Annotated in this window: 52 protein-coding genes and 4 pseudogenes (2 of these 56 only partly in view); 30 read left to right on the top strand and 26 right to left on the bottom strand. The window is 68.9% G+C overall.

The features are described 5' to 3' along the window. On the bottom strand, window positions 1–1138 hold the 5' portion of the coding sequence (locus BTZ20_RS24180) for an aspartate kinase (protein WP_077043103.1). The gene continues 131 nt to the left of window position 1, outside the view; only the first 1138 of its 1269 coding nucleotides appear in the window; its start codon is at window positions 1136–1138; its stop codon lies off the left edge, out of view. Between the two features lie 208 nt (window positions 1139–1346). On the opposite strand from BTZ20_RS24180, the gene BTZ20_RS24185 reads away from it, so the two are divergent. Together BTZ20_RS24185 and BTZ20_RS24190 are read left to right on the top strand one after the other, a co-directional pair. After that, entirely contained in the window at window positions 1347–2528 is a 1182-nt protein-coding gene (locus tag BTZ20_RS24185; RefSeq protein ID WP_083742821.1) for a low temperature requirement protein A, read from the top strand. A 43-nt stretch (window positions 2529–2571) separates the two neighbouring features. Beyond that, complete coding sequence (locus tag BTZ20_RS24190) at window positions 2572–4107, top strand: bifunctional 3'-5' exonuclease/DNA polymerase (RefSeq protein WP_077043955.1); 1536 nt, start codon at window positions 2572–2574, stop codon at window positions 4105–4107. Here the strand turns inward: BTZ20_RS24190 and BTZ20_RS24195 are convergent. Then, window positions 4083–5081 carry a helix-turn-helix domain-containing protein gene (locus BTZ20_RS24195; RefSeq protein ID WP_077043105.1) on the bottom strand — a complete coding sequence of 333 codons (999 nt, stop codon included), beginning with the start codon at window positions 5079–5081 and terminating at the stop codon, window positions 4083–4085. The two genes, BTZ20_RS24190 and BTZ20_RS24195, sit on opposite strands and share 25 nt — an antisense overlap. A gap of 89 nt (window positions 5082–5170) precedes the next feature. Continuing rightward, window positions 5171–5959 carry a hypothetical protein gene (locus BTZ20_RS24200; RefSeq protein ID WP_077043106.1) on the bottom strand — a complete coding sequence of 263 codons (789 nt, stop codon included), beginning with the start codon at window positions 5957–5959 and terminating at the stop codon, window positions 5171–5173. Between the two features lie 353 nt (window positions 5960–6312). Here BTZ20_RS24200 and BTZ20_RS24205 point away from each other — a divergent pair, with 353 nt between their 5' ends. Next, window positions 6313–8025, top strand: coding sequence for an FUSC family protein (locus BTZ20_RS24205; RefSeq protein WP_223263498.1), 1713 nt, complete (start codon window positions 6313–6315; stop codon window positions 8023–8025). Here BTZ20_RS24205 and BTZ20_RS24210 read toward each other — a convergent pair. Continuing rightward, window positions 7994–8650 carry a GAP family protein gene (locus BTZ20_RS24210; RefSeq protein WP_077043957.1) on the bottom strand — a complete coding sequence of 219 codons (657 nt, stop codon included), beginning with the start codon at window positions 8648–8650 and terminating at the stop codon, window positions 7994–7996. The two genes, BTZ20_RS24205 and BTZ20_RS24210, sit on opposite strands and share 32 nt — an antisense overlap. A gap of 149 nt (window positions 8651–8799) precedes the next feature. On the opposite strand from BTZ20_RS24210, the gene BTZ20_RS24215 reads away from it, so the two are divergent. Further along, entirely contained in the window at window positions 8800–10026 is a 1227-nt protein-coding gene (locus tag BTZ20_RS24215) for an amidohydrolase (RefSeq protein ID WP_077043107.1), read from the top strand. 6 nt (window positions 10027–10032) lie between these two features. On the opposite strand, the gene BTZ20_RS24220 is transcribed toward BTZ20_RS24215, so the two are convergent. Continuing rightward, the gene (locus tag BTZ20_RS24220; RefSeq protein ID WP_077043108.1) at window positions 10033–11370 is read right to left on the bottom strand and encodes a DUF1254 domain-containing protein; all 1338 of its coding nucleotides are present in this window, start codon (window positions 11368–11370) and stop codon (window positions 10033–10035) included. A gap of 137 nt (window positions 11371–11507) precedes the next feature. On the opposite strand from BTZ20_RS24220, the pseudogene BTZ20_RS24225 reads away from it, so the two are divergent. Further along, window positions 11508–13858, top strand: a pseudogene (locus BTZ20_RS24225) (arylsulfatase). A gap of 51 nt (window positions 13859–13909) precedes the next feature. On the opposite strand, the gene BTZ20_RS24230 reads toward BTZ20_RS24225, so the two are convergent. From BTZ20_RS24230 to BTZ20_RS24245, 4 genes are all read right to left on the bottom strand, one after another. After that, window positions 13910–15583, bottom strand: coding sequence for a SulP family inorganic anion transporter (locus BTZ20_RS24230; protein ID WP_077043109.1), 1674 nt, complete (start codon window positions 15581–15583; stop codon window positions 13910–13912). 2 nt (window positions 15584–15585) lie between these two features. After that, window positions 15586–17949: an arylsulfatase gene (locus BTZ20_RS24235; RefSeq protein ID WP_077043110.1), complete on the bottom strand. Its 2364-nt coding sequence runs from the start codon at window positions 17947–17949 to the stop codon at window positions 15586–15588. 60 nt (window positions 17950–18009) lie between these two features. After that, complete coding sequence (locus BTZ20_RS24240) at window positions 18010–19713, bottom strand: SulP family inorganic anion transporter (RefSeq protein ID WP_411269097.1); 1704 nt, start codon at window positions 19711–19713, stop codon at window positions 18010–18012. A 151-nt stretch (window positions 19714–19864) separates the two neighbouring features. Beyond that, window positions 19865–20701: an SDR family oxidoreductase gene (locus BTZ20_RS24245; protein ID WP_077043111.1), complete on the bottom strand. Its 837-nt coding sequence runs from the start codon at window positions 20699–20701 to the stop codon at window positions 19865–19867. A gap of 140 nt (window positions 20702–20841) precedes the next feature. On the opposite strand from BTZ20_RS24245, the gene BTZ20_RS24250 reads away from it, so the two are divergent. Continuing rightward, window positions 20842–21321 carry a MarR family winged helix-turn-helix transcriptional regulator gene (locus BTZ20_RS24250; RefSeq protein WP_077043112.1) on the top strand — a complete coding sequence of 160 codons (480 nt, stop codon included), beginning with the start codon at window positions 20842–20844 and terminating at the stop codon, window positions 21319–21321. A 42-nt stretch (window positions 21322–21363) separates the two neighbouring features. Here the strand turns inward: BTZ20_RS24250 and BTZ20_RS24255 are convergent, their stop codons facing one another. The 5 genes from BTZ20_RS24255 to BTZ20_RS24275 all read right to left on the bottom strand — a co-directional run bounded on the left by BTZ20_RS24255 (window position 21364) and on the right by BTZ20_RS24275 (window position 24767). Beyond that, on the bottom strand, window positions 21364–21732 hold the full coding sequence (locus BTZ20_RS24255; RefSeq protein ID WP_145982402.1) for a hypothetical protein: 369 nt from the start codon (window positions 21730–21732) through the stop codon (window positions 21364–21366). A 28-nt stretch (window positions 21733–21760) separates the two neighbouring features. Further along, entirely contained in the window at window positions 21761–22261 is a 501-nt protein-coding gene (locus BTZ20_RS24260) for a GtrA family protein (protein WP_083742826.1), read from the bottom strand. Window positions 22262–22301: 40 nt separating this feature from the next. Then, window positions 22302–22916, bottom strand: a complete 615-nt coding sequence (locus BTZ20_RS24265; RefSeq protein ID WP_189636540.1) for a TetR/AcrR family transcriptional regulator — start codon at window positions 22914–22916, stop codon at window positions 22302–22304. A gap of 83 nt (window positions 22917–22999) precedes the next feature. Continuing rightward, window positions 23000–23770, bottom strand: coding sequence for a crotonase/enoyl-CoA hydratase family protein (locus BTZ20_RS24270; protein ID WP_077043115.1), 771 nt, complete (start codon window positions 23768–23770; stop codon window positions 23000–23002). Window positions 23771–23783: 13 nt separating this feature from the next. Then, complete coding sequence (locus tag BTZ20_RS24275) at window positions 23784–24767, bottom strand: pirin family protein (RefSeq protein WP_077043116.1); 984 nt, start codon at window positions 24765–24767, stop codon at window positions 23784–23786. 94 nt (window positions 24768–24861) lie between these two features. On the opposite strand from BTZ20_RS24275, the gene BTZ20_RS24280 reads away from it, so the two are divergent. The 6 genes and pseudogenes from BTZ20_RS24280 (at window position 24862) to BTZ20_RS24295 (ending at window position 29433) form a co-directional block, all read left to right on the top strand. Next, the gene (locus BTZ20_RS24280) at window positions 24862–25212 is read left to right on the top strand and encodes a GNAT family N-acetyltransferase (RefSeq protein ID WP_077043117.1); all 351 of its coding nucleotides are present in this window, start codon (window positions 24862–24864) and stop codon (window positions 25210–25212) included. Between the two features lie 71 nt (window positions 25213–25283). Beyond that, window positions 25284–26285, top strand: coding sequence for an LLM class flavin-dependent oxidoreductase (locus tag BTZ20_RS24285; protein ID WP_077043960.1), 1002 nt, complete (start codon window positions 25284–25286; stop codon window positions 26283–26285). A 161-nt stretch (window positions 26286–26446) separates the two neighbouring features. Next, on the top strand, window positions 26447–28384 hold the full coding sequence (locus BTZ20_RS24290) for an AAA family ATPase (protein WP_083742827.1): 1938 nt from the start codon (window positions 26447–26449) through the stop codon (window positions 28382–28384). Continuing rightward, window positions 28306–28809 (top strand): annotated as a pseudogene (locus BTZ20_RS30005) (LuxR family transcriptional regulator); the annotation flags it as partial. The gene BTZ20_RS24290 and the pseudogene BTZ20_RS30005, both read left to right, overlap by 79 nt. Window positions 28810–28919: 110 nt before the next feature. Next, window positions 28920–29090: a helix-turn-helix domain-containing protein gene (locus BTZ20_RS30010; RefSeq protein ID WP_083742828.1), complete on the top strand. Its 171-nt coding sequence runs from the start codon at window positions 28920–28922 to the stop codon at window positions 29088–29090. Between the two features lie 118 nt (window positions 29091–29208). Next, window positions 29209–29433 carry a hypothetical protein gene (locus tag BTZ20_RS24295; RefSeq protein WP_077043118.1) on the top strand — a complete coding sequence of 75 codons (225 nt, stop codon included), beginning with the start codon at window positions 29209–29211 and terminating at the stop codon, window positions 29431–29433. Between the two features lie 84 nt (window positions 29434–29517). On the opposite strand, the gene BTZ20_RS24300 is transcribed toward BTZ20_RS24295, so the two are convergent. Next, window positions 29518–30129, bottom strand: coding sequence for a pentapeptide repeat-containing protein (locus BTZ20_RS24300; RefSeq protein ID WP_077043119.1), 612 nt, complete (start codon window positions 30127–30129; stop codon window positions 29518–29520). Window positions 30130–30298: 169 nt separating this feature from the next. Further along, window positions 30299–32014 (bottom strand): SulP family inorganic anion transporter, encoded by a 1716-nt coding sequence (locus tag BTZ20_RS24305; RefSeq protein ID WP_077043120.1) that lies wholly within the window; start codon window positions 32012–32014, stop codon window positions 30299–30301. A 216-nt stretch (window positions 32015–32230) separates the two neighbouring features. Between BTZ20_RS24305 and leuA the strand changes: the two are divergent. The 4 genes and pseudogenes from leuA to BTZ20_RS24320 all read left to right on the top strand — a co-directional run bounded on the left by leuA (window position 32231) and on the right by BTZ20_RS24320 (window position 35481). Then, window positions 32231–34038, top strand: a pseudogene (leuA, locus tag BTZ20_RS24310) (2-isopropylmalate synthase). Between the two features lie 207 nt (window positions 34039–34245). Continuing rightward, window positions 34246–34401 (top strand): DUF6131 family protein, encoded by a 156-nt coding sequence (locus BTZ20_RS27445; protein WP_189636542.1) that lies wholly within the window; start codon window positions 34246–34248, stop codon window positions 34399–34401. An 81-nt stretch (window positions 34402–34482) separates the two neighbouring features. Continuing rightward, window positions 34483–34995: a methyltransferase gene (locus tag BTZ20_RS24315; RefSeq protein ID WP_223263499.1), complete on the top strand. Its 513-nt coding sequence runs from the start codon at window positions 34483–34485 to the stop codon at window positions 34993–34995. 324 nt (window positions 34996–35319) lie between these two features. Beyond that, a complete protein-coding gene (locus tag BTZ20_RS24320) occupies window positions 35320–35481 on the top strand; it encodes a CDGSH iron-sulfur domain-containing protein (RefSeq protein ID WP_392980780.1) in 162 nt (53 codons plus the stop codon). Between the two features lie 21 nt (window positions 35482–35502). Here BTZ20_RS24320 and BTZ20_RS24325 read toward each other — a convergent pair whose 3' ends face one another. From BTZ20_RS24325 to BTZ20_RS24340, 4 genes are all read right to left on the bottom strand, one after another. Next, window positions 35503–36522: an iron-containing redox enzyme family protein gene (locus BTZ20_RS24325; RefSeq protein ID WP_077043962.1), complete on the bottom strand. Its 1020-nt coding sequence runs from the start codon at window positions 36520–36522 to the stop codon at window positions 35503–35505. 87 nt (window positions 36523–36609) lie between these two features. After that, window positions 36610–38508 carry an alkyl/aryl-sulfatase gene (locus BTZ20_RS24330; RefSeq protein ID WP_077043121.1) on the bottom strand — a complete coding sequence of 633 codons (1899 nt, stop codon included), beginning with the start codon at window positions 38506–38508 and terminating at the stop codon, window positions 36610–36612. 99 nt (window positions 38509–38607) lie between these two features. Beyond that, window positions 38608–38943 (bottom strand): SHOCT domain-containing protein, encoded by a 336-nt coding sequence (locus BTZ20_RS24335; RefSeq protein WP_077043122.1) that lies wholly within the window; start codon window positions 38941–38943, stop codon window positions 38608–38610. Window positions 38944–38971: 28 nt separating this feature from the next. Beyond that, on the bottom strand, window positions 38972–39397 hold the full coding sequence (locus tag BTZ20_RS24340) for a DUF6325 family protein (protein ID WP_077043123.1): 426 nt from the start codon (window positions 39395–39397) through the stop codon (window positions 38972–38974). 158 nt (window positions 39398–39555) lie between these two features. Between BTZ20_RS24340 and BTZ20_RS24345 the strand changes: the two genes are divergently transcribed. Continuing rightward, the gene (locus tag BTZ20_RS24345; RefSeq protein WP_189636698.1) at window positions 39556–39936 is read left to right on the top strand and encodes an SHOCT domain-containing protein; all 381 of its coding nucleotides are present in this window, start codon (window positions 39556–39558) and stop codon (window positions 39934–39936) included. Between the two features lie 67 nt (window positions 39937–40003). On the opposite strand, the gene BTZ20_RS24350 is transcribed toward BTZ20_RS24345, so the two are convergent. After that, window positions 40004–40897: a LysR family transcriptional regulator gene (locus BTZ20_RS24350; RefSeq protein WP_077043124.1), complete on the bottom strand. Its 894-nt coding sequence runs from the start codon at window positions 40895–40897 to the stop codon at window positions 40004–40006. Between the two features lie 88 nt (window positions 40898–40985). Here BTZ20_RS24350 and BTZ20_RS24355 point away from each other — a divergent pair, with 88 nt between their 5' ends. The 8 genes from BTZ20_RS24355 (at window position 40986) to BTZ20_RS24385 (ending at window position 48338) form a co-directional block, all read left to right on the top strand. Continuing rightward, entirely contained in the window at window positions 40986–41453 is a 468-nt protein-coding gene (locus BTZ20_RS24355; protein WP_077043125.1) for a hypothetical protein, read from the top strand. A gap of 205 nt (window positions 41454–41658) precedes the next feature. Continuing rightward, the gene (locus BTZ20_RS29315) at window positions 41659–42003 is read left to right on the top strand and encodes a hypothetical protein (protein WP_262982513.1); all 345 of its coding nucleotides are present in this window, start codon (window positions 41659–41661) and stop codon (window positions 42001–42003) included. Next, window positions 42000–43328 (top strand): asparagine synthase B, encoded by a 1329-nt coding sequence (gene asnB, locus BTZ20_RS24360; protein WP_262982514.1) that lies wholly within the window; start codon window positions 42000–42002, stop codon window positions 43326–43328. The genes BTZ20_RS29315 and asnB overlap by 4 nt, the downstream gene beginning before the upstream one ends. A gap of 103 nt (window positions 43329–43431) precedes the next feature. Continuing rightward, window positions 43432–44385: an EamA family transporter gene (locus BTZ20_RS24365; protein WP_077043126.1), complete on the top strand. Its 954-nt coding sequence runs from the start codon at window positions 43432–43434 to the stop codon at window positions 44383–44385. A gap of 102 nt (window positions 44386–44487) precedes the next feature. After that, window positions 44488–45747, top strand: coding sequence for a MurT ligase domain-containing protein (locus BTZ20_RS24370; protein WP_077043127.1), 1260 nt, complete (start codon window positions 44488–44490; stop codon window positions 45745–45747). Beyond that, complete coding sequence (locus tag BTZ20_RS24375; protein WP_077043128.1) at window positions 45740–46456, top strand: type 1 glutamine amidotransferase; 717 nt, start codon at window positions 45740–45742, stop codon at window positions 46454–46456. The genes BTZ20_RS24370 and BTZ20_RS24375 overlap by 8 nt, the downstream gene beginning before the upstream one ends. Before the next feature lie 144 nt (window positions 46457–46600). Then, window positions 46601–47416: a tyrosine-protein phosphatase gene (locus BTZ20_RS24380; protein ID WP_083742832.1), complete on the top strand. Its 816-nt coding sequence runs from the start codon at window positions 46601–46603 to the stop codon at window positions 47414–47416. 295 nt (window positions 47417–47711) lie between these two features. Further along, window positions 47712–48338 (top strand): maleylpyruvate isomerase family mycothiol-dependent enzyme, encoded by a 627-nt coding sequence (locus BTZ20_RS24385; protein ID WP_077043129.1) that lies wholly within the window; start codon window positions 47712–47714, stop codon window positions 48336–48338. A 23-nt stretch (window positions 48339–48361) separates the two neighbouring features. Here the strand turns inward: BTZ20_RS24385 and BTZ20_RS24390 are convergent, their stop codons facing one another. The 4 genes from BTZ20_RS24390 to BTZ20_RS24405 all read right to left on the bottom strand — a co-directional run bounded on the left by BTZ20_RS24390 (window position 48362) and on the right by BTZ20_RS24405 (window position 51629). After that, window positions 48362–49138: a VOC family protein gene (locus tag BTZ20_RS24390; RefSeq protein WP_077043130.1), complete on the bottom strand. Its 777-nt coding sequence runs from the start codon at window positions 49136–49138 to the stop codon at window positions 48362–48364. Then, window positions 49090–50460 carry a lipase family protein gene (locus BTZ20_RS24395; RefSeq protein WP_317616060.1) on the bottom strand — a complete coding sequence of 457 codons (1371 nt, stop codon included), beginning with the start codon at window positions 50458–50460 and terminating at the stop codon, window positions 49090–49092. The genes BTZ20_RS24390 and BTZ20_RS24395 overlap by 49 nt, the downstream gene beginning before the upstream one ends. Window positions 50461–50712: 252 nt before the next feature. Beyond that, window positions 50713–51321 carry a recombination mediator RecR gene (gene recR / locus BTZ20_RS24400; RefSeq protein ID WP_027501651.1) on the bottom strand — a complete coding sequence of 203 codons (609 nt, stop codon included), beginning with the start codon at window positions 51319–51321 and terminating at the stop codon, window positions 50713–50715. 8 nt (window positions 51322–51329) lie between these two features. Further along, window positions 51330–51629, bottom strand: coding sequence for a YbaB/EbfC family nucleoid-associated protein (locus tag BTZ20_RS24405; protein WP_223263500.1), 300 nt, complete (start codon window positions 51627–51629; stop codon window positions 51330–51332). 147 nt (window positions 51630–51776) lie between these two features. Between BTZ20_RS24405 and BTZ20_RS24410 the strand changes: the two genes are divergently transcribed. Next, window positions 51777–52514, top strand: a complete 738-nt coding sequence (locus BTZ20_RS24410) for an Rv3717 family N-acetylmuramoyl-L-alanine amidase (RefSeq protein ID WP_411269169.1) — start codon at window positions 51777–51779, stop codon at window positions 52512–52514. Between the two features lie 36 nt (window positions 52515–52550). Here the strand turns inward: BTZ20_RS24410 and BTZ20_RS24415 are convergent, their stop codons facing one another. Then, window positions 52551–52985: an SRPBCC family protein gene (locus tag BTZ20_RS24415; RefSeq protein ID WP_077043132.1), complete on the bottom strand. Its 435-nt coding sequence runs from the start codon at window positions 52983–52985 to the stop codon at window positions 52551–52553. A 279-nt stretch (window positions 52986–53264) separates the two neighbouring features. Here BTZ20_RS24415 and BTZ20_RS24420 point away from each other — a divergent pair. The 4 genes and pseudogenes from BTZ20_RS24420 to BTZ20_RS24435 form a co-directional block, all read left to right on the top strand. Next, window positions 53265–54679: pseudogene (locus BTZ20_RS24420) on the top strand (FAD-binding oxidoreductase). Further along, a complete protein-coding gene (locus BTZ20_RS24425; RefSeq protein WP_077043133.1) occupies window positions 54676–55992 on the top strand; it encodes a class I SAM-dependent methyltransferase in 1317 nt (438 codons plus the stop codon). The pseudogene BTZ20_RS24420 and the gene BTZ20_RS24425 overlap by 4 nt, the downstream one beginning before the upstream one ends. A 175-nt stretch (window positions 55993–56167) precedes the next feature. Then, window positions 56168–57511, top strand: coding sequence for a family 1 glycosylhydrolase (locus tag BTZ20_RS24430; RefSeq protein WP_077043134.1), 1344 nt, complete (start codon window positions 56168–56170; stop codon window positions 57509–57511). Between the two features lie 37 nt (window positions 57512–57548). Beyond that, window positions 57549–57671, top strand: the 5' end (the start) of a protein-coding gene (locus tag BTZ20_RS24435; protein ID WP_083742833.1) for a GDSL-type esterase/lipase family protein. It continues 1206 nt past the right edge of the window; 123 of the gene's 1329 nt are visible here — the first part of the coding sequence; the start codon lies at window positions 57549–57551; its stop codon lies off the right edge, out of view.

The following is a 57671-nucleotide window of genomic DNA, read 5'->3' on the forward strand; positions in this document are numbered from 1 at the left end:
AGATCAGGTCGATGTTGATGCCTGCCTCGGCGAGCGCCTCGCAGAAGGTGGCCGTGACGCCCGGGTGGCTCTTCATGCCTGCGCCGACCAGCGACACCTTGCCGATGCGCTCGTCGGAGAGGATCTGGGTGAACCCGATCTCGCCCTGCAGCTCCGTCAGCTTCTCCACCGCGGCGGGCACATCCGTCTTCGGCAGCGTGAAGGTGATGTCGGTCTTGCCGGTCTCCACCTTCGAGATGTTCTGCAGCACCATGTCGATGTTGATCTCGGTCTCGGCGACGGCGCGGAACACCTTGGCCGCGTAGCCCGGCACGTCGGGCAGCCCGACGACGGTGACCTTGGCCTCGCTGCGATCGTGCGCGACGCCGGTGAGGATGGCTTCTTCCACGGGAATGTCCTCCATCGATCCGGACACCATGGTGCCGGGCTTTGTGGTGTACGAGGAACGAACGTGCACGGGCACGTTGTAGCGGCGCGCGTACTCGACGCAACGCAACATGAGCACCTTCGCGCCGCACGCGGCCATCTCCAGCATCTCCTCGAAGGAGACGGTGTCGAGCCGCTGCGCGTCGGGCACGATTCGCGGGTCCGCGGTGAAGATGCCGTCCACATCGGTGTAGATCTCGCAGACGTCGGCCTTCAGCGCGGCGGCGAGGGCGACGGCGGTGGTGTCGGAACCGCCGCGACCGAGGGTCGTGACGTCCTTGCTGTCCTGGCTGACGCCCTGGAACCCGGCGACCAGGACGATCGAGCCGCGGTCGAGCGCGTCCCGGACGCGGCCAGGGGTGACGTCGATGATCTTCGCGTTGCCGTGCGCGCCGGTGGTGATGACCCCGGCCTGCGACCCGGTGAAGGAGCGGGCCTCTTCGCCGAGGGAGTGGATCGCCATGGCCACCAGCGAGTTGGAGATGCGCTCGCCCGAGGTCAGCAGCATGTCCATCTCGCGGGCGGGCGGGCCGCCGGGGCACACCTGCTGAGCCAGGTCGAGCAGCTCGTCGGTGGTGTCGCCCATCGCCGAGACCACGACCACCACGTCGTTGCCCGCACGCTTGGTCTCCACGATCCGTTCGGCGACGCGTCGGATGCGCTCGGCAGATGCCACCGAGGATCCGCCGTACTTCTGCACGACGAGCGCCACGCTAATCAACCTCCGGATCTGGGAACTGGGTACGAAGTCCAGTTGGCAAGCTTACCGACGACACCGGGCTCGCTCGCAGTCAGCCGGGGCGACCGGGCGACGCCCGGTTACCCGACGGGACACTAGTGCTCCCCGACCCCCTGCGCAGGCCCTTTCGTGGTGGCACAGTAGCCGAGTGGAATTTCCCAGGCGAACCCATATGCAGGCAATGCAGGAACGGTCCTCCGTCTCCCCACTCGAGCTGTTCTTCGACCTCGTCTTCGTCTTCGCGTTGACAGGCGTCACGGCGCTGATGGCCGACGACACCTCGGCCAGGAACCTGGTGCGCGGCGTGCTGGTGATGGCGGTCCTGTGGTGGAGCTGGATCGGCTACGCGTGGCTGGCGAATGTGGTGCGCGCCGACGAGGGTTTCGCGCGGGTGGCGATGTTCTTCGCGATGGGCTCGATGTTCATCGTCGCGCTGACCATCCCCGAGGCCTTCGACGACCTGCCCGGCGGTCTCTCCGGCCCGGTGGTCTTCGCCGTCGGCTACTTCTTCGTCCGGCTGATGCACCTGGTCACCTTCTGGATCGCGAGCGCGGGCGACCCCCAGCTGCGCGGCCAGTTGCTCCGGTTCGTCCCGTCCATGGTCGCCGGCACCACCCTGCTGCTGATCGCGTCCCAGCTCACCGGCACCGCGCAGACCCTGATGTGGCTGGCCGCGCTCGTCGGCGACTACCTGGGCACCCTGCTCGGCGGCGAGGGCTGGCGGCTGAACTCCCCGAGCCACTTCGCCGAACGACACGGGCTGATCATCATCGTCGCGCTCGGCGAGTCCATCGTGTCCATCGGCATCGGGGTGACAGCGCTGCCCATCGCCTGGCCGATCGTGGTCGGCTCGCTGCTCGGGCTGGCAGTCAGCGGGCTGCTCTGGTGGGCGTACTTCGACACCACCACCCTGGCCGCCGAGCGCGCCCTCTCCGAAGCCACCGGCGCGACGCAGATCAAGCTGGCGCGCGGCGGGTACACCTTCCTGCACCTACCGATGGTGGTCGGCATCGTGCTGATCTCGCTGGGCCTGAAGAAGGTGCTGAACTACGTCGGCGACGGCAGCCATCACACCCTCACCGACCCCCTCTACGGCATCCCGCTGGTGGCGCTCTTCGGCGGCGCGGCGCTCTTCCTACTGGGGTTGGCCGCCTTCAAGGCGTACGTGACCAGGCTGATGGGGCCGGTCAACCTCGGACGGATCACCACCGCGGTCGTGCTGGTGGCGCTGATCCCGCTGGCCTGGCACCTGCCAGCGCTGGCCTCGCTCGGGCTGCTCGCCGCGGTCCTGCTGGGGCTCATCCTCTTCGAGACGGTGCGCTTCGCCGAGCACCGCGACGAGATCCGGCACGGCGCGCACTGACCGATCCCGGGTGTTGTCGTACCCGCACGGCACACTGGGCGCCGTGCGAATCGTGTTGGTGCCAGGACCCGAGCGGGCCCTGGCGATCCGCACGGACGACCGCGGGCGCGCGCTGGGCGACCCGCTCCCCTTTCCCGACCCGTCCGCCGCGGTGCGCGCCCTCGAACCGGGCGAGCACCCGCGGTGGGTGTGGGCGGACACCGCTGCCGTCTATCCCGCCGTGCTGCGCGACGGCCTTCGCGTGCAGCGCTGCCACGACCTGGCGCTCACCGGCGCCCTGCTGAGCGTGCGGGCGGGCGGGCCCGCCGTCTCCCCGCAGCCCCCGGCAGACGAACGCCCCGGCCTGTTCGACGCGGCGCCACCCCTCGACCCCGCGCGGGTGGTCGCGGACCACGACGCGCAGCTCGCGCTGATCGGTGACGATCCGCGCCTGCGCCTGCTGGTCGCCGCCGAGTCCGCAGGCGCTCTCGCCGCCGCCGAGATGAGTCACCACGGACTGCCGTTCTCCGCCCGCGAGCACCACCGGCTGCTCGAACGCACCCTCGGCCCGCGAACCACCGGAGACGCTGTGCCACAGCGGATCCGGGAGATCACCGAGGTGATCAGCACGGCATTCGGGCGGCGCGTCAACCCCGCGTCGCACATCGAGTTGGTCGAGGCCTTCGCCCGCGACGGCGTCGAGCTCACCTCCACCCGCGCCTACCTGCTGCGCGACGTCGACCACCCGGCGATCGAGCCCCTGCTGCACTACCGCGATCTGGCCAAACTGCACGCCGCCAACGGCTGGACCTGGCTCGACACCTGGGTGCGCGGCGACCGATTCCGGCCCGTCTACGTTCCGGGCGGGGTGGTGTCCGGACGCTGGGCCAGTCGCGGCGGAGGGGCACTGCAGATCCCGAAAGCCTTGCGCACCAGCGTCATCGCAGACCCCGGGCACACATTCGTCATCGCCGACGCCGGGCAACTCGAGCCCCGCATTCTGGCGGCCATGTCCGGCGACCCGCTTATGGTCGCCGCGGCGGGCGCGGACGACCTCTATGCGCCGGTCGCCACCGAGGTGTTCGACGACGATCGCGGCAAGGCCAAGGTGGCGATCCTCGGCGTCCTGTACGGGGCCACCGCAGGAGAGTCCCGCGCACTGCTGACCTTGCTGCGCAAGCGTTTTCCGGTCGCGGTTCACTACGTCGAGGATGCCGCGCGGGCGGGCGAACGCGGCGAGGTTGTGCACTCCTGGCTGGGCAGGGCCTGTCCGCCACCGGACGCCGACTGGTGGTCCGGCGGAGATGCACACGCACGCGGCCGGTTCACCCGCAACTTCGTGGTGCAGGCAACGGCGGCGGAGTGGGCGCTGTGCCTGCTGGCCGATCTCCGGCGACGAATCGCGGACGACGACACCGCCGAACTGGTGTTCTTCCAGCACGACGAGGTGGTCGTACACTGTCGCGATCCGGAGTCCGCCACCGCGCACGTGCTGGCCGCGACGGAGGCCGCCACCCGGCTGCTGTTCGGCGACACGAGGGTGCGCTTCCCGATGGACGTCGCGGTGCGGGACTGCTACGCCGATCCACTCGAGACCTGAAGTGGCGCAGCCAGTTCGGCTTGCCGGCGGATCCCCCGCGGCGAGTCTCCGGCGATGTCCCGGACCGCGCGACTGAACTGACTCAGACCGACGAAGCCACTGCGGAGCGCCACCTGACTGATGGTGAGGTGCGCGGCGCCCGGATCGGTCAGCAGGGCGACACCCCACCGGACCCGACGTCGACGGATCAACTCGTAGACCGAGTACTCCTCGTCCTCGAACAGCTTCTGCAGGTAGCGGGGGCTGACGTTGATGCTCGAGGCGACCTGAGCAATCGTCAGCCTGGGGTCGGTGAAGTTGCTCTCGACGAATTCCCTTGCCCGCGCTCGGTTTCGGAGACCGATCTCGTCACGAACCTGGGTATCGCCGGTCGCCTGGTGGATCACCGCCAGGCACAGGTCGAGGATCGCGCGCTCGATCAGCGCGGCCTCCGCGGAGCCAGGGCCGCACACGTCGGCTACCGCGAACTTCTCGATCGCCGCGGCGATCGTGTCTCCGAGCGGCGAGGCGGTGACCGCGGCCCCGACCAGGGTTCTGGTGTCCACCGACCGTGCGGTCAGCAGGTCGTGCGGCAGGTAGACGAAGACGTAGTCCCCGCGATGGGAGAGCTCGACCTCGAAGGGGGCGGCGAAGTCCACGAAGGCGATCTGGCCCGCCTCCGCACAGCTGGCGACGCGGTTCTGCCGGATCCGGATCTCCCCCGACCGAACGCACACCATCGACAGGTACACGCCGTGGTCGTCCGCCAGCCGGTCCGGCGCCCGGATCCCCGAAACCGCCGAGGTCCGAAGCCTGTTCACCCGGATCGAACCGAAATCCGCCGAGTGCATGACGGCACGGAAACGGTCAGGGTTGATCGCCACCATGTCGGCCGCCGCCGACAGGGTCTCGAGGCCTTCCGGCCCGCTGAGACGCAGACCGTCGGCGAACTGCTGGGTCAACGACGCGGCCTGCGGTAGAGACTTCCCCTTCATACGCACCCCTGCCCACCCCCGACAAAGGAACCTTCTGTGCGGTGAAGACTACAGCCCGAGCGGACCGTACGGTCTCGTACGAGACCGATTCACCAGGCCGGAGCGGCGGCGACCTCGTCGAGCAGGTGCGCCACCCACTTCGCGCTGACGTCGGCGCCCCCGCCGACGGTCCGGTGGATGATCTCCGCAACGGGCGAGGGCGCCCGCGGGTGCAGCGCCGCGGCACCCGCCCCGGAACGGTCCCCGGTCGCGAGGGTGGCGAGTGCCACGCCGAGACCACGCACGTCGCAGGAACGGTCGGCATCCGGGAGCGGTCCAGGAAAGGCCAGGAACACATGTCCTTCCATGCTCACGCGGAGCCGATCCGGATCGTCGAGGGCGAGGACGCCGTCCACCTCGTGCGCCCGGCACACCGCGTGCGCCAGGGGCCGGACCGCGGCCGCGGCGTCGACCGCCGACAGCCGGCCCTCCACGACCTCGGACAGCGAGCAGCTCGGTACCCACTCGGTGACGACCGCCCCCGCCGATTCCGCGTCGACCATGTCGACGATCCGCGGGACGGCCGAGGCGCGGATGCCGCACATCCAGACGGTGCGGGCGAAGATCTCGTCCGTGTCCACCTGCGGGCCAGGGTCGCCGCGGACGCCGTCGCCGGTGAAGAGGGTCAGCCCGACCTCACGGCCGGTGACCAGGTCGAGCCCGCGCCAGAACTCCGCAGACGGCACCGCGCCACAGCAGGAGAGCAGGCGGTACCGTCCGACTGCGAAGGTGCTGCCCGGGATGCGTCCCGACGGCGCGACGCACCCGGGGACATGTGGCCTGACGAGACCGGTCGAATTCGCTGCGACGATGGGCAGCCGTTCGGTGTCAGCGCGCATAGACCGGCATTCGGTCCGGCGAATGAGTGACATCCAATGTCATCGGTGCATCCTCACACAGGGCCGGAAAGTAAATGACCCCTAAAACCATTGGTTTTCGGGGTGCCGAAATGGACGGTCATTGTCGATATCGACCTGGTGACTCGAACTCGCAGGTAGGACCGGCCCGCGGGCGTCGGCGGCCGAAACCGGTGCGCGCACCCAGGCGCGAATTGTCGAAACCTCGTGCGCGAATCGCACGGTCCCGCGGATCGATTCCGCGGCCATTTCTCCCATCCCACGCGAGCGTGGCGCCGCCTACGCACGCGGACGCAGGTGGCGGCGTCCGAATCGAGGTGGAGTTGAATTGGACGGTGCCCGATGTGACCCCCGACCCCTCACGCAATGCCCGGCTGCCTCCGGCACCGCGGACGCGGTCGCTGGCGTTCGGTCTCCCGCCCGCGGGCAGGCGATGGCCGGGTGGGGTGCGGGCGGCACTGGCGTTCGGGGTGCCCGCGCTCCTCGCCGTCGCGTTCGGCCACCAGGAGCAGGCGCTGATCTTCAGCCTCGGCGCCTTTGCGGTCATCTACGGCGAGGGCAGGCCGTACCGGGCCCGCTGGCGAGTCGTTCTCCTGGCAGGCGCCGCACTGTTCACGGCCGCGGGCCTCGGCGCGCTGGTCGGCGGAACCGTCTACCGGACTTGGCCTTTCGACTCGGCGACACCGGCGCTGATCGAGGTCGCGATGCTCGCCGCGGTCGCGCTCGTCGGGACCTATGTGGTGTCCGCGGCGAGGCTCGGCCCGCCCGGATCGTTCTTCTTCGTGCTGACGTGTGCGGTCGCCACGATCATGTCCAGGTCCGGGATCTCGGCCGCGGTCATCGTGGGCTGCACGGCAATCGGCGTGGTCAGCGCGCTGGTCGTGGCGATGGCGGGGGCACTCCGCGACCGCCGGGCACCCGAGCGCGACGCCGTGGCCGCGGCCGTGCGGTCGGTGAACGCCTATGTCGACCTGCGCAGCAGCGATGCCCCCGCGGTCGCGGCGAGACACCAGGCCGCGACCGCGGTGCACGCAGCCTGGGCGGCGGTCTACGACGCGGGGCTGCCGGAGCGCCGACCCAACTCGGATCCCGTCCGGTCGCTGCTGTCCGCACACCTGCGACTGGTGGGGGTCGCCCGCTCCGACGCCGAGGACGGCCCGGACCTCGAACTCGACGCGCCCGCCCCGCAGATCCCGTTGGCGCGACCCGATTTCCGGTACCGCATGCGGCGCTCGCTCGCCCTCGACTCGCACGCCTGCACCACCTCGCTGCGGGTGCTGCTGGCGTGCCTCGTCGCGGGCTCGCTGAGCGTGGCCGTTGGCTTGGATCGGCCGGACTGGGCGGTGATCGCGGCGGTCCTGGTCCTGCACCAGGGACCCGACCGGATCCGCGGCACCGTGCGCGGAGTGCACCGCTTCGTCGGGACGGCGGCGGGTCTGGTGCTGTTCGCCGCGCTGTATGCGCTCACGCCGACCGGCGCAGGCCTGATCGTGTTGCTGATGGTGTTGCAGTTCCTGATCGAGCTGTACATAGCCCGCAACTACGGGCTCGCGGTCATCTTCATCACCCCGCTGGCGATGCTCATCGGTGGCGCCTCGCATCCCGACGCGGACATCGGGCCGATGATCCTCAACAGGTTCCTCGAGACCCTGCTCGGCGTCGTCGTGGCGCTGGCCGTCCTGTGGTCGGTGGCCCCGCGCGCGCACCGTCGCGACCTCCGCTGGACCGAGAACCGCACGCTCGACACCGCGCTCGCCCTGGTATCCGGGCTGCGTACCACCGCACCGACCGCGCCCGCCGTGATGGCGCTGCGACGGGACGTCCAATTCGAGCTGATCGGTGCGGGTTTGAGCGCGGCCGATGCCGCTCACAACGAGCGTGCGTGGACGCAGCGGCAGTGGCCGCGGCACCTCGAGATCTGCACGCTGGGGTACGACCTGCTCGCGCAGTGCTGGGCGACGGACCCCGAGGGGCGGCTCGCCGATCCGGACGGATGGGAGGATCGGGTGCGCGCCGTCAGATCAGCGCGAGCGCCCCGCGGAGGGTGAACAGCACGCCGAATCCGAGGAACACCCCGACACCGAGTTCCTTGTTGCGGCGGATCATCCACGTCTTCGCGCGGTCCAGCCCGCGACGCGCGCGGTCACCGAGGAGCAGGTAGACCCCGATCGGGACCAGGAAGTCGAGCACCGAGGCCAGCAGCAACAGGACGGTCCCGACCAGTGCCTCCGGCCACGTCGAGCCGTAGCTCGAGATGATGCTCATGCCCGAGAGCATGATGAACAGGTTCGGATTGAGATTGGCCAGGAGCAGACCGATCACGAATGAGGTGCGCGGGGTCGCCTCCTCCAGCTCGAGCATCCACTTGGGCGTCTCGGCGACGAGCTTGCGGCGCTGCAGCAGCTGGAACAGTCCCACCACCAGGAAGAGCACACCGACACAGAGCCCGATCCAGTGCGACACGGTCTGTGAGGTCGCCGACGGATCCCCTGCCCCGCCGAGCAGCGCCGCCACCCCGATCACGGTGTACACCATCAGGAATGCGCCACCGAAGCTCAGCGCATTGCGGATCGGGTTGTCCGACTGCAACAGCAGCACGCAGCCCGCGATCGCGGCCGGGGTGATGACCAGCCCGATCATCTCCGGGATCAGCAGCAAGATCAGCTCGCCCATGTCGTCCTCCACTCATACGGACGGCGGGCACTGCCGCCGATCCCGCCGAAGGTTAGCGTTCGTCACGGTCCGCCGATTCACCCGCGAAGCATGAGACGCCGACCGACAGTCCGGGTTTGACTGGGTGCCCGTCGAGCGGAAGGACCGCCATGGTCGACACCACGGCACTCACCGAGCTGTACAAGGACCTGCACGCCAACCCCGAGCTGTCGTTCCACGAGACCCGGACCGCGGGCATCGTCGCGGACCGGCTGCGCGCGCTGGGTTTCGAGACCAGCACGGGCGTGGGCGGGACCGGTGTCGTCGGAACGCTGCGCCGCGGCGACGGCCCCATCGTGCTGCTGCGCGCCGACATGGATGCACTGCCGGTCGCGGAGGAGACCGGGCTGCCCTACGCCAGCACCGCGCGCGGCACCGATCCCGACGGCGCGGATGTCCCGGTGGCGCACGCGTGCGGCCACGACATGCACGTGGTGTGCCTGCTCGGTGCGCTGGAGGAGTTGGCGGGAGACCGAACCGGCTGGCGTGGAACGATTCTCGCGGTATTCCAGCCGGCCGAGGAACTCGGTGGCGGCGCGCAGGCCATGGTCGACGACGGCCTGTTCGACAGGTTCGGCACCCCAGACGTGGTGCTCGGGCAGCACGTGGGCCCGTTTCCGGCCGGCATGCTCGCCGTCCGGCCGGGACCCGCCTTCGCCGCGACGGACGCACTGCGAATCAAGATGTTCGGCAAAGGCGGCCACGGTTCGCGGCCCGAGACCACGATCGATCCGGTGGTGATGGCCGCGTCGACGGTGCTGAGGCTGCAGACCGTGGTGTCGCGGACGGTGGCCGCGACCGACACGGTGGTGCTGACGGTCGGTTCACTCCGCGCGGGCACCAAGGACAACATCATCCCCGACGAGGCCGTGCTCGAGGTCAACATCCGCACCTACGATGCCGCGGTACGTACCAGGGTCCTCGACGCGGTCACCCGCATCGTCGATGCCGAGGCCGCCGCCGCGGGCGCGACCCGTGCGCCCGAGATCACCCCGATCGACAGCTTTCCGGTCCTGGTCAACGACCCGGCGGCCGTGGAGCGCACCGCCGCCGTATTCCGCGCCCGGTTCGGCAGCGATCACGTCTTCGACCCGGGGCCCGTCACGGGCAGCGAGGACGTCGGCGTCTTCGCGACCGCGTCCGGGGCGCCCTGCTGCTATTGGCTTTTCGGCGGCGCCGATCCGGAGGCATTCATGCGGGCCGCCGCGGCCGGGACCACCGACCACGACATCCCGTCGAACCACTCAGCGCGGTTCGCTCCTGTCATCGAGCCGACCCTGACCATCGGCATGGAGGCGCTGGTGGCGGCCGCCCGGGAGCGGCTGGGACAGGGCTGAATCTGTTCAGCCGACCCTGACGATCGGCGGGATCTCGTAGGTTCCGTCGAACACCTCGGGCCGCGGGCTGTACATCCGCAGCAGCGGGCGGAAACCCGCAGCAGGGGTCGGCAGCCAGTTCGCCAGCGCGGTCGGGTCGGTCGGTTCGGCGGCGCTGAGGGTGATCGTCAGCGAGCCGTCCTCCGCGTAGACCAGCCCGGGGGTGCGGTCGCCGATCGAGTAGCGGTCGATCGGGTTGTCGACCAGGTAGTACTCCGGCACGTCGTACATGGTGATCGACCAGAACGCGTCCACCGGCGGCGTCTGCGCGAAGGTCAGCGTGTAGCTGCGCTCTCCGCTCAACTCGGCGCCGTCGCCGTCGAGGTAGACCGGGGCGTAGGCCGCCTCGTATCCGTGGTTGCCCCACAGCCCGCCCATCGCCGCGGCCGCGCGCAGCCCGATCGCTTTGGTGCGGTCGTCGATTCGCCACTCCGGCGAGTTGATGGTGCCGATCTCGAAGTAGTCGTCGTTGTAGTCGAAGATGTGGAACGGCTGATGCCATCCGTTGACGATGGTGTCGCCCGCCCCGGACTTGAGGGCGGCCACGAGTCCGTCGTGGCCCGCCTTCGCCCCGGCGGTCAGCGCGTCGACCAACTCCGGGTCGGCCTCGGCGTACGGCGAGGCACCCCACTCCAGCAGGCCGAGCGGCTCGAAGGCCTGCTGGAGCGGCAGGTCCTGGGCCGCGGGCGGGTAGGCCTGCAGGTAGACCCGGAGCTTCTCCCAGAACGCCAGCGCCTCGGGCAGGTTCGGATCCGGGGTGGGCAAACCAAGGGGTCGGGTCTGCTCGCCCACCTCCGTCAGCGTGAGCTGCTGCTGCAGGGCACGAACGCGGGGCAGGTCGTCCTCACCGGCGCAGGCCCACCGCCCCACGATCGACGCGACCACGGTGGGGCAGGAGATCCTGCGGACGCCAGCCGGCGTCTGCCCCGACCAGCCCGGCGGGGTGAGCAGGTACCGCCCCGCGGCCGTGCCGGTGGCGCGCTTGCCCACGTACGCGAAATTGTCGGTCCAGGCGTCCACGAACTGGAGCACGTAGTAGGCGCCGTCGGTGTCCGGAACCTCCAGCAGCAGCGGACCATTGGTGAGGTCGAGCTGCCCCATGGAGTACACGGTGTCGTTGTTGATGGAGACGAAGGTGTCCTTCGGCCCGGCGAGCTCGGCGGCGTGACTGAACTCGTTGAACGGTGCTGCCGCGTTGGCCCCGACGCCCGTCGTCGTGTAGCGGCGGACCTGATCCAGGTTGAACACCAGAGGGAATCCGTACACGTAGGCCTTGGCGGCCAGATCCTTCAGTTCGCTACCCACCGAACACACCCCTTCTCCGACGTTCCCCATGGCACCACGGGGGAAGGTCCGGCGACCTCACCCGTCTCGTGTGAGTTGCGAACAATCGAGCCGACCTAGCGTCGGTGGCAATCGTGTCGTCGACAGGAAGGTCATCCATGCCCGAGCAGCTGCCCGGTTCCGTACTCCCCATTCCCGACCAGCAATATCAGGGGCCGTTGTTCTTCGACGCCAAGCACCCTGAAGCGAAGCTGCCCCCGATCGAGATGAACCGGCCGCCCGCCGGCGCCCCCAACGTGCTGCTGGTGCTGCTCGACGACGTCGGATTCGGCGCTTCCAGCGCGTTCGGCGGCCCGGTGCACACGCCGACTGCCGAGCGCCTGGCCGCTGGCGGGCTGAAGTACTCCCGGTTCCACACCACCTCGCTGTGCTCGCCGACCCGCGCCGCGATGCTCACCGGCCGCAACCACCACGCGGTGGGTATGGGGCACATCACCGAGACCGCGACGCCCGCGCCGGGCTACCGGTCCACCCGACCGAACTCCTGCACCCCGCTCGCGGAGATCCTGCGCCAGAACGGCTACAACACCGCGCAGTTCGGCAAGTGCCACGAGGTGCCGACCTGGGAGTCGGGTCCCACCGGACCGTTCGACCACTGGCCCGCGTTCAGCGGCTTCGAGCGGTTCTACGGATTCATCGGCGGCGAGACCAACCAGTGGCAGCCCGCCCTGGTCGACGGTGTCTCCGCGATCCTGCCGCCGGACGACCCGGACTACCACCTGATGCCGGACCTCGCGGACAAGGCCATCGACTACATCAAGCAGCAGCAGGCGCTGACCCCGGACAAGCCGTTCTTCACCTACTTCGCACCGGGCGCCACCCACACCCCGCACCACGTGCCGAAGGACTGGATCGCCAAGTACAAGGGCAAGTTCGACCAGGGCTGGGACGCGGTCCGCGACGAGACCTTCAAGAAGCAGCTGCAGCTCGGCGTGATCGGCGCCGACTCGGACCTCACCGCCCGCCCCGACGGCATCATGGCGTGGGACGACATCCCCGATGAACGCAAGCCGATCCTGGCGCATCAGATGGAGGTGTACGCGGCATTCCTGGAGTACGCGGATTTCCACGTGGGCCGGGTCGTCGACGCCATCGAGGAGATCGGCGAGCTGGACAACACCCTGATCCTCTACATCATCGGCGACAACGGCGCCTCCGCCGAGGGCGGCCTCGAGGGAGCTACATGATCACCACCGCCTCCAACGGTGGCGGCGAGTACGAGACCGTCGAGTTCTGGAACGAGCACCTCGACAAGATCGGCGGACCGGAGGCCTACAACCACTACGCGGTCGGCTGGGCACACGCGATGTGCACGCCGTACCAGTGGACCAAGCAGGTGGCCTCGCACTACGGCGGTACCCGCAACGGCACGATCATGCACTGGCCGGGCGGCATCGACGCCAAGGGCGAGATCCGCACCCAGTGGCATCACGTGATCGACGTGGCCCCGACCATCCTCGAGCTGGCGGGCCTGGCGCAGCCGCACACGGTCAACGGCGTCACCCAGGTGCCGATGCACGGCACCTCGTTCGCCTACTCGTTCAACGACTCCGAGGCCGACGAGCGGCACAAGACCCAGTACTTCGAGCTGATGGGCAACCGCGGCATCTACCACGACGGCTGGACCGCGGTCACCAAGCACCGCACGCCGTGGGACGTGGTGGCCCAGGCGCCGGACTTCTCGCTGGACGTGTGGGAGCTCTACGACACCACCACGGACTGGACGCAGGCACACGACCTCTCGGCGCAGCACCCGGAGAAGCTGGCCCAGCTGCAGCAGCTGTTCATCATCGAGGCCGCCCGCTACAACGTGCTCCCGCTCGATGACCGGGCCGCGGAGCGGATGAACCCGGTCCTCGCCGGTCGCCCGACCCTGGTGCAGGGCGACAAGCTACGGCTGTTCGAGGGCATGACCCGGTTGGGCGAGAACGTCGCGATCAACATCAAGAACCGCAGCTACTCGGTGACCGCGCAGATCCAGGTCCCCGACGGCGGCGCCGAGGGAGTGGTCGTCACGCAGGGTGGCCGGACCGGCGGCTGGGCGCTGTTCACCGAGGGCGGCAAGCTCGGCTATCACTACAACTACTGCGGACTGCGCCGGACCACGGTGCTCTCGGAGGATGCCCTGTCGCCCGGCGAGCACCAGGTGCGCGTCGAATTCGCCTACGACGGTGGTGGAATCGGCCGCGGTGGCACCGCGACGATCTACGTCGACGGCGACGAGTCGGGCAGTGCCCATGTCGAGCGCACCCATCCGCTGTACTTCTCCTTCGACGAGGGCCTGGACGTCGGCATCGACACCGGCATGCCGGTGTACGAGGGTTACAAGACCGAGCGTGGCAAGTTCAACGGCAAGATCGACTGGGCCGACATCGAGCTGGGCGACGATGACCACAGCCACCTGATCGACCCCGAGGACGCCCTCGCCGCGGTGCTCAAGCACCAGTAGGCGGCTCCGCCGCCCGTGAGTCCTTTTGGTCCGCAGTGGGGCCAGAAGGACTCACGGGCGCGAAGCGCCTATCGCGTCGTCGACGGTCGCGAAGATCCGTCCCGACTCCTCGAACTGCCGACCCAGCTCCGTCTTGCGGGCCGTCTCCAGGTCGCGCTGCGGCACGGCCACGAAACAGATCGTGACGCCCCGAGCTGACAGATCCTCCGCGAGGTCCCGGATGTGATGCATCACCGTGGTGGTGATCTTCCACGCCCGTGAACAGTCCAGCACGACGGTCTTCGCGCCCGCGGCCTCGATGCGTTCCGCGATCGCCGTGACGTTGGCCAGCACGTTCGCGGTGTACAGGGCCGAATTGATCCGAAGCACAAGCGGATCGGTCGGATCGGTCGGCGCATCCTCGTCACCGCCGATCCACCGACCGTCCGCGCCCTGGTGCAGCTGGACCACGTGCGGTCGGTTGAGCTCCCGCAGGACCAGGTACAGGGTGAACAGCACGCCGACGGCAACCGCGGGCAGCAGGCCTGCCGTCAGCCCGATCAAGGCCGTCGCCAGCGCAATCCAGAACTCGAGCTTGTTGATCCGCCAGAACCTGGCGAACGCGCCGATGTCCACCAGGCCGAGCGTCGCGACCACCACCATCGCCCCGAGCGTCGCCTGCGGCAGGTCGCTGAGCACGGGGGCGAGGAACAGGGCCACCAGTACCGCCAGCGCCGCGGTCACCAGCCCGCTGGCCTGGGTCCGCGCTCCGGCCCGCAACGCCACCGCCGTCTGCGAGAACCCGCCCGCAGGCGGCAGGGTGTGGAAGAACGCCCCGGCCACCGAGGCCACACCGTTTGCCAGCATCTCCTGGTCGCTGTCGATCTGCGGCTCGCCCTGCCTGCGCACCCCACGCGCCACCGACACGGTCTCGAGGAAGGCCATCGCCGCGATCGCCAGCGCGCCGGGAATCAGCGCGCCGATGTCATCGAGGCTCGGGATGCCCGGTAGCGGAATGCCCTGCGGGACTTCTGCGATCAGCTCCACACCGCGGCCGTCCAGTCCCGCGAACGCGACCAGCCCGATCCCGGCCGCGACCACCACCAGCGGTCCGGGGATCCGGGGCACCAGCTTCGACATCGCGTACAGCGCGCCGATCGACCCGGCGGCGAGGAGCACCGTCGCACCGTTCGCGTCACCGATCTGCCGCAGCGCCGACCACACCACCCGGAAGAATCCCGTCGCGTCCGGGTCGGACGGCACGCCGAGCAACTTCGGCAGCTGACTCGCGGCCACCGTCAACCCGACGCCCACCTTGATGCCGGTCAGCGTCGCCTCGTTGATGTTCTCGATGATCGAACCGAGTTTGAGCACCCGCGCCAACAGCAGGATCACGCCGACCAGCAGGGTCAGCGTCATGAGCGAGGTCTGCGCGTCCTCCGAGCCGGCCGCGATGCCGGCCCCGATCATCGTCGACGCCGTCAGCACGGCGATCGTCGACGTGGTGCTGACGCTGACGGCCCTGGCCCCGCCGAGCATCGCGTACACGACCATCGGGACCATGCAGGTGTACAGACCGATCTGCACCGGCATGTCCGCGATCGTCGCGTAGGCCATCGCCTGCGGGATCACCACGGCACCGGCGCTGAGACCCGCGACCACATCGGAACGCAGCCAGGACTTTCGGTAGCCGACCAGCGTCGGAGCCAGCACCGCGGCATCACGCCGCGTTTTGAGCCCAGTCACGACTACTGCTTCATCATCGCGACGTTCATCAGGTGCTCGGGCTCGACGAGGTGACTGTGATCGTCCTCCCCGAGGTCGATGACCACCCGGTCGATGGTTCCGGTGAACGCATTCCCGGTTGCCTCGTAGTCCGGCGACACCGGCGATGCGAGATCCTGTCCGACGTCGAGGGTCTCGTCAAAGGTGAACTGGAAAGGGATGGTGCGTTCGACGCGGCCCTCCCCGACCTTCCGATCGGCACCGAAGAGCGAGACAGTGCCGCCCTTACCGAGTCCTCCGCCGTCGTACGCGAAATGCACGCGCAGTTCCTGTTTTCCGGGTGCCACCGAGGTATCCGAACGGACGATGGCCGTGTCGATGCCGAGCAGGTTGTAGGCGAAGGCGAGCTTGCCGTCGAGCGCGTAGAACGACCACCCGCCGTAGGCACCTCCCTGCGCGACAATCACCCCGTTCACACCGTCGGCAGGCACCTCGACCTTGGCAGTCACCGTGAACGACTTGTTCTTGATGTTGATGGCCGAGTTCTCACTCAGGCGCCGCATGCCGCGGTAGAGCGTCTGACTCTGCGCCGTGATCAGCGCCGGACGGCCCGCGAGATCCGGGTTGAACCGCTCCGCCGTCCGAATGTCCATCGGCAACACGTTGAATCGGGCCGCCTGGACGAGGAACAGCCGCTGCAGGTGGGCGAGCTTGTCCGGGTACTCGGCGGCCAGGTCATTCGACTGCGTCCAATCGTTCTCGACGTCGTACAGCTCCCACACGTCCTCGTCCAGGCCGTGATCCGAACCGAGCCACGGATCCTTGTGCTTGGCGACCGCGGTCCAGCCCTTGTGATAGATCGCGCGGTTCCCCACCATCTCGAAGTACTGCGTCACGTGCTGCTCGGCCGCGTCGGCGTCGGCGAAGGTGTAGTTCATCGCGGTGCCCTCGTACGGATGCTGCGTCACGCCGTGCACCGTCGACGGTTCGGGAATCCCCGCCGCCTGCAGCACCGTCGGCGCAACATCGATGACGTGGGCGAACTGGCTGCGGATCTCGCCGCGCGCCGCGATGCCGTTCGGCCAGCTGACGATGGTGCCGTTGCGGGTGCCGCCCCAGTGCGAGGCCACCTGCTTGGTCCACTGGTAGGGCGTGTCCATGGCGTGTGCCCAGCCGACCGCATAGTGGTTGTACGAACTCGGGGTGCCGAGGTCGTCGATGTGGGCGGCGACGTACTCCTCGGTCTCGATGTCGTTCATGTGGTTGATCGTGAAGCCCTCGTTGGTCGTCCCGTGCATCGAACCCTCGGCCGAGGCGCCGTTGTCGCCGATGATCACGTAGACGAGGGTGTCGCCGAGCACGTCGAGATCCTCGAGCGCGTCGAGGAGGCGACCGACGTGGTGGTCCGCGTAGTCGAGGAAGCCCGCGTAGACCTCCATCTGACGGACGAGGGCCGGCTTGATGGTCTCGCTCATCTCGTCCCAGGCGGGGATACCGGGGCTGCGCTCGGTGAGCACGGCGTCCTGCGGGATGACGCCGAGCGCCTTCTGCCGGGCGAAGGTCTCCTCGCGCAGGGCATCCCAGCCCTGGTCGAACTTCCCCTTGTACTTGTCGGCCCATTCCGTCGGCACGTGGTGCGGGGCGTGCGTGGCGCCGGGTGCGAAGTAGGTGAAGAACGGCTTGTCCGGGGCGAGGGACTTCTGCTGCCGGGTCCAGTCGATGGCCTTGTCAGTCATGTCGCCCATGAAGTGGTAGCCGTCTTCGGGCGTGCCCCACGGCTCGACCGGCGAGGTGTTCTCGTAGATCGCCGGGTACCACTGATTGGTCTCGCCGCCGAGGAACCCGTAGAAGTACTCGAATCCGCCGCCGGGGTGCGGCCAGTGGTCGAACGGTCCCACCGCCGAGGCCTCCCACACCGGGACCTCGTGGCACTTGCCGAACTGGGCGGTGTTGTAGCCGTTGAGCTTCAAGGTCTCGGCCAGGGGCGCACAGTTGTTGGGCCGCAGCGAGCTGTAGCCAGGTGCACTGGTGGCGATCTCGGTGATGCCGCCCATCCCGACGGTGTGGTGATTGCGCCCTGACAGCAGGGCGGCGCGCGTCGGGGAGCACAGCGCGGTGGTGTGGAAACGGGTGTACTTGAGGCCCTGCGCCGCGACCCGCTCGAAATTCGGGGTATCGATCGGACCGCCGAAGGCGCTCGAGGCACCGAAGCCCACGTCGTCGATCAACACCACGAGCACGTTCGGGGCGCCCTCGGGAGGGAGCAGCCGCCCGATCGGCGGGAACTTGGTGTCCGGGTCCGTGGCGTCGTAGGTGACCGTGCCGGTGTACGCGAGGTCCGGGATCGGAAGGGTTCCGCGCTGAAGACCATTCACGTCATTGCTCATGATGTCGAGACCTTTCCGTCGTGTTCCCGCATCCAGCCGGCCGTGGACTGGACTGCCATGTCAGATGCCCGAACCCTGATCCGCGAGGGCCTCGGTGACGGTCGGATACAACCCGATGCTTCGACCGTCGGGAGCCGCTTGCTTGAGCGTGTCCCGGAACTGCCCGATATCTCGAGCAACCCGTAGCTCGATCCCCTTGCGCCCGAGCGTGTCCCGCAGCTGCATCAACATCTGGGCGGCGCTGACATCGACGAACGGCGATGTCTCGGCGTCCAGCACGATCGTGCGGGTCTCGTCGGTGCAGAGCGCCTCGATGCGATCTTTCACATGATCGGCGTTCGCGAAGAACAGGCCGGCCTCGACGCGGACCACCACCACGTCCGGGCGGGTGGCGATCTCCGGATGACGCTCGGCGTCGACCCACAGCGAGCCCTCCTTCGCGAGTGCCGCGACGTGCGGACGCGACGAGCGATAGAGCAGCAGCAGCATCGACACCCCGATACCGATCACCAGGCCGGGGAGGGTATCGAACAGCAGCACGCCCATCATCGCGGCGACCGCGCCGGCGAAGTCGGCGCGGGCGGCGGGCCCGTAGATGCTGCCGAGCCGCTGCGTCCACACACCGTAGAGCCGCCTCAGCGCGGACACGTCGACCAGTTCGATCACCGCCGCGATGACGACGGCGGCCAGCGTGGCCTCGGGCAACTTCTCGAACAGCCCGGTGAGGAAGAGCAGCGTGACCACCGTGAGCGCCGCCACGACCAGGCCACTGACCTGACTCTTCGCACCCGCTCCCCCGTTGACCGCGGTCTTCGAGAGGCTGCCGTTGACGACCATGCCCGACGCCAGGCCCGATCCGAGGTTCGCCGCCCCCAGGCCCATCAGCTCGCGGTTGGCGTCCACCTCGTAGCCGGCCTTCGCCGCGTACGTCTTGGCCGCACCAAGGCCCTCCGCGAAGCCGATGAGCAGCACGCCGACAGCAGGCCCCAGCAGGTCAACGTAGTCGTCGAACCCGACGCCGCCCGGCAGCCCGACCGAGGGCAGCCCGGAGTCGATGTGCCCGACGATCTCGACACCCTCGCCGTCCAATCCCAACACCGTGACCGCCGCGATCCCGAGCAGCACGGCGAGCAGCGAACCCGGGACCAGCGGCAGCCAGCGCTTGAGCCCCAGCACCACAGCGAGACTCAGCAGGCCGACGGTCAGTGTCCGCCAGTCGGTGTCACCGAGGTGACTGATGACGCCCCAGGCCTGCTCGAAAAAGTTGCCCTCGGACTTCGGCACCCCGAACAGCTTGGGCACCTGGCCGATGATGATGGTCAGCGCGAGTCCGACGATGAAGCCCTTGAGTACCGGCTCGGAGATGAAGGACGCGATGAAGCCGAGCCGGATCATCCCCGCGAGCAGGCCCACGATGCCCGTCGCGATGGCCAGCACCGCGGACAGCGCGAGGTACTTGCCGCCGTCGGCCCCTGCCAGTGGCGCGATGATGGCCGCGGAGAGGGCCGCCGTCGCGGACATCGGCCCGACCACCAGGTGCCGCGAACTGCCCACCGCCGCATAGAGAATCAGTGACGGGATGGCGGCGTAGAGTCCCACCACCGGCGGCACGCCGGCGATGGTCGCATAGGCCAGGGCCTCTGGCACCAGCACCGCCCAGACCGTGAGTCCGGCGATGACGTCGGGACGGGCCCACTTGCCCTGGTAGCCCTGGAGGGAGCCGAACAGCAACCAGCGCCGCCCTGCCTTGTCTGTCGTGTTCACTTTCGGCCGGCTCCCTTCGTACGGTTGCCTCATGATCGGTGCTCCGACCCCGGACGCGCCTCACCTCGTGAGGGTGAGGCGCATCCGCTCGACCGGAACGGCCGACAAAATACGAGGCTGTCGTCGACGGGCTGACGCGACGGGAGACCGATCAGGCTCCGGCGCCGGTGGCGTCGAGCAACGGCTGACCGATGACGCCCATCGTGGCCGACGCACCACCGAGCGCCCATCCGCCGTCGGTGGCCAGGACAACCCCCGACACGTAATCGGCGAGCGGGGACGCCAGGAACCGGCACACGTTGGCGACGTCGCGCGGGGTGCCGTATCGGCGCAGGGGAACGCTGTTGGTGACGAGGGCCCGGTCCGCCTCGGTCGGTGCGAGGCGCGCCATGCCCTCGGTCCCGTCGATCGGGCCCGGGATCACACCGTTGACCCGGACCCCGGCCGGACCCCACTCCAGGGCGAGCACCTTGGTGAGCATGTCGACGCCTGCCTTCGCCGCGCACACGTGCGCCTGCGTCACCGTCGGGAGGACGGCCTGCGGCGCGGAGATGTTGATGACCGAGGCGCCGGGCTTGCGCAGGAACGGGTACGCGGCGCGCAGGACGTTGAAGGTGCCGAGCAGGTCGATGTCGACGACCGACTTGAATCCGTTGGCCGAGAGCCCCAGTGCCGCGGCGGGAAAGTTGCCCGCGGCGCCCGAGACCATCACGTCGAAGTCGCCGAACCGGTCGTGCGCGGCCTTGAGCACCGTCTCCGTCGCGGCATAGTCGCGAACGTCCGCGCTGCCGCCCATGGCCTCGGCCCCGAGCGCGGTCAGCCGCTCGACCGCGGCGTCAACCTTCTCCTGCCTGCGGCTCATGACCGCGACCCGGGCGCCTGCCCTGGCGAAGTCCTCGGCGATGCCGAGGTTGATCCCGCTGGTGCCGCCCGCAACGAACACGGTCTTGCCGGTCAGATCGATCGACTGGACGAACTCGGTGGCCATGCCAACTCCCTCGCTGTGAAAATAATCAGTGCTGCGAATGGTTTCTGTAGCGGACCATACTGGAAGCCGAGCACGGTGCTGGGGCGCGGGCACCATATGATCGTCACTCCCAACCGCCCTGGAATCGGAGGTGCCGACTCATGGCCGAGCCCTTGGTCTCCGACGCCGCGGCACGCCACACCGGCTGCCTACTGATGAAGCTCGGACAGGCGATGTCCCGCCTCAGCGAGGATCGGCTGGCCGACCTGGGGCTGCGAACCCGGCACTACCTGATCCTGCAGGCACTCGCGGAGGCGGGCGCCCGCTCCCAGCTCGAACTCGGCAGTCAGCTGCGCATCGATCCCACGACCATGGTCGCGTCCATCGATCACCTCGAGGGGCTGGGACTGGCAGGCCGGACACGGGATCCGCAGGACCGCAGGCGCTTCCTCATCGCGATCACCGACGAGGGCAGGCGCGCCGCCGCCGAGTCCGACGGATTGCTGGCCTCGCTCAACGAGGAGACCCTGGCCGATCTCGACCCCGCACGGCGCGAGGACCTGCACCAACTGCTGCTGGCGCTCAACGCCGGGGACGCGCTGCCGCGGGCCTACGACGCCACTCGGGACATTCCGCACTGATCCCGGCTCCACGGCGGCGTTCGGTGCCCTGGCTCTGGCGCCTCACCGGTCCGGGTCTCTCTGCCCCTCGGATCGATCCCGGCCGGCGGCGGCCAGCACCTTGTACAACACGATCTGCTCGTTCGCGAACGTGAGCGCCGTCGCGGGACTGGTCCCCTCGCCGCGCGGCGCCAGGTACAGCGGGATCTCCGGGCTGATCCCGAGCACGTAGTCCCGCATCTCCGCTCGCGCGGGTTCGTCGAGCCCGCCGCCGATGACGACGAGGTCCGCCTTCCCCTCGGTCAGGGTCTGCCCGATCAGGGCGCGGTCGTTGGTCGCGACCACGTCGCGGCCGAAACGGCGCAGCTCTTCGGCCAGAACATCCAGCGTGGATTGGAGCTTGCCGATGAGCAGAAGCCTCGGTTCAGCCATCTGCACCACCCCTTCGCGGTCGACTCCGCTACGAGAACACCCAACCACGCAGGGCCAGGAAGCGCAGGACACCGACGAACGCACTGACCGCGACCACCGCGACCGCCTGCACCAAGCCGCCCACCGACGGCAGCCAGAAATCGAGCAGGGCAAGCGAGAGCGTGCTCAGTGCCAGGCCGACGAGCGCAAGCCCGCCGCCCTCCCATTGCGCCGGGAACCAGCGGACCCGCGCGGACGCGTGGAAGGTCAGCCTGCGATGGAGTTCGTTGGCCAGGGCGGTGCTGACCACCACGCCCGCGACGTTGGCCGCGAGCGCGCCCCGGGAGTGGAGCAGGAGGAACACCAGTGCGTACACGATGTTGCTCGATCCGCCGACGAGGACGAACCGGATGAACTGCGCGGTGACGCCGTCGCCCCGCAGCCGACGACTCCCGGTCCGTCCCCCGATCCAGGGATAGGACCCGTCGGGATCGTCGCGGACGGGCGCAGGTTCGCCGCGACCGTCACCGTACGTGATCACGTCGTCCATGAAAGCCCCTTCTCGACGCGGACATCCGCATCTGTCCCCCTCAGCGGGACGCCGCGTCGCCTGCAGGAGACGAGCCGCCCGAGATCAGTGCCGGCACGACGACGCCGTCGACCAGCCGCTCGATGAAGTCCAGGTCGATCGGCTCCGCCATGACCGAGAGCCGATGGAAGGTGATCGCGGGGAAGACGGCGCCGATCAGATCGATGTCCCGGTCGCCGCGCACCTCCCCCCGTTCGACCGCCCTGGCGACGACCGTCGCGAAAACCTCCTTGTACGGCACCGAGATGGCCTTGTTGACCGCCTCACGCAGTCCGCAGTCGTGCACCATCCCAGTCAGCAGGCCGCCGACAACCGCGTCGCGCCGCGAGTCCGGGTCGTGCCAGGACCTGGCCATGAGCACCAAGTCGGTCCGGAGGTCTCCGGTGTCGGGGGCGAGGGCGATCTCGTGGAGCAACGCGACCGCGTCGGCGACGAGCTCCGGCTTGCCCGCCCACCGCCGGTAGACGGTCGTCTTGCCCGCCCCGCACCGCGCCGCCACGGCGTCGATCGACAGCCGGTCGAATCCGACCTCCGCCAGCAGATCCTGGGTCGCGACCAGCAGCGCCCGATCGCGGTCCGCGTCGCGCGGACGGCCGGCCTTGGCTGACGATGACACGGTGACCTCCATTTGGAATATAGATACGCTACCGTTTCGTATCCTATTCCCGAAGGACGGGCCGCCTTCTGGTCCGCCCGCGGTCACTCGAAGGTGCCGTGCCGCCCCGCGCCCTCCGCGAAGCGCATCGCACCCTCGAAGGTGCCGTCCGCAAGGGAGATCGCGCCGTGCCGCAACTCGACGAGCATCGCCTGGTCCTCCGCCAGCCCCTCCTGATCGAGGACGGAGAGCCGATCCTGACGCATGCAGGTCTGAGGGAACGCCGCCAGGTCGGCCGCCAGCCGCTGAGCGGCAGCCACCGCCTCACCCGCAGGGACCTTCCGATTCACCAGCCCGATGCGGTGCGCCTCGTCCGCGTCGACCGGCCGCCCGGTCAGGATCAGGTCCATGGCGTGGCTGGCACCGATCAGGCGCGGCAGGCGCACCGTTCCGCCGTCGATGAGCGGAACGCCCCAGCGCCGACAGAAGACGCCGAGAACGGCGCCCTCCTCCGCCACCCGCAGGTCCGCCCACAGGGCGAGCTCCAGCCCACCCGCCACCGCGTGACCGGCGATCGCGGCGATCACCGGCTTCGAGAGCCGCATCCGCGAGATGCCCATCGGGCCGTCACCGTCGAGCGCGACCCGATTGCCCGCCCCTGAGCTGATCGCCTTCAGATCCGCTCCCGCACAGAAGGTTCCGCCCTCGCCGTGCAGCACGGCGACCGCGGCGTCCTGGTCGTCGTCGAAGTCACGGAAGGCGGCGGCGAGTGCCTCGGCCGTGGGCCGGTCCACCGCGTTGCGGACGGCGGGCCGGTTGATACTGATGGTCGTGACCGGTCCGTCCCGTCGGACGAGAACCACATCATCGGTCATGGGTTTGCCTTTCTCAGCGCCGCGGCTTGAGGCGCGTGTTCGGCAGGATCGGCGCGGGGATGGTCTCGCGCCACTGCGCGGGAAACGGCCCGTACCGTCCGGGCGTGGCCGCGGCCTGATCCGAGCGTTCGCGCTGCCAGTCCTCGCGGAACTGCACGACCTCGTCGTGGCTGCGGCCGATGAAGTTCCACCACATGACGATCTCCTCGCCGAGCGGTTCACCGCCGAGCAGCAGGATGCGCGTCTGCTCGTCGTCGGAGGCCCGCACCTCCACCCGGGAGGCACCCGGCGACAGATACACCAGTTGCCCCGGCTTCGCGCCCACCCCGCCGACCGTCGCGCCACCGGTGTCCACCAGCACGCCGTGCTCGAAGGCGGGGTCGAGGTCGAGCTGCAGGGACCGGCCGGGCGGCAGGGTCAGCTCGGCGCCGAGCAGCGGGCTGAACGTCTTCACCGGGGACCGCTGCCCGAAGAGTGTGCCGAGGAAGACCAGCACCCGCACCCCGCCGTGATCGACCACCGGCGGCGCGTAGTGCTCGAAAGCGGGTGCGGTGAAACGATGTTCACCCGGGAGCGCCACCCACAGTTGGACACCGTGCAACACGGAGGTCTGCGGCGTCGAGAACTCGGAGTGCGCGATTCCCGAGCCCGCGGTCATCAGGTTGATCTCGCCCGGCCGGACCAGCGCATGGACACCCGTGGTGTCGCGGTGTTCGATCTCCCCGGTGAACAACCAGGACACTGTCTGTAGCCCGGTATGCGGGTGACCGGCGACCTTCATACCGCCGCTCGCCGAGACATCGTCTGGCCCATAGTGATCGAGGAAGCACCAAGCGCCGATGAATGACTGCGCGCGTTGTGGGAGCGAGCGCCGCACCGGCATCGCGCGCGGGCCGCCGAGGGGGACGTCGCGGTAGTCCAGGAGCCGCGGGCCGCTCTCGCGGCCGTCGTCGGCGGCGCAGACCAGCTCATCGGGAGCGGGGTCGAGATTGCTCATCGTTCCTCGATCCTGGGCGCAGCGGCCCCTCGACGGACTCCGCCCGAACCTACGTCGGACCGCATCCAGGGTATCGCTGCGGCATAGTGGGGCCATGGCAGACGAACATGTCGCAGACGCACCGGCACCCGCGGTCCTGGACGCCCCCGCGTTGCACCGCTACGAGATCCGCCTCGGCACGGAGCTGGCCGGATTCACCGAGTACCTGGATCGGGATGACCAACGGATCTTCTTCCACACCGAGATCGGGGAACAGTACGGCGGCCGCGGCCTCGCGAGCCGGCTGATCCACGACGCGCTCGCCGAGACCGTCAGCGGTGGCAAACGGATAGTCCCCATCTGCCCCTTCGTCGCCGGCTACCTCGAGAAGCACGACGACTTCGCCGCCGCGGTGGACCCGGTGACACGCGAGGCACTGCAGGCCGTGCGGGATTCACAGGCCTGACGGAATTTTTGCGCTGGGCTCCGAGTTACCCACATAGTTGATCTTTTGACTACATGATGGAGGGTGGCTCGATGGAGCTCGGTTTGACGACGTTTGCGGAGGTCGGCACCGACGGGGGCGTGTCGCCGCGAGAACGGCTGCGCAACCTCCTGGAGGAGGTCGAACTCGCGGAGCAGGTCGGCCTCGATGTGTACGGGGTCGGCGAGCACCACCGCGCGGACTTCGTGGCGTCCGCACCCGCCGTCGTACTGGCCACCGCCGCGGCCCGCACCTCGGACATCCGGCTGACCAGCGCGGTGACCGTGCTGAGTTCCGACGATCCCGTCCGCGTGTTCGAGGAGTTCGCCACCCTCGACCTGATCTCGGGCGGCCGCGCCGAGGTGATGGCGGGGCGAGGCTCGTTCACCGAGTCGTTCCCGCTGTTCGGCTACGACCTCGCCGACTACGACGAACTGTTCGCCGAGAAGCTGGGCCTGCTGCTGGCCATCCGCGATTCCGAGACGGTGACCTGGTCGGGGAACCACCGGGCGCCCCTGGACCGCCAGTCGGTCTACCCCCGGCCCGAACGGCCGCTCCCGATCTGGGTCGGGGTCGGCGGCAACCCCGAATCCGTTGCCAGGGCGGGACTCTTGGGCCTGCCGATGGCGCTCGCGATCATCGGCGGTGGTCCCGCACGGTTCGCCCCGCTTGCCGATCTGCACCGGCGCGCCGTGGCGGAGGGCGGCCACGGCCCCCAGCCGATCGCGGTGCACGCACACGGGTACATAGCCGACTCCGAGGAGCAGGCCGCGGCCGAGTTCTACCCGAGCTACGCGGCCGCGATGACCGGGCTCGGCCGGGAACGTGGCTGGGCGCCAATGAATCCCCAGAGCTTCGACGGCCTCCGCGGACCCGGCGGTTCGTTGGTACTGGGGAATCCGGAACAGGTCGCGGAGAAAATCGTCGACATGCGCGAGACGCTCGGCATCGAACGGTTCATGTTGCATCCCAGCGTCGGCCCGCTCCCCCACGACAAGGTGATGCGGACCATCGAGCTGCTGGGAACCAAAGTGGCCCCGCTGATCCGGCAGTAGGGACGGGCCTCACCCTTCGGACACCAATTAGTCACGGGTACGACACCCGAAGACACTGCCCTGCCGTTACGATCCCTTTACTGGCCCCCGCGCGGTGCTTCGAGCGGGGGAAACGCCGATGCAACGGGCCTCGGCGGGATCGACCGTCGGGAAGAGGCCAGATGTCCGTCGTGAATTGGGATACATACCGGGCGCGCAATCAGGTCCCGAACTACGCGCACCCGGTGATCCGTCGTCAGCGGCTTCTCGACTCGCTCTCCGATGCGACGTCCTCGCCGCCGGGACTCCCACCCTCCATCGCACTGCTCATCGCACCCGTGGGTGCGGGCAAGACGATGCTGCTCGCGGACTGGGCCGCCGCCACCGCCGCGCAGCCCGATCCGGCGACCATCGCCTGGCTCACCATCGAGGAACAAGACAACGAACTGGGCGCGGCCCGTTCCGCGGTCCGTTCGGCCCTGGAGAACACCGGCAACTCGGCAGTCTCCGAGGCGATTCGCCAGTTGCCCCCGACGACCGGCGACGACTACCCCGCCGCCCTCGCTCACGCGCTCGAGGCGGCCGACGCTCCGATCTGGCTGATCATCGATGATGCGCATCTGCTGCACGACCCGGCGGCTCTGGAGTCATTGGGGAAGTTCCTTCGTTGGGCACCGCCGAACCTGCGCACGATCCTCGCCGGACGCTTCGAACCGCCGCTGGCCGTCCACCGAATGCGCCTCGAGGGCAGGGTCTTCGACCTCTCCCATCGCGAACTCGCCTTCACCGAGGACGAGGCAGCGATCCTGTTCGCCGAGCACGGCGTGCGCCTCGGCGAATGCGACCTGGCCAAGATCCGCAGCCGAACCGAGGGGTGGGCGGCAGGCCTGCGGCTTGCCGCGATCTCGCTCGCGCGCCACCCCGACCCCACCGCGATGATCACCGACTTCAACGGTGACAGCAGGGTCGTCGCCGACTATCTCGTCAACGAGGTGCTGGACGGTCTCACCGAGGACGAGCGAGGGTTCGTCGTCGAGACGTCGATCCCCGACGCGTTCACCGCGGAACTCGCCGAGGTCCTCACCGGGAATCAGGGCAGCCGCGATGTCCTCGACACGCTCGAGCACTCCAACTTCCTCGTCGAGCGGGTGTCCGGCGCGCCGGGCTGGTATCGGTATCACCCCCTGTTGCGCGAGTATCTGCGCGCGGAGGTCGGCCGGCTGGGGCGCCTCGCGGTCGGTGACCTCGAGGCGGTCGCCTCCGAATGGTTCGCGCGGAGCGGCGATCACGTGCACGCGCTCGAACACGCCCTGCACGCCGGCGACGACGACGCCCTGCTGACGCTGTTGCGAGAGTGCGGCCTGCGGCTGGTGCTCGCGGGCGACTGGGCCGCCGTGATCGGCGTCCTCGACCGCGTGTCACCGGCCGTTCGGGCCGATCCGTCCACCCGACTGCTCAGGGTCGCCGCGGAACTCGCGAGGGGCAACACCGCCGCCGCCTCGTCCACCCTCAGCGCACTCGACCGCGAATCGGCACAGGATGACGCGGAAATGCCCGCCGAGCTCGAAATGCTCGGAGACGGGCTCCGCCTGCAGGTCGCCGTTCAGACCGGCGGAATCGAGAACGCACTCGAGACACTGCAGTCCGATCCGGTCGGCGAGGCCGGCGATCCGGAGCTCGACTCCTTCGCGCTGCTGCAGGAGGGCATCGCCGAGATGTATCTCGGCCGGCTCGAGCCCGCGGGCAGGCACCTGGAAGACGCACTGGCCACTGCTCGCGCCGCCGAATTGCCCGCCGTCGTGCTGCAGGCCCTCGCCGCGCTGACCGCGGTGGCGGGATACAGGGGCCGCCTCAACGACATGACTGCCAGAGCATCGGAGGCCGCGGACCACGGCCGGGCCCACCACCTCACCGATCACAGGCACTTCCACGTCGCCCAGCTGTTCGGCGCCCTCGGCCACTACCTGAGGATGGAGGACGAGGCCACCGCGCCACTGATGAGCCAGTGTGTCCCCAACTCGTGGACTGCGAGAACCCGGCGATGGGGCGGGTCGCGGTGCTCCTGGGAGCCATCCTCGAATTCGAGACCACCGATGACCGGCATGCGGTGGCGCGGGTGATCCGTGACCATTGCGGGCCCGCGCGGAACCGACCGCTGCCGCCCGGCACCACCGCCCTCGTCGCGACGTCCGCCCAACGGGCGTTCCTCCAGGTCGGGGAGCCCGTCTGGGCCGCCCAGGTCGCGGAGCAGACCGCGGCCGAACTCGGGCATGGCGGCGAGGTCGCCGTGCTGCACGCCACGATGTCGCTGCACCACCGACGGCTGGACGCGGCGCGCCGCGAACTCGCCCCGGTCCTCAGCGGCGAACTCGTCTGCCTGTCGGAGGTCACCCTCATCCGCGCCTGGCTGATGGCGGCCACCATCGCGGATACCAGGAACGAGTCGATCACCGCCCGTTCCGCGCTGGTCGAGGCCATGACCATCGCCGAACCCGAGGGCGTCCTGCGGCCGTTCTACGACGGCGGCGAGCCGCTGAGGGATCTGCTGGACCGGCACCGCGGCCGTTTCGGGGTGTACGACAAGTTCGCCGAACGCGCGCGGTCGGTGATTCCGCAGTCCGCGCAGGGTACGACTGACCTGCTCACCCCCGCGAGATGGAACTCCTCGTCGAGCTGCCCTCCTGGCACACCGCCGAACAGATCGCCGCGGACCTGTTCGTCTCCGTCAACACCGTCAAGACGCACCTGCGCGGCATCTACCGGAAATTGGACGTGCGGACCCGGCGGGATGCCATCACCGAGGCCAGGGCGCGCGGGCTGCTGTGACCGCGGCCGCGCATTTCACCACTCGCGGGTGAGGCGCGCGCCTCACCTCGGCGGAGACTGGGAGTCGAAGGTCCACTGATCACGGATCAGCCCAGTCGACTCAGGAGGAGGCCCGTCGGTGGCACACCCCGAACCCGCCCGGGTCCGCTACGAGTTCCTTGTACGCGGTGACCTGTCCGAGCGCGTACTGGCCGCCTTTCCGGAGCTGAGCCTGGCGCCCACCCCGCACGCCTACACGACGCTGTACGGCCCGATCGACGGCGACGTCCAGCTGCGCGGGATGCTGGCGCGCTTCGACACGATGGGCCTGACGGTCATCGAGATGCGACGCCTCCCAGACTGAGCCAGGGCAAAAGAAATCCGCACCCCCGAGCGAACCGGCGGGTGCCGGTCGCGCGGAGATGCGGATTCTTACCGCGTCGTGCGGTCAGTTCATTCCACTGATGTTCGTCGAGCCGGTGACAGCGGAACCGATCAGCGGCTGCAGCGCCTCTTGCCCCTCCTCGATCACGGGGTCCATTCCGGAGATGTTCGTCGAACCGGTCACGCTCGAGCCGAACAGCGGCTGCCCGTTCGGCATCGAGCTGCTGCCGCCGCCGACCGGCGTGCCGTTCTCGTTGGCACCGGCGAGGTTCACCGAGAGCGCGTCCTTGAGCTTGGCCCCGAACACGTTGGCGCCGGACAGGTTCGCCCCCGCCATGTTCGCGCCTGCCAGGTTCGCGTCGACGAGGTTCGCGCTGACCAGGTAGGCGTTGGTCAGGTTCGCGCCGCCCAGGTCCGCGTTCGCGAGGAGCGTGTTACCCAGGTTCGCGCTGCTGAGGTTCGCACCGGTCAGCTTCGCGCCGGACAGGTTCGCACCGAGCAGGTTCGCACCGGACAGGTTCGCACCGGACAGGTTCACGCCCGTCAGGTTCGCCCCGGCCAGGTTCGCCCCGATGCAATCGGTGGCGTGCTCGGGGTTCGGGCTCGAGACGACGGTGCAGGTCCCGAGGACCGTGTCGGCGCCCGCGGTCGGGGCGACCGCCGCCAGACCCACCATCGCAATTCCGGTACTGAGGACCGCGACGCCAAGCCCACGGACAGCATTGTTCAAAGCCGACATGAATTTCCTACTTCCAGAACGACCCCTGCACGGGTCAAAATCACAGCCCGACGCGGACACAGTAAACGAACGAGCCCCCCTCGTTCTCGTCTTTCGCGAAACAAAGCTACCGACGAGTTCGGCCGGCCCCCGCTGAACGCTGACGGACCAGCCGGCGCTCGGCCTCCTCGATTGCCTGACCGGTCGATTCACCGAGGATCGGCGTGGCCGCGAACGTCTCGAGGGACACGCCCTGACTGTCGAGGCGGTCGGCGTCCCAGTAGTCGAGCACCTCGGGCGTGAGGCCGCTCAGATACAACCGGCCCCCGAGTCGATCGAGCCTGCCCGCATAGTCCGCGACCACCTTGAAGAAGGTGGCACCCAACGTGGTTCGGCCCCGCAGCCGCAGGATGACCTCGGGCGAGCGGGCGTTGCCCGGGTCCGGCAGGTGCACCTGCAGCGTCCTCGCGCCCGCGTAGAAGAGGCTGCCGTACACGTCGAGCACGACGACCTCCCCGCTCGCCAGCGTCTTCGGGGCGTCGGCCTCCTCGAGCAGCCCATCATCGGTCGGCCGCAAACGGACGACCTTGAGGTCGACGGCCTCCTGGTTGAGCTGCAGCAAGATCGAGAGCGCGACGCCGATCCCGACGGCAGCGGTGACCGGGAGCAGCAGGGTCGCGATGAAGGTGGTCACCAGCGCGATGACCGAGCTGGGTCCGCTGCGCAGGATCGAGGCGATCTGCGCGGGGCGGATGGAGCCAACCGCGGCGAAGATCAGCACCGCCGCCAGCGTCGGCATCGGGACCTTCCCGACGAGCCCCGAGAACAGCACCAGGATCACGAGCATCCAGATCCCGGAGTAGACCGCGCCCCAGCGACTGCGCGCGCCTGCGGTGGCGTTCAACGCCGTCTGGCCGACCGATCCGCCGACCGGCATCCCGCCGAACAGTGCGGAACCGATGTTGCCGATGCCCTGCGCGGAGAAATCCTGGTTCGGCAGGGACCGGGAGCCGTCCCGGTTGGGCGAGGCCTCCGCGACGCCGGCACCCTGCACCAGGACGATCGCGGCCACGGCGAACCCGGCCCCGATCAGCGACGGCGACAGCAGTCCGAGGTCGGGGATCTGCGGCAGCGGGATCCCGGTCGGGATCGCGCCCACGTCCGCCACCCGGGCCACGCTGTCGAGGCCGAGGAGGATCACGATCAGGCAGGGCACCACCAGCGCGATCAGGGCGCTGAACAACGCCAGCCTGGTGCGCGCGAGGACGATGAGCAGCACGAGGGCCAACAGCCCGGTCAGCAGCGACGGCAGATCGATGCGCGTCGGGTTCGTGACCAGGTCGAAGGCCTTGGCGAGGGCGATGGACCCCGACACAGTCGCCCCCGTCAGGTCGACGAGCTGCCCGAGCACGATGTTGACGGCGATCCCGGTGAGGAAGCCGGTCATCACCGAATGCGAGACGAAGCGGGTGTAGCGGCCGAGCCGGAGCACGGCGGCCGCGACCATCACGGCGCCCGCGATCAGGGTCAGCAGGATCAGGGCACCGGACCGCTCCGCCTCCGGCACCTCCGCGAGGGCCGAACCGGCGGCGAGCGCCGAGGCGCTGGTCGTGGTGATCACCATCAGCTTGGTGCTGGTCTGCATCCCGCCGAACAGCGGTCCGGCGAAGCTCGCGTAGAGGCCGTGTACCGGGCTGACCCCGGCCAGCACCCCGGACGCCATCCCGTCAGGGACGCTGCTGATCGCACCGGGGATCGCCGCGACGAGGTCCGCCTTGAGGAACCTGCGCTCGGGGATCCTCGAACGCACCCAACCGCGGATCACGGACACTGTCGACACCATCCCGCCAGCCTCACGGCCCCGCGATCGACGGGCATCACTCCCGACGGGTGAGATTCTGTGGGATTGCCGAGGCAGGTAGACTCTTCCTCATGCAGCGGGCGCTCCTTCTTCACCGCCGCGACGGGGTCTGATCCAGACTGGCCACCCGTCGCGGGGTTCTGACGCGCCGGTCGACACCATCGGACCACCCGTCCCCTTCATCTCGGAGAATCGTCAATGTCATCCGCCGACGCTTTTACTTCCGGATCGCGCACCATCACGCCGCCGTCGAAGCCCGCACCTGCCGACCAGCCCGTCTGGAACCCGCAGAAGAACTCCTCCATGCCGACCTACCGGTACCGGCCGTTCGCCGAGGAGGTCGAGCCCATCTCCCTCCCGGACCGCACCTGGCCGGACAAGATCATCGACCGCGCCCCGCTGTGGTGCGCGGTCGACCTGCGTGACGGCAACCAGGCCCTCATCGACCCGATGAGCCCGGCCCGCAAGCGCCGCATGTTCGACCTGCTGGTGCGGATGGGCTACAAGGAGATCGAGGTCGGCTTCCCGTCGGCCAGCCAGACCGATTTCGACTTCGTCCGCGAGATCATCGAGGACGGGGCGATCCCCGACGACGTGACCATCCAGGTCCTCACCCAGTGCCGCGACGAGCTGATCGAGCGCACGTTCGCCGCCTGCGACGGCGCCCGCAGCGTCATCGTGCACTTCTACAACTCCACCTCGATCCTGCAGCGGCGGGTGGTGTTCCGGGCCGAGCGCGAGGCGATCAAGAAGATCGCCACCGCAGGCGCCCGCAAGTGCCTGCAGGAGGCGGCGAAGTACCCGGACACCAACTGGCGGTACGAGTACTCCCCCGAGTCGTACACCGGCACCGAGCTGGAGTACGCGAAGGAGGTGTGCGACGCCGTCACCGAGGTGATCGCGCCGACCCCGAGAACCCGATCATCCTGAACCTGCCCGCCACCGTCGAGATGGCGACGCCGAACGTGTACGCCGACTCCATCGAGTGGATGAGCCGTAACCTGGCCCGTCGCGACTCCGTGATCCTGTCGCTGCACCCGCACAACGACCGCGGCACCGGCGTCGCGGCAGCGGAGCTCGGCTTCCAGGCCGGGGCGGATCGCATCGAGGGCTGCCTGTTCGGCAACGGCGAGCGCACCGGCAACGTCTGCCTGGTCACCCTCGGCCTGAACATGTTCACTCGCGGCGTCGACCCGCAGATCGACTTCTCCAGCATCGACGAGATCCGCCGCACCGTCGAGTACTGCAACCAGCTGCCCGTCGCGGAGCGGCACCCGTACGGCGGCGACCTGGTGTACACCGCGTTCTCGGGTAGCCACCAGGACGCGATCAACAAGGGCCTCGACCAGATGAAGATCTCGGCGGACGCGCAGGACGCAGACGTCGACGACATCGTCTGGGCGGTCCCCTATCTGCCGATCGACCCCAAGGATGTGGGCCGCAGCTACGAGGCCGTGATCCGGGTGAACTCGCAGTCCGGCAAGGGCGGCGTCGCCTACATCATGAAGGCCGACCACGGCCTGGTGCTGCCGCGCCGCCTGCAGATGGAGTTCTCCTCCGCCGTCCAGAGGATCACCGACGGCGAGGGCGGCGAGGTCTCCCCCAAGGAGATGTGGGACGTCTTCAACGAGGAGTACCTGGCCCCGATCAGCCCGCTGGAGCGGATCCGCCAGAAGGTAACCGCGTCCGAGGAGGACGGCGGCACCGACGCCATCACCGCCGTGGTGAAGGCGAACGGCAAGGAACACGAGATCACCGGCTCCGGCAACGGCCCGCTGGCCGCGTTCGTCGACGCGATCGGGACCATCGGCTTCGACGTCCGGGTCCTGGACTACAGCGAGCACGCCATGTCCGCTGGCGACGACGCGCAGGCCGCGGCCTACGTGGAGTGCGCGGTCACCCGGCCCGACGGTGTCACCAAGACGGTGTGGGGCGTCGGCATCGCGACCTCGATCACCACCGCCTCGCTGCGTGGCGTGGTCTCCGCGGTCAACCGCGCCTACTAGGCGCTGACGCGCCTGTGCGCGCGTCGTACCCCGGTCGGGGTACGACGCGCGCACACCGGTGGCAGTCCGCCGCCGGACGCGACCGTCCGCGGTGGTCGGCTGTCAGGTTTGCATCCTCTGGGTTGCGGGTATGCGGATCACGGTGCAATTCGCGGCAGTGTTCCTGTTGACTCGCGAGCACTGTGACCGAAGTGAGGCATACCTGTCATGATCATTCTTGGACTCATCTTGCTGGTTGTCGGGTTTCTCCTGAGCATCCCGATCCTGTGGACGATCGGAATCGTCCTTCTGGTGGTCGGTGCGGTGCTGTACCTACTCGGGTCGATGGGGCACGCGGTAGGTGGACGGGCCCATTACTACTGAGCGGCACCGTGATTGGCGCAGGTCCACGGACAGAATCCGGTTGGCCGGTTTCGAGATCCGGGACCGGGGTACTCGAACGTCATGACTCATCAGACGAGTTCGAGGGCGGGGACGGCGGGCGGCAACACCGCAGGCTCTGTCGGCTTCGGCGGCGCTGCCGGTCACCCTCGTGTCTGGCGGACCCCTGGGGTGTACCGGCCGCAGGAGGACACGTGGATGCTTGCGTCGGCGCTCGCGGCGTCGGTCACCCCGGAGGCAGAGGTTCTCGATTTCTGCTGTGGTAGTGGGGCATTGGCGATGGTCGCGGCCAGAGCCGGGGCGGCAAAGGTCACCGCGGTCGATCGTTCGTCGCTGGCGGCCGGGGTGGCATGGGCGAACGCGCGTGGGCGCGGACTGCCGATCAGAGTCCGGCGCGGTGGTCTCGCGGTTGCCGTCTCGGAGGGCCCCTTCGACGTCGTGGTGTCCAATCCTCCCTACGTACCCAGCCCCCGGTCCGGCTCGTGGGTCCTGCGGGACACTCGCATCGCTGGGACGGCGGCCCGGATGGGCGCGCAGTCCTCGGGCCACTGTGCTCGGCGTCGTTCGAGCTGCTGAGCCCCGGAGGCGCCCTGCTCCTCGTGCAGTCGGCGGTATCGGGCGTGGAGCTGACGCTCCGTGAATTGAGGTCGACGGGTCTTCGGGCCGCGGTGGTGCGGCGCGAGCGCCTTTCGTTCGGACCGGTGATGCGCAGGCGTTCGAGATACCTGGAGTCCGCGGGATACTGCGGGCGCGGCCAGCACGAAGAGGAGTTGGTGGTCATCCGTGCGGACAGGCCCACCAGTGTCCAGGGGTGAGGAGGGGCTCGACGGGGAGCAGCCGCCGGAATGGGACGGCCCCGAATCCGAGTGCCTCCGCCTGGTGCGCGGGGGCCCTGCGCTCGTGCGTGGGCCTGTGCGCATCACCCTGCGCGATGGTCGAGTTGTGATCTCGGATCGGTTCGTGGTGGCGGTGTGCCGCTGCAAACTCAGTGCCCTGTACCCGTTGTGCGATGCCAGCCACCGGAGTCGCGCCGTCCGGCGTCGGCCTCGCGATTCCGACTAGGGATATCTGTGACACCTGCAATTACCCGTTGACACTGCTTGCGGTGCGACTCACGGGCAAGTCATGGACGGCCCGTAGCGAACTGGCACCGGCTCGCCAGTGGCGTGTCAGATGGTCGGATAGTCGAGTCTCCACGAGTTCGGTGGCCTGGATCCCGAACACGACGTCGCCGGCGAGATCAGGTTCCTGCTCGAGGAGAGCGCCGACCACATCGTGGCGAAGTATCTGCTCGTGCACGGCGTCTGCCTCGATGTGTTCGGTATAGAAGTGCACGCATTCACTGGGCGCATCCATCCGCAGCAGGGCGCTGACCATCCGGCGCGCGGCAGGCGGAGTGGTGATCTCCGCTGCAGCGAAGTGGCCGACCAGCGCGCCACGCAGGCTGCGGTGCAATCCGAACAGCGACATCAAATTCACGGTCGCCAGCGTCTCCGCGGGGACGTCGTCGAGGTAACCGAGATAATGGTGGTCGAGTCCGGCGGCCTGCAGTAGATCCTCGAACAGCCTGGCGTGCATCCGTTCCGATCGGCCCCCGCCGTACTCGTCGTATTCGACAGCGACGAATGCGCATTTCACGCTCCCCTCGAGCCTCGGAATCGCCCAGGCGTGCGGATCGGCCTCCTTGAGGTGATAGATCGATCGGTGGGCCAGGAACTCGCACATCTGGTCCCAGGTGCCGTGCTCGAGAAGGTACTTCGACGCGCCCGCACCACCGTCCGGCTCATGTGCCGCGGCGGCCAGCGCGCCGTCGGCGTCGACGCCCCCTGAGACCTCGGCGTGTAGTCGATCGAGGAATCGGCGTTCCATCGCCCCACGCGCACGGATGAGGTCCGGATCCCACTCCCACTCGGGATCAACGGCCTCGAACCCGCGGTAGTGCAACTCGTAGCAGATCTGGAGGGCGAGTTGGAGGTCGCCGCCGAACACGTCGGATTGGCCCAGGTGCGGAAATGTGTGGAGCGAACCACGGTCCCCCTGCGACAGGGCGGACACGAGTGCGTATGAGATCGGACCCCGCGGCAACGGTAGGGCTGCAGTCATGGTGACTGGATACCGCGGCGGCATCCGCTCGAAACCTCCAGTCTGTCGATGCCGGTGCCCGCTCCACATGCTGCACCGGGCCCGATCTCAGTCGGGAGTGACGATCGCGAAATCGGGGTCGGGCGCATCGAGATAACCGGCGAGCTCGACCAGCTTCGCGACGTCTCCCTCCGCGACGATGGTTCCGTCGGCGATCGCCTTCGCGATGTCCGCGCCGCCGACCAGCACCCCGAGGAGCACCGGACGGGTGAGCGTGAAAGTGGCATCGGCGCCGGTGGGTTCCGTATCGAGGTCGAAATGGACCAGCAGCCCGTTGCTGAGTTGGGTCCGGTGCACCAGGTCCTCGTCGGTGACCCGCCAGTCGATCACGATGCGTGCCGACCATGCCCGCGGTCCGTCGATCCGCAGGGACACCGCGTCGAAGACCTGCTCCACCGACAACGCCGCCGCGATGTCTGGGGCGTCGGCCTTGGTCGGCGTTCCCACCGACCCGTTCCGCAGCTCGTAGGCCCCGGTGAGGTAGAAGTTCCGCCAGGTTCCGTTCTCGGCGCCGTAGCCGAGCTGTTCGAAGGTGTCGGCCTGCAGCGCCCTCGCCTCCGCGTTGTCGGGTTCGGCGAAGATCACGTAGTTGACCACCTGCGCGACCCAACGGAAGTCACCTGCCGCGAACGACTCCCTTGCCTTGCGCAGCACCTCGGCCGAGCCGCCCATGAACTCGACGTGCCTCGTGGCCGACTCCACGGGCGGATGTTCCCAGAGGTGCGCCGGGTTCCCGTCGAACCAGCCCATGTAGCGCTGATAGATCGCCTTGACGTTGTGGCTGACCGAGCCGTAGTAGCCGCGGGTGTGCCAGGTGTCGGCCAGCGCGGGCGGCAGCTCGATCTCCTCCGCGATCTCGATTCCGGTGTGGCCCTGATTGATCCGTCGCAGCGTCTGGTCGTGCAGGTAGCCATAGAGGTCCCGCTGCAGCGACAGGAACTCGGTGAGGCGCTCGGACCCCCACGTCGGCCAGTGATGCGAGGCGAACAGCACATCGGACTTCGAGGCGTACCGGTTGATCGACTCGGTGAGGTACTTGGACCACACGTGCGGATCCCGGACCAGCGCGCCGCGCAGGGTCAGCAGGTTGTGCAGGGTGTGGGTCGCGTTCTCCGCCATGCACAGGGCCCGGAGATCCGGGAAGTAGAAGTTCATCTCGGACGGCGCCTCGGTGCCCGGCGTCATCTGGAACTCGATGCGGAGCCCGTCGACCGTCTCCACCTGCCCGGTCGCGGAGACGTACAGGGTCGGCATGATCAGGGTCGGCGTGCCGGTGGACGTCGTCTGGCCCAGCCCGGCACCGACCCCGCCACGGGGTCCCCGGGGCAGCGCCGCGCCGTACATGTAGGCGGCCCGCCGGGCCATCGCGGTGCCCGCGTAGACGTTCTCCTCGACGGCGTGTTCCACGAAGCCGACCGGCGCGAGGATCGGGCAGCGCCCCGCGGCCACGTCCTCCTCCGTCGTGACGCCCTTGACGCCACCGAAGTGGTCGATGTGCGAGTGCGTGTAGATGACGCCGGTGACGGGCCGTTCGCCGCGGTGCTCGCGGTAGAGCGCGAGTCCGGCGGCCGCGGTCTCCCGCGAGATCAGCGGGTCGATCACCACCACGCCTGTCTCGCCCTCGATCAGCGTCATGTTCGACAGGTCGAGGCCGCGGACCTGGTACACCCGCTCACACACCTCGAACAGGCCCTGCCTCGCGACCAGCCCCGACTGGCGCCACAGGCTCGGGTTCACGGTCGGCGGGCAGGGTTCCTCGAGGAAGGCGTAGGAATCGTTGTCCCACACCACCGTTCCGTCGACACCAGTCACCACCCCCGGATTCAGTGCCGCGATGAACCCGCGCTCGGCATCGGCAAGGTCGGTGTCGTCGGCGAACGGGAGGGTGTGAGCAGCCCGCTCGTTGGCCGCCGCGATCGTCGCGGTCGCGTCCTCGGGAGTCGTCATGGGAACCGCTGATCCTCTCGTCGATGGGGCAGAAGGCTTGAGCCGTGAGTACCTGTGGCCCGCCTCGGGGCCACAAGTACTCACGGGCGGCGGAGCCGCTTAACCGAGCAGCTGCGCCTTCGCGGCGGCGAACTCCTCGTCGGAGAGCGCCCCAGACTGGTGCAGCTGAGCGAGCTGCTGCAGCTTGGTGATGAGGTCGTCGCCCGCGGGCGCGGCCTGCGGCGCCGGAACCTGCTGAGCCTGAGCCTGTTGCGCGTACGCGGCCTGCTGCTGCGCCGCCTGCTGGTCTACATAGGCCTGCTGCTCAGCGGCCTTCTGCTGGGACCGACGGTTCATCGCGTTGGACGTCGCCTGGGCGGTGCCGGCGATGACGGCGGTGCGCGCAACGGTGCCGAGCAATCCTGGACGGCCCCTTCGGCCGGCTCTGAAAACCATGTGACTCTCCTGTGCTGGTGCGGAATTCCTACAGTGCGGCTGCGACAGCCGCCACGACAGCCTCGCGGGGGATCTGAACGTGCAGGGCGACCTCGCCACCCGCGCCGCGGACGGACGCAGCGATCTGGCGCGCCCACGTCTCCTCGTAGACGATGACCGCGGCCGAGGTGCCCGGCTCCAGCGAGTCGCGAACCACGTCGAGGTCCTCGTCGCTGATCAGCGCCTTCGCCTCGATCGACAGGATGGCGAGGCCGACCTCGTCGAGGTCCTCGTCGACGTCCACCTGGGTGATGTTGCCGTCGGCGTCCTTCGCGATGTAGACCAGGTCGAGCAGCGTCACGTAACCCCGTTCGACCACATCCTGGAGCGCCGCGATGGTGCCGGGATGCACTCGAGCACCGGGAAAGGTCAGCACCACCAGCTCCACCGGGCCGATGTTCAATGAGTCGCTCATGCCTCAAGCGTGCCGCCGCGTCCGTCCGATCCGCCTCACCCTCGGCGGATGAGAAGGCATCGTTTTCACCTGATACGGATGAGGCACCATCGCCCGGAACCGAGGAACCTTTGACGAACAGTCAGATCCTTATGTGAATGGAGCTTTTGATGAACGACGTGAACTCGTTTTGGGATTTCCTGTGGCTGATCATCATCACGTTCGCCTTCGTGGCGTACCTGATGCTGCTCTTCTCGATCATCGGCGACCTCTTCCGCGACCACAAGCTGTCGGGTTGGTGGAAGGCGGTGTGGGTCTTCTTCCTGATCTTCCTGCCGTTCATCACGGCTCTGATCTACCTCATCGCCCGCGGTGACAGCATGACCAAGCGGTCCATCGCTCAGGCGCAGCAGTACAAGGAGCAGCAGGACGCGTACATCAAGACCGTCGCGGGCGGAAAGTCCCCTGCGGACCAGATCGCGGACGCGAAGGCACTGCTGGACAGCGGCGCCATCACCGAGGCCGAGTTCACGGCGCTCAAGAGCAAGGCGCTCTCCTAGCCTTCCCCCGCACTGCCGACGAAACTCCGGGCGCCCCTGCGGTGCCCGGAGTTTCGCCGTCTCTGCCTCACCCGTTCACGGTCGCCGATTCCTCCCGGAAGGCGGCGAGCACCGCCCCGACCGCGGGCCGGTCCGTCGCGGCCGGCCGGGTCGCCAACTCATAGATCCGGGCCGCCCGGACACCGGCGAGGCGCTTGCACACCAGCCCCGGGTGCGCGAGCGCATATCGCGGCATCAGTGCCACCCCGTACCCCGCCGCGACCAACTCCTCGATCACCCGGAAGTCGTTGATGCGCTGGACCACCCTGGGCTGGACCCCGGTGGCGGCGGCCACCGACTGCAACACATCGTCGACGGGGAACCCGCCGCGCACGCTGATCCAGCTCTCGTCCGCCAGCTCGTCGAGCCCCACCTCGGACCTGTCGGCCAGCGGGTGCCCCGGGCCCAGGAGCAGGTCGATGGGCTCGCGCATCAGCGCCTCTGTCCGCACCCGCGGCGAGATCAGCGAGGGAGCCCGCTCGTCGCGGTGGGTGAGGACCACGTCGAAATCGGCCAACAGCGCCGGCACCGCCGATGCCGGCTCGTCCACGTCCTGCGCCTCGATCTCGACCCCGAGCTCGGAGATCCGGGCGAGGACCCCCGGCAGCAGAAGCGCGGCCCCGGAGGGGAACAGCGCGACCCGGACCCGCCCGCGCGGTGACCCCCGATACGAGGCCATCTCCGCGCTTGCCCGGTCCAGGGCGGCCAGCACATCCTCGGCGCGCAGGACCAGCGCGTGCCCGGCATCGGTGAGCCGCAGGCGACGCCCGTCCGGTTCCAGGATCGCGACCCCCGCCTCGCGGGCGAGGATCTTGAGTTGCTGGGACACCGCCGACGGGGTCATCGAGAGTGCGGCCGCGGTCGCGGACACCGTGCCCCGGTCGGCCAGCTCGCGCAGCACACGGAGGCGTTCGGCGTCCATGCACGAAAGCTACTCTGTCGGGCAACAACTTCGCCCGCCGCGCACACGTTCGTGGGTGCGGGCCGGGTCACACCATCGGGGAGCAGCCATGGGCTACACATCGTTCACGAACTGGCGACTGCTGGAAGGTGACCCGGACGTCATCTGGCACGCCTTCACCCACCCGGCGGAGTCGGGGCTGTACGAGGAGCACAAGACCGAGACGGTGCTCGGGCCGGACTTCGTGATGGCCGCCGGGCACGGCTGGGACGCCAGGCACGGTGAGGAATGCGACTTCGACGTCGTCCGCTGGACCATCACTCGGCACGAGCCGAACAGGGTGTTCGAGTTCTCCGGTAAGCAACGGGGCATTCGGCAGGATGTGGCGCTCACCATGGAGCCGGCGGACGGCGGCCACATCGTCACCGAGACCATTCGCTTCCGCCCGGCGTTCAAGGGAAAGCCGGGGGCACAGCTGCTGTCCTGGCTGCTCCTGACCACCGGCCTGCTGGCCAAGGTGGGCGACGACAACGGCGAGTCGCTCGATCTACTCGAGGAGCACATCGCCGCCGGATAGCTCCGATCGGATGGCCGGTCATCCCGCCTGTTGGCACGAATCCGCAATGGCGGGCGAACGGCACGGTAACAACGAGTAACCTTCAACAGATTCACATGGCGAGGGCCTGCCTCGGTGGGCCCTCGCTGTGTTGCGTCATCGACCAACCCAGCGGGGGCAGGCATCGGTCGGCCTCTCCTGCCACGATTCAAAGGAGTTCGGCCCCGTGTGTTCGATCCTCGGCATTTTCGGTCTGCAGTCCGGCGACGATCTGGCCGCGCTGCGCGTTCAGGCCGTGGAACTGTCGCGCAGGCAACGGCACCGCGGGCCCGACTGGAGCGGGGTGTTCGTCGGTGACGGCGCGATCCTGGTGCACGAGCGCCTGGCGATCGTGGACCCGGCCAGCGGGTCGCAGCCGCTGCGCTCGCGGGACGGGCACCTCGCGTTGGCGGCCAACGGGGAGATCTACAACCACCGTGAGCTGCGCGAGGCCAGCGGGTACGACTTCACCACCGGCTCCGACTGCGAGGTGATCAGCGCCCTCTACCGCGAGGGGACACCGATTTCGTGAACCGGCTCAACGGCATCTTCGCGTTCGCGTTGTTCGATGCCGAGCAGCAGCGGTTCCTGATCGCCCGCGACCCGATCGGGGTGATCCCGCTGTACTGGGGTCACGACGGCGACGGCCGCATCCTGGTCGCGTCGGAGATGAAGGCACTGGTCGGGGTGTGCGAGGACGTGGCCGCGTTCCCGCCGGGCCACCTCTACGACAGCGCGACCGGTGAGCTGCGCCGCTACTACGACAAGCCGTGGCGTGAGCACTCGGCCACCGTCGGCACCCGGGTGTCCCCGCAGGAGCTGCGGGCCGCGTTCGAGCAGGCGGTGCACCGGCAGATGATGACCGACGTCCCCTACGGCGTGCTGCTCTCCGGCGGTCTGGATTCGTCGCTGGTGGCCGCGTGCGCGGCCAAATTCGCCCGCGACCGGGTCGAGGACGACGACCGCAGCGAGGCGTGGTGGCCGCACCTGCATTCGTTCGCGATCGGGTTGGAGGGCTCGCCGGACTTGGCGGCCGCCCAGCTCGCCGCCGATTCCCTCGGCACCGAGCACCACGGCTTCGTCTACACCTTCGCCGAGGGCCTCGACGCGTTGCCGGAGGTGATCCGGCACATCGAAACCTACGACGTGACCACCATCCGGGCCTCGACCCCGATGTTCCTGCTGGCGCGTCGGATCAAGGCGATGGGCGTGAAGATGGTGCTCTCCGGGGAGGGCGCCGACGAGATGTTCGGCGGCTACCTGTACTTCCACAAGGCGCCGTCCGCGCGGGCCTTCCACGAGGAGACCGTCGCCAAGCTCGACGCCCTGCACAGCTACGACTGCCTGCGCGCGAACAAGTCGATGATGGCCTGGGGTGTGGAGGCGCGGGTGCCGTTCCTGGACCTGGAGTTCCTCGACACCGCGATGAGCATGGACGCCACCCACAAGATGGCAGGCGGCGGCCGGATCGAGAAGGCCGTGATCCGCGAGGCGTTCGAGGGCGCGTTGCCCGAGCAGATCCTGTGGCGGCAGAAGGAACAGTTCAGCGACGGCGTCGGCTACGGCTGGATCGACGGCCTCAAGGACCACGCCGAGGCCGTGGTCACCGACGTCGAGCTCGCGTCCGCCGCGCAACTGTTCCCGCACAACACCCCGGAAACCAAGGAGGCCTACCTCTACCGGCGGATCTTCGCCCAGCACTTCCCCGGCGAGGCCTGCGCGGCCACCGTGCCGGGCGGCAAGTCCATCGCCTGCTCCACCCCCGCCGCACTCGAGTGGGACCCGGAATTCGCCGCGATGGCCGACCCCTCCGGCCGCGCCGTCCAGGGCGTCCACGAACAGGCACTCGCCCGCTAGCAACCAGCCGCACGATCGATGGACGGTTGATGTAGAAGATCTACATCAACCGTCCATTTTTATTCGATTGTTCTGATGCTTTCGCTCGCTCACGATTAACGCCATGACCAACCGTGACCGAGCCCTCGGACTGACCGTTGCGCTGCTGTGGGGACTGAACTTCCTCGCGATCCGCGCCGGGCTCGACCACTTCCCGCCGTTCTTCTTCGCAGCGCTGCGGTTCCTGGTCATCGCGATCCCGGTGGTGCTGTTCGTTCCGCGACCGAACGTGCCGGTGCGCTGGCTGCTGCTGTACGGGGTCGGATTCGGCGTGGCGCAGTTCGGGTTCCTGTTCTGGGCGATGAACGCCGGCATGCCGACCGGACTGGCCTCCCTCGTGCTGCAGGCCTCGGCGCCGTTCACGGTGTTGCTCGGCGCCCTGCTCTTGCGCGAGCACGTGAGCCGCCGCCAACTCCTCGGCATCGCGGTCGCGGTGTGCGGGATGTCGATGATCGGCTGGGACCGCGCCCAGCATGCGGCGCTGCTGCCGGTGCTGCTCACCCTGCTCGCCGCTCTCGGCTGGGCCTTCGGCAACCTGGGCAACCGGCTCGCCAAGGCAGACAACCCGCTGCGGCTGACGCTGTGGATGACCGTGGTGGCGCCGCTTCCCATGCTGGCGCTCTCCGCCGTGGTCGAGGGCCCCACCACCGGCTGGTCCGCCCTCGGCGACTCGTTCAGCGCCGACGGCTGGCCCGCTCTGGCCGGACTCGCCTATATCGTCCTGCTCGGCACCATCGCCGGCTCCGGGCTGTGGTCCGCGTTGATGAGCCGCTACCCGGCCGGCGTCGTCGCGCCGTTCTCGCTGCTGGTCCCTGTCGTCGGGATCGGCGCGGCCTGGCTGGTGCTGGGCGAGCGGCCAAGCGCCCTGTCGCTGGTCGGCGCGGTGGTCGTTGTCGGCGGCTGCCTCGGCGGAATGGCGCGCGCGAGCACACCGTCCGCCACGCGTGAGCCCGCGTCGACGGCTCCTGCGACGGACGAACCAGTGACGATGCCCACCCCGGAACCGGCACGAATCTGACCATGGCCGCGGGTGTGGAAAACTCTGCCCGTGTCTACACGTCATGATGGGGCCACCCGCCCGGGCAATTCCGGGGCGACCAGCCCGGCCACCCGATTCTCCGTGCGCGGCCGCCTCGCGCTGCGCGCCGCGGCCGCAGCCTCCTGGGCCTCGCAGAAGGCGGGCCGGGGCAAGGGCTCGATGATCGGCGGCCTGATCGCCCTCAAGATCGACCCCACCCTGATGACCCAGCTCGGCAGCGGCAAGCGCACCGTCGTGATCACCGGGACCAACGGCAAGTCGACGACCACGCGGATGACGGCGGCGGCGCTGGCCACCATCGGCGACGTCGCGACCCAGGCCGACGGCGCGAACATGGACGCGGGCATCGTGGCCGCGCTTAGCTCCCACGTGGACGCGTCGCTGGCCGCCATCGAGGTCGACGAGCTGCACGTCCCGCACGTGAGCGACGCCCTGCAGCCGCAGGCGATCGTGCTGCTCAACCTCAGCCGCGACCAGCTCGACCGGGTCGGCGAGATCAACATGATCGAGCGCAAGCTGCGGGCCGGCCTGGCCCGGCATCCCGACGCCGTGGTGATCGCCAACTGCGATGACGTCCTGGTCGCCTCCGCGGCCTACGACGCACCGAACGTCGTGTGGGTCGCGGCGGGCGGCGGCTGGGCTGGCGACTCGGTGAGCTGCCCGCGCAGCGGTGAGCCGATCGTCTGGGAGGAGCGCACGGGCGACGCGACGGGCGTCGCCTACAACCACTGGCGCAGCACCGGCACCGACTTCGAGCGGCCCACCCCCGACTGGTGGCTCGACGACGACCACCTCTACGGTCCGGACGGTTCGAAGATCCCGATGTCGCTGACGCTGCCGGGAAAGGCGAACCGCGGCAACGCCGCCCAGGCCGTCGCGGCGGCGGTCGCGCTTGGTGCGCGCGCGGAGGACGCCGTCGCCGCGGCCGCCTCGGTCCGCGAGATCGCCGGTCGCTACAGCACCGTCCAGGTCGGCGCGCACACGCTGCGGATGCTCCTGGCCAAGAACCCGGCCGGCTGGCAGGAGGCGCTGTCGATGATCGACCACGACGTCGACGGCCTGGTCATCGCGGTCAACGGCCAGGTCCCCGACGGTGAGGACCTGTCCTGGCTGTGGGACGTCCGGTTCGAGCATTTCGAGGGCGTCAAGGTGGTGGCCTCCGGCGAGCGGGCTACGGACCTCGCGGTCCGCCTGACCTATGCCGGTGTCGAACACACACTGGAACCGAACCCACTGCGCGCCATCGCATCCTGCCCGCCCGGGCGGGTCGAGGTGCTGGCCAACTACACGGCGTTCCGTGACCTGAACACGGCCATCGCGAAGGAGAACAGGGATGCCTGAGTCGACGGTCCGGATCGGGCTGGTGCTGCCCGACGTGATGGGAACCTACGGCGACAGCGGCAACGCGCTGATCCTGCGCCAGCGGCTGCGGATGCGCGGCATCGACGCGGAGATCGTCGAGATCACGCTGTCGGATCCGGTGCCCGAGTCGCTGGACGTCTACACCCTCGGCGGCGCGGAGGATTCGGCGCAGCGCCTCGCTACCCGGCACCTGGCCCGCTACCCGGGACTGCAGAAGGCGGCCGGTCGCGGCGCCCCCGTGCTGGCGATCTGCGCTGCCATCCAGGTGCTCGGGCACTGGTACGAGACCTCGGCGGGCGAACGCGTCGAGGGCGTGTCGCTGCTCGACGTCACCACCTCGCCGCAGGCCGAGCGCTCGATCGGCGAGGTGATCACCCGCCCCCTGCTCGACGGGCTGACCCAGCCGCTCACCGGGTTCGAGAACCATCGCGGCGGCACCAGCCTCGGCGCGGACGCGAAGCCGCTCGGCCGGGTCACGCACGGGGTCGGCAACGGCGTCGGCGACGGACTGGAGGGCGTGGTGCAGGGCTCGGTGATCAGCACCTACATGCACGGGCCCGCGCTGGCCCGCAACCCGGAGCTGGCGGACCTGCTGCTGGCCCGCGCGCTGGGTGTGGACGCCCTCGAGCCGCTCGAGCTCGAGGAGGTCGACCGGCTGCGCCGGGAACGCCTCGCAGTCGGGCGTTAGACCGCGTCGTTCAGGCGACGGCTGCAATTACAATCCGTAATTTAACGATATGCCCCTCTCTCGATCCGGCACGGCGCTAGCCTCTGATCCATTCGAGCTCGAGCACCATGCCAATGCACCTCGATCGAAAGAGGAGAACCCTCCGTGTCCCACCACTCCCTCATCCGGACCAAGTCGGCGGCGGCCCTCGCCCTTACCGCCGGCCTCCTGCTCGCTCCCGCCCCGTCGATCGCCGCGGCCGCACCGACGCCGGTCGTCGCGCCGGCCTCGGTCGACCACTCGCTGCACCTGACGGGCGCCCCGAACGCCCGCGACCTGGGCGGCTACACCACCACCGACGGGAAGACCGTCCGGTCCGGGCTCGTGCTGCGCAGCGACGCGCTCAACGCCCTCACCGCGGACGACCTGGCCAAGCTCGTGCAGCTGAACGTCAAGACGGTCGAAGACCTGCGGACCGGCTACGAGCAGGCGCTCGAGAAGGACAAGATCCCCGCGGGCGCCACCGTGCACCACCGCGACGTGTTCGGCGGAGGCGGCGATCCACTCGCGATCCTGGATCTGGCGCGGGCCTACCCCTTCATGGCCGGCGATCCCACCGCCTCCGCCGCGTTCAAGGCCGTCCTGCTGGACATCAAGAACTCCCCCGACACGGTGCTCTATCACTGCACGAGCGGCAAGGACCGGACCGGCTGGCTGTCGGCGGTGCTGCTCACGATCCTCGGCGTCCCCCGCGAGACCGTGAACGAGGACTTCATGCTCAGCAACGAGTACCTCGCCGGCGAGGGTGGCGGGTCGAGCATCACCGGGAGCATCCAGTCCAACACCGTGGAGCAGGCCTGGCTCGATTCCGCCTTCGCCACGGCGAACGAGAAGTTCGGCAGCTTCGACAACTACGTGAGCCAGGGGCTCGGTCTGACGAGCCAGGACATCGCCGACCTCAAGGCCAAACTGCTCAGCTGATCGGGGCCGAGGACTCGAACCTCCCCCAGACAGGGGTTCGGCCGGGGATGTAGCGATTAATCGCATCCTCGGCCGGATCTCTGCTTCTCAAGTTTCCGACCGTTACCGGCCTCTCTTCTTGATCCGCACTCTTGAGGGTACGCCCGGCTCCGTACCCTCTGCAATAGTTCTGACCTGCGAATCAGGGGTTGTTTCCGCGGCGACGCGACCCTGCCGGCGATTGCGAAATCGCTCGACGAGGACGATCGTCAGGAGTACCGATACGACAGCGTCGGTAGCCGTTCCGGGAGGCACCATGGCAGCACCCAGCCCGTGGCCCACGATTCACGCCGAGCGGTCGGCCCTCGCCGACGACCTCGCCTCGCTCACCGACGAGCAATGGTCCACCCCGTCGCTGTGCGGGCAGTGGTCGGTGTGGGAGACGCTCGGTCACATGACCGCGACCGCGAAGATGACGCGACCGCGATTCCTCCGCAAGATGGCGGGGACCGGGTTCCGGTTCGAGCCGATGTTCGCGAAGGAGATCGCACGGGAGACCGCGGGCACGCCCGCCGACACCCTTGCCGAGTTTCGCACCGTCATGGGTGCGTCCACGGGCCCGCCCGGCCCGGTCGACACCTGGCTGGGCGAGACGATCGTGCATGCCGAGGACATCCGGCGCCCCCTCGGCATCACGCACGAGTACCCGCCGGATGCGCTGATCCGCGTTGCGGACTTCTTCAAGGGCTCGAACCTGCTCATCGGCACGAAGACCCGCATTTCCGGACTCACCCTCCGTGCCGAGGACGCCGACTGGTCGACGGGCACCGGGCCGGAGGTCACCGGACCGATGCTCTCCCTCGTCCTCGCGATGACGGGACGGCCCGCCGGACTGGTGGACCTGTCCGGTGACGGCCTGGCCACGCTCACCGAACGGGTCTGACCCGGCGCGCCGTCCCGACGCCGCTACTGCTGCTGGATCGAGGAGATCTGGAAGTTCGCGCCCAGCGGATCGGCCACCGCCGCCAGCCGGCCGAACGGCGTGTCCTCCGCGGGGCGGACGACCGTGCCCCCGAGTTCGACCACCTTCTCGAGTGCCAGATCCGTGTCCTGTACCCCGACGTAGAACTGCCAGAACGACGGGACACCCTCGGGCAGGAACCCGGATGCGTCCATCGCGCCCGCCACCATCTCGTCGCCGATCTTGGCTTGGGAATACCGGAACTCGTCGCCGTCGCCGATCGCGTCGTACCTCCAGCCGAACACGCTCTCGTAGAAGGGCAACGCCGCCGCGTAGTCGCGGGACATCGTCTCGAACCAGACCGGGGCGCCCGCCTCGTCCACCAGACCGAATCCACGGTGCTGATCGGCCTGCCAGACACCGACCACGGCGCCTGCCGGGTCACCGATGATCGCCATCGTGCCCTGGTCGCCGACCACCATCGCGGGCATCATCACCTGACCGCCCGCGGCCGCGGCCTTGTCCGCGGTCGCCGCCGCGTCCTCGGACGCGAGATAGACGGTCCAGATGTTGCCGTACGGATTACCCTCTTGCTGCGGCCCGAGGCCGGCGATGGGCTTGCCGTCCTTGCTGAAGATCGAGTAGCCGCCGTACTGCGGATCCTCGTTGGTGTCGGCCGACCATCCGAAGAGCCCGGAGTAGAACGGGATGACGCGTTGCGGGTCCGAACTGGTCAGGTCCACCCAACACGGGGCACCGACGATGGATTTGGGTTCAGGCACTGCTGTCTCCTAGGGCCGAGGTGATGGCTGCTGACGGTGTGCGGTGCCGAACCTACACTCCCGCACCGACATCCGCGGTCATGCAGTCGGGCACTCGTCCGGCGCGGGGATCCCGCGCAACCGCTCGTCGAGCCAATGCAGCGCCCCGGATAGCCGGTGACGGCGGCGATGAGGTGTTCGCCGAACACCTCCCGGTACACCGCGGGGACGCCGAGCCCGCACTGCTCCTCGTAGAGGTCCCTCGCCCCCGCCGCCGGGATCCAGAACTCCTGCGCGCCGTTGTAGATGTACAGCGGGGCGCCGGACGCGATGCCTGCCATCTTCATGTCGCGATAGAGCTCGCGTGCCTGCGGCGAGGCGAACGGGTTGTCGATGTCGGCCATCACCTGCATCGGCAGGAAGGTCACACCCGCCGCGCCGAGGGTGACGACGCACTGGTCCTTGAGCGGGGAGGTGGCCAGCTGCTGCGCCAGGTTGTTGGCGAGGCCGAGGATCTCGGTGCGTTCCCTTGCGATGCCAAGGGTCGCACCGTGGAACAGCCCGGTCGCGAGGTTGCCGTTCATGCTCCTGGTGAGCATCTCGAAGTCGGCGGGAACCCCGCCGAGCGCGGCACCGACGATGTCGCCTGCCAGGTCAGGGGCGTAGGAGTCGATCAGCTTGACCGCGCCGTGGGTGGCGATCGCCCCGCCCGAATAGCCCGTCATCACGACCCTGCTCGCGCCGAACTCGTCGGGCAGCGCGCGGCGCAGTCCGCGGATGGTGTCCAGGACCGCGTGCCCGGCGACATACGGCTCGGCGTAGGCCATCCGCGGTCCCTCGTGGTCCGGGATGAGGACCGCGTAGCCGTGCAGGGCCGCCAAGGCGGTCGTCGGCGGGACGAAGTCGGCGACGTTGGTGGACAGGCTCAGGCCGCGCGCCAGCGTGTAGCCGGGCGTGCAGGCACGACCCAGCGCATCGATCGGCAGGTTGTTGACCACGACCGGTCGGCCGCCCGGCCCCGTCCACGGCGTGGCGGGGACGATCAGCGTCGCGGTCGCGAAGGAGGGCACGCCCGCGGAGTCGGTCGTCCGGACCTTGAGCTGCCGGACCTCGCGCACCGGCGCGCCGACGAGGGGAGCCGCCGCCGCGGTCACGTCCCTCGTCTCGAGCACGTCGCCGTTCGCGCTGTCCCCCATCGAATCCGGCCACTCGTCGAAGAACGCGTCGCCCACGTCCGAGGGCATGACCGCGATCCGCAGCGCCTGGATGCCGGCGGGCTCACCCGGAGCGGCCGCTATCGGCGGCACCTCGCGCGGCGGGGGGCCGAGCGCCGGTGGCGGCACGATCGAATCGATGAGTGCCGGGAGCCCGGAGAGGGGAAGCGACGGAGCAGCCTCCTGTGCACCGGCCGTCCCCGGTCCGGAAGACACCGCGAGCGCGATCGCACAGGAGCACACGAGGACCCCGATGCGGGTGTGCCTCGCAAGGGCACCCGTGGTCGGGCGTGACCCTGGTCCAAGGACCGGCATACACCCACGCTAACACCGGAATCCGCCGTCACGATGCAGCCGAACCGGGTCGACCCACCGGTCGTGTCAGAGGGTCCGGCGCCCCGAGAGTGCCCGCCCGAGGGTGAGCTCGTCGGCGAACTCCAAGTCTCCACCCATCGGCAGACCCGAGGCCAGCCGGGAGACCGTCAGGCCGGGGAAGTCGCGCAGCATCCGGACCAGATACGTCGCGGTGGCCTCGCCCTCGGTGTTCGGATCGGTCGCGATGATCACCTCCGAGACGTCGACGCCGTCCTCCTGATTGCCGATGCGCGCCAACAGCTCCCGAATACGGAGCTGGTCCGGTCCGACACCGCTGAGCGGGTCGAGCGCGCCGCCGAGCACGTGATACCGGCCGCGGAACTCCCGCGTCCGCTCCACCGCCTGGACGTCTTTGGGCTCCTCGACGACGCAGATGACGGTGCGGTCGCGACGGGCGTCCGCACAGATCCGGCACTTCTCCTTGTCGGACACCGTCCCGCACACGACGCAGAACTGCACCCCGTCGCGGACCCGCTGCAGCGCGTTCTGCAGCCGGTCGATGTCCGGCGGCTCCACGCTGAGCAGGTGGAAGGCGATGCGCTGCGCGCTCTTGGGCCCGATACCCGGCAGCTTGCCGAGCTCGTCGATCAGATCCTGTACCGGACCCTCGTACACCGCGGCCTCTAGAAGGGGAGCCCGGGCAGGCCGCCCGCGAGGGGGCCGAGCTTGCCCGCCGCGATCTCCTGCGCCTTGCCCGATGCGTCCGCGATCGCACCGATCACCAGGTCCTGGAGGGTCTCGACGTCGTCGGGATCGACGACCTTCGGGTCGATCGTCAACGCGACGACCTCGCCGGTCCCCTTGACCGTGGCGGTCACGAGTCCACCGCCGGCCTGGCCGGTGACCTCCGCCTCGGCGATCTCTGCCTGCGCGGCCATCAGGTGCTGCTGCATCTGCTGGGCCTGCGCGAGGAGCTGCTGCATATCGGGTTGTCCACCGGGCTGCACGTCGATGTCCTTTCTGCGTGTTGCCCCGTCAGCGTAGCCGCATCCGGATAGCGTGGGTCCGTGCGTGCGAAGTCGGCCGGGTACCGGGGTGTCCTGCTCACGGCCGCCGCTGCCTCGGCACTGGTGCTCTCGGGCTGCACCATCCCCACCGAGACCGCCGCGGGCGTGACCGCGGCCCCCATCCCCACCGCAGCCGAGCTGGTGCGATCGGCAACGCTGCAGGGCAAGACCGTGTTCCTCGATCCCGGCCACAACGGCGCCAATGATGCGGGCATGACCGCGCAGGTCCCGACCGGGCGCGGCGGCACCAAGGAATGCCAGACCACCGGCACCAGCACCGACAGCGGCTTCCCCGAGCACTCCCTCAACTGGGCGGTCGTCGCCCAGATGCGCACCGAGCTCGAAAATCTCGGCGCCCGGGTGCTGCTGAGCCGCCCCGACGACACCTCCGTCGCCGCGTGTGTGGACCGGCGGGCCGCCGACGCCAATGCGTCCGGTGCCGACGTGGTTGTCGCGATCCACGCCGACGGCGCCGCACCGGGGCAGCACGGATTCCACGTCTGCTTCTCGGCGCCGCCGCTGAATGCCGTCCAGGCCGGCGCGTCGATCGCGTTTGCCAAGTCCATGCGCGACGCACTCGAGACGTCCGGGCTCACCCCGTCCACCTACGTCGGCACCGGCGGACTGATGCCCCGCGACGACCTGAGCGGACTCAACCTGTCCGAGCGGCCGTCGATCCTGGTCGAGCTGGGCAACATGCGCAACGCGGACGAGGCGCACGCCATGACCAGCGAGGAGGGCAGGGCCCGGTACGCGCAGGCAGTGGTGTTCGGCATCGTCCGCTATCTCGACGGCCGCTGACCGAACGCATCGGTCAGCGGCCGCGGCGGGGCCGCGTCAGGCCAGTTCGCGGGCCAGGTTCGCCAGCACGGCCGCCTGGATCTTCCGCAGGCCGCCAGGCGCGAAGGTGCGCTCGAAGAAGCCGCCGATGCCGCCCGCGCCCTTCCACTCGGTGGTCGTGGTGACCGTGGACCCGGCGCCGGACGGGGCGACTGTCCAGGTGGTGACGAGGGTGGAGTTGGCATCCTTCTCGGTGACGGTGTTGCCGTCGACGGTCACGGTGGCCTTGATGTCACGCGAACGCTTCTCGGTCGCCTTCAGCGTCCACTGCGCGACCGTGCCCGCGCCCTGGCCGCCCTCGAGGACCCGGTAGTCCAGGTACTGCTCGGTGAGGATGCGGGGTCGCACCGTCTCGTAATCGGTGAGCGCCGCGAGCGCCCGCTCCGGTGCCGCCGCGACCTCGACCGAACTGCTGGCGCTGACCTGTCCCACTGTGGATCTCCTTGGCTCTGCTCGCCGGATCCCGGAGGACCCGTCCGACCTCGACGCTGTGTGTGGCCGACCCCGTCATCGTGCCCGCTCCGAGAACCGACGGGCCAGCCCGCTCGGCCCCGTGTGTGTCGGATCACAGCGGAGCTGTGAACCCCGGATCGCGACCGGTTCGCAACATTTGCGTGACGTTTCGCCGGACCGACTTCGACTTGGGTGGCCGGTGTCGCACCCAGGCGATAGCGTCGGGGGGTGGCTGCCTCTCAGAGTGCGTTGCAACGACTGGGTCGACGAACATCCACGCCGGGTCACACCGGCGCGGCGGCCCATCGTGCCGGTGTCCAGCGTCTGCTCGCCAGTTATCACGCGATCCCGCCCTCCGCGACGGTGCGCCTGGCGAAGAAGACCTCAAACCTGTTCCGGGCGCGGGCAAAGACGAATGCGCCCGGCCTGGACGTGTCCGGGCTCGGCGGGGTGATCTCGGTCGACCCCACCGCCCGCACCGCCGACGTCGCGGGCATGTGCACCTACGAGGACCTGGTCGCCGCGACCCTGCCCTACGGCCTGGCGCCGCTGGTGGTCCCCCAGCTCAAGACCATCACCCTCGGGGGCGCCGTCACCGGCCTCGGCATCGAGTCGACCTCGTTCCGGAACGGGCTGCCGCACGAGTCGGTGCTCGAGATCGACGTGCTGACCGGCAACGGGGAGATCATCACCGCCACCCCCGACGGCGAGCACTCGGATCTGTTCTGGGGGTTCCCGAATTCCTACGGCACCCTCGGCTACTCCACCCGGCTCCGCATCGAACTGGAACCGGTGAAACCGTTTGTCGCGCTGCGGCACCTGCGCTTCGACGACCTCACCGACCTGCAGAACGCGATGGACCGCATCGGCACCGATCGCAGCCACGACGGCGTAGCGGTGGACTACCTCGACGGCGTGGTGTTCTCGGCGACCGAGGCCTATCTGACACTCGGCACGCAGACCGACGAGGGCGGTCAGGTCAGCGACTACACGGGCCAGCAGATCTACTACCGCTCGCTGCAGCAGCGCTCCACGGATCGGCTCACGATCGCGGACTACCTGTGGCGCTGGGACACCGACTGGTTCTGGTGCTCGCGGGCGTTCGGCGCGCAGAATCCGCGGATCAGGCGCTTGTGGCCGAAGCGCTACCGGCGCAGCAGTTTCTACTGGAAGCTGATCGCCCTCGACCAGAAGTACGACATCGGCGACCGGCTCGAACGCCGCAAGGGCAATCCACCGCGTGAGCGGGTCGTGCAGGACGTCGAGGTACCGATCGAGCACACCGCGGACTTCGTGTCCTGGTTCCTGCGCGAGATCCCCATCGAGCCGCTGTGGCTGTGCCCGCTGCGGTTACGCGAGCCCGGGCCCGCGGGCGCGTCCGCCGTGCGGCCGTGGCCGCTGTATCCGCTCGAGCCGAAGCGCACCTATGTCAACGTCGGCTTCTGGTCGTCGGTGCCGATCACGCCGGGTGCCCCGAGGGCGCGGCGAACCGGCTGATCGAGGACACCGTCGGACGGTTCGAAGGGCACAAGTCCCTGTACTCGGACTCCTACTACGAAGCCGACGACTTCGCCCGCCTCTACGGCGGCGACAACTACTCCATCCTGAAGCAGAAGTACGACCCCGATTCGCGACTATTGGACCTGTATTCGAAGGCGGTGCAACGCAAGTGACCACGTTCAAAGACGCCAGTACCCAGACCCGTAACGGCCACCACAAGCTCTCGATCGCCGAGATCCTCGAGACCGTCGCGGACGGTGACATCCCGGTCCGCTTCACCGCCTACGACGGGAGCGCCGCGGGCCCGGAGGACGCCGAGTACGGGCTGACGCTCAAGTCCCCGCGGGGCACCACCTACCTGGCGACCGCGCCCGGCGACCTCGGCATGGCACGTGCCTATGTCGCGGGCGATCTCGAGGCGACCGGCGTCCACCCCGGGGACCCGTACGAGGTCCTCCGGGTGATGGGCGACGACCTGCACTTCCGGCGGCCGTCGGCACTGACGATCGCGAGCATCACGCGCTCGCTCGGCTGGGACCTGCTGCGGCCCATCGCCCCTCCGCCTCAGGAGGCCCTCCCCCGCTGGCGCAGGCTCGCGGAGGGCATGCGCCACTCCAAGACCCGCGATGCCGAGGTCATCCACCATCACTACGACGTGTCGAACACCTTCTACGAGCACGTGCTCGGCCCCTCGATGACCTACACCTGCGCGGCGTACAAGTCGCCGAACCAGAGCCTCGAGGACGCGCAGGAGAACAAGTACCGGCTGGTGTTCGACAAGCTCGGCCTCAAGGCGGGCGACCGTCTGCTCGACATCGGCTGCGGCTGGGGGTCGATGGTCCGGTTCGCGGCCCGGCGCGGCGTCAAGGTGATCGGGGTGACGCTGTCCGCCGAGCAGGCCGCGTGGGCGCAGAAGGCCATTGCCGACGAGGGCCTCTCCGATCTCGCCGAGGTCCGGCACTCCGACTACAGGGACATCACCGAGACCGGCTTCGACGCGGTGTCCTCGATCGGGCTGACCGAGCACATCGGGGTGCACAACTACCCCGCCTACTTCGGTTTCATCCAGTCCAAGCTGCGCGACGGCGGCCGGCTGCTCAACCACTGCATCACCCGCCCGGACAATCGGCACCAGGCGCGCGCGGGCGGGTTCATCGACCGCTACGTGTTCCCGGACGGCGAGCTGACCGGCTCGGGCCGGATCATCACCGAGATCCAGAACATCGGCCTCGAGGTCCGGCACGAGGAGAACCTGCGCGAGCACTACGCGCTGACCCTCAAGGCCTGGTGCCAGAACCTGGTGGACAACTGGGACGCCTGCGTCGCGGAGGTCGGCGAGGGCACGGCTCGGGTCTGGGGGCTCTACATGGCCGGTTCGCGACTCGGGTTCGAACGCAATGTGGTGCAGCTGCACCAGGTGCTGGCCGTCAAGCTCGGCCCCAAGGGCCAGGCCGAGGTACCGCTGCGCCCGTGGTGGAAGGGCTGATCGGACAAGGACTCTCATCCACTCACCCTCAGGTGTACGCAAACACCTGAGGGTGAGGAACACGGATCTGGGCCCGACACCGATTTGATCCAAAGCTGGCCTACCGATCACTCGGTCAGCTAGTGTGGCTCGCATCACCACGGCGCCAGGGGCGCACGGATGCGAGGAGAACTGAATGCGTCGACGATCGAGCGGCCTACTGGCGGTGCTGACGGGGCTCGCGCTGCTGGCCGGTGGCCCCGCCGCCGCACAGGGCAGCGGTGGCAGCGCGGATGGCGTCGGCAGCACCGGCAGCACCGGGTCCACGGAGCCGGTCGACAGCCTGCCCTCGGATTTCCTGTGGGGAGTGTCCTCATCGGGGTTCCAGTCGGAGGGCTATTCGCCCGACAGCAACTGGACTCGCTACATCGCGGCAGGCAAGACCAAGGATCCGGTCGGCACGTCCGCGGACTTCCGTCACCGCTACAAGGAGGACATCCAGTACGCCAAGGACCTCGGAGCCAAGGTGTACCGCATGGGCGTCGAGTGGGCGCGCCTCGAACCCCAGCAAGGCCGCTACGACGAGAGCGCTTGGGCGTTCTACGACGACGTGGTGGCGAGCATCCGTGCCGCTGGCATGCAACCGATGATCACCCTCGACCATTGGGTGTATCCCGGTTGGGAGTTCGACCGCGGCGGATGGAACAACGCGGACATGGTCACCGACTGGCTGGCCAATGCCCGCAAGGTCGTCGACCGGTACGCGAAATACGACCCGTCCTGGATCACCATCAACGAACCGTCGGCGTACCTGTTCCAGGAGATCAGCCACGGTGGCCTCGATCCCGTGAACACCCAGGCCGCCCTCGATCGGTGGGTGGCCGTCCACAACGGGATCTACGACTACATCCACCAGACCCAGCCGGGCGCGCAGGTGTCCTCGAACGTGGCCTACTTCCAGGCCGTCGAGGCCGCGATCGACACGACCTTCCTCGACCGCGTCGCCCACAAGCTCGACTTCATCGGCCTCGACTACTACTACTCGATGTCCCCCACGGACCTGAGCTACTCCAACGTCTTCTCGGAGCCGTGGAAGGCCAGCGCGGCACCCGATGGCCTCTACTACGCGCTGCGTCACTATGCGAAGCGCTTCCCGGGCAAGCCCCTGTACATCGTCGAGAACGGCATGCCCACCGAGGACGGCAAGCCCCGCCCGGACGGCTACGCCCGCGCCGACCACCTCCGCGACGCCGCCTACTGGTTGCAGCGGGCCAAGGACGACGGCATCAACGTCGTCGGATACAACTACTGGGCTACCACCGACAACTACGAATGGGGCAGCTACACACCCCGTTTCGGCCTCTACACCGTCGACGTCAAGAACGATCCTGCGCTCGAGCGGAAGCCGACCGAGGCGGTCGCGGCATACCGGTCCCTCATCGCACAGGGCGGAGTCCCGACCGACTACCAGCCGAGCAGGCCACCGACCGCGTGCTCACTGGTGGACGGACTCGACAGCTGCCTGAGCCCGGCCAACTGACAGCTGGCGTTCCGAGTAGAGCGATAGAAGGATCTGCATGTCACGGGATTTCAGGTATGGATTGCTGGCGGCAATCTGCGTGTCCGCGCTGGCGGGCACGAGTGTCACCGCCAGCGCATGGGCCGGCGTGCCGATCGCCGGATGCGGTGATCGGCACTGG

Origin of the sequence: Rhodococcus sp. MTM3W5.2, from assembly GCF_001984015.1 — a bacterium.
GTDB lineage: Bacteria > Actinomycetota > Actinomycetes > Mycobacteriales > Mycobacteriaceae > Rhodococcus_G > Rhodococcus_G oryzae.

Excerpts from the sequence above, each read along its gene's own strand:
- BTZ20_RS24185 (WP_083742821.1), top strand. The coding sequence starts at position 1,347 with ATGCAGGAACGGTCCTCCGTCTCCCCACTCGAGCTGTTCTTCGACCTC.
- BTZ20_RS24340 (WP_077043123.1), bottom strand. The coding sequence starts at position 39,397 with ATGAGCGACTCATTGAACATCGGCCCGGTGGAGCTGGTGGTGCTGACC.
- BTZ20_RS24195 (WP_077043105.1), bottom strand. The coding sequence starts at position 5,081 with ATGAAGGGGAAGTCTCTACCGCAGGCCGCGTCGTTGACCCAGCAGTTC.
- BTZ20_RS24430 (WP_077043134.1), top strand. The coding sequence starts at position 56,168 with ATGCGTCGACGATCGAGCGGCCTACTGGCGGTGCTGACGGGGCTCGCG.
- BTZ20_RS24210 (WP_077043957.1), bottom strand. The coding sequence starts at position 8,650 with ATGGGCGAGCTGATCTTGCTGCTGATCCCGGAGATGATCGGGCTGGTC.
- BTZ20_RS24385 (WP_077043129.1), top strand. The coding sequence starts at position 47,712 with ATGGCAGCACCCAGCCCGTGGCCCACGATTCACGCCGAGCGGTCGGCC.
- BTZ20_RS24255 (WP_145982402.1), bottom strand. The coding sequence starts at position 21,732 with ATGGCTGAACCGAGGCTTCTGCTCATCGGCAAGCTCCAATCCACGCTG.
- BTZ20_RS24325 (WP_077043962.1), bottom strand. The coding sequence starts at position 36,522 with ATGACTGCAGCCCTACCGTTGCCGCGGGGTCCGATCTCATACGCACTC.
- BTZ20_RS24215 (WP_077043107.1), top strand. The coding sequence starts at position 8,800 with ATGGTCGACACCACGGCACTCACCGAGCTGTACAAGGACCTGCACGCC.
- BTZ20_RS24260 (WP_083742826.1), bottom strand. The coding sequence starts at position 22,261 with ATGGACGACGTGATCACGTACGGTGACGGTCGCGGCGAACCTGCGCCC.
- BTZ20_RS24405 (WP_223263500.1), bottom strand. The coding sequence starts at position 51,629 with ATGCAGCAGCTCCTCGCGCAGGCCCAGCAGATGCAGCAGCACCTGATG.
- BTZ20_RS24270 (WP_077043115.1), bottom strand. The coding sequence starts at position 23,770 with ATGACCGATGATGTGGTTCTCGTCCGACGGGACGGACCGGTCACGACC.
- BTZ20_RS30010 (WP_083742828.1), top strand. The coding sequence starts at position 28,920 with ATGGAACTCCTCGTCGAGCTGCCCTCCTGGCACACCGCCGAACAGATC.
- BTZ20_RS24355 (WP_077043125.1), top strand. The coding sequence starts at position 40,986 with ATGGGCTACACATCGTTCACGAACTGGCGACTGCTGGAAGGTGACCCG.
- BTZ20_RS24275 (WP_077043116.1), bottom strand. The coding sequence starts at position 24,767 with ATGAGCAATCTCGACCCCGCTCCCGATGAGCTGGTCTGCGCCGCCGAC.
- BTZ20_RS24375 (WP_077043128.1), top strand. The coding sequence starts at position 45,740 with ATGCCTGAGTCGACGGTCCGGATCGGGCTGGTGCTGCCCGACGTGATG.
- BTZ20_RS24200 (WP_077043106.1), bottom strand. The coding sequence starts at position 5,959 with ATGCGCGCTGACACCGAACGGCTGCCCATCGTCGCAGCGAATTCGACC.
- BTZ20_RS24235 (WP_077043110.1), bottom strand. The coding sequence starts at position 17,949 with ATGAGCAATGACGTGAATGGTCTTCAGCGCGGAACCCTTCCGATCCCG.
- BTZ20_RS24290 (WP_083742827.1), top strand. The coding sequence starts at position 26,447 with ATGTCCGTCGTGAATTGGGATACATACCGGGCGCGCAATCAGGTCCCG.
- BTZ20_RS27445 (WP_189636542.1), top strand. The coding sequence starts at position 34,246 with ATGATCATTCTTGGACTCATCTTGCTGGTTGTCGGGTTTCTCCTGAGC.
- BTZ20_RS24285 (WP_077043960.1), top strand. The coding sequence starts at position 25,284 with ATGGAGCTCGGTTTGACGACGTTTGCGGAGGTCGGCACCGACGGGGGC.
- BTZ20_RS24280 (WP_077043117.1), top strand. The coding sequence starts at position 24,862 with ATGGCAGACGAACATGTCGCAGACGCACCGGCACCCGCGGTCCTGGAC.
- BTZ20_RS24350 (WP_077043124.1), bottom strand. The coding sequence starts at position 40,897 with ATGGACGCCGAACGCCTCCGTGTGCTGCGCGAGCTGGCCGACCGGGGC.
- BTZ20_RS24330 (WP_077043121.1), bottom strand. The coding sequence starts at position 38,508 with ATGACGACTCCCGAGGACGCGACCGCGACGATCGCGGCGGCCAACGAG.
- BTZ20_RS24245 (WP_077043111.1), bottom strand. The coding sequence starts at position 20,701 with ATGGCCACCGAGTTCGTCCAGTCGATCGATCTGACCGGCAAGACCGTG.
- BTZ20_RS24300 (WP_077043119.1), bottom strand. The coding sequence starts at position 30,129 with ATGGTGGGTCTGGCGGCGGTCGCCCCGACCGCGGGCGCCGACACGGTC.
- BTZ20_RS24250 (WP_077043112.1), top strand. The coding sequence starts at position 20,842 with ATGGCCGAGCCCTTGGTCTCCGACGCCGCGGCACGCCACACCGGCTGC.
- BTZ20_RS24335 (WP_077043122.1), bottom strand. The coding sequence starts at position 38,943 with ATGGTTTTCAGAGCCGGCCGAAGGGGCCGTCCAGGATTGCTCGGCACC.
- BTZ20_RS24305 (WP_077043120.1), bottom strand. The coding sequence starts at position 32,014 with ATGGTGTCGACAGTGTCCGTGATCCGCGGTTGGGTGCGTTCGAGGATC.
- BTZ20_RS24365 (WP_077043126.1), top strand. The coding sequence starts at position 43,432 with ATGACCAACCGTGACCGAGCCCTCGGACTGACCGTTGCGCTGCTGTGG.
- BTZ20_RS24315 (WP_223263499.1), top strand. The coding sequence starts at position 34,483 with ATGACTCATCAGACGAGTTCGAGGGCGGGGACGGCGGGCGGCAACACC.